We start from the raw sequence: 57671 nt of genomic DNA, 5'->3' as shown, positions 1-57671 counted from the left end.
GCGGATAGGTGAAGCGCAAAAGCGCCAGCCCGAGGGGCATCACGGCTGCACTGCCCAAACCCTGGAGGCACCTCGCGGCCACGAGCCAAGGCAACGACGGCGCCACCGCGCACAACACCGACGCCGCGGTGAACAGCGCCACACCACCGGCAAAGACCCGCCTATATCCGAACCGCTCCCCGACAGCGGAAGCCGGCAACAGGAACATGACCACGGCCAGCTGGTAGGCCGTGATGATCCAGACGGCATCGGCGGGTGTCGCCTGCAATTGCTGCGCAATGCTTGGCAGCGCGATGTTGGCGATTGCGCCATCGAGCACCACCAGCACGCCTGCGCCCAGGATCGCGGCGACGGCTGCGTAGCGCCGCGGCAGAGGCAGGCCATCGGCATCGTGCACGGCATTCAGGTCGTTCGCCTCCCGGCCTTCGACGGCGCTAGCGATGGTGGAGGAAGGGTTCGGTCGAAGCGTGGGTGACAACATGATTGGACAACTGGAAGGGTCACGCTCTATTGCGCCAGGCCAGCTTAGGACTGCACGCACGGCTTGCACAGCGCGCGGCGCGCAGCTTGTCCCTGCATGGGGCGCCTGTCGAAATCCTCGCGGCCGTGCTAGGTTCGGGCATGCCGACAGAAGCCGACCTGAACCTGCTGTTTGCGTTGAACGCACTTCTTTCCGAGGGCAGCGTCGCGAAAGCCGCCGAGCGCCTGGGCCTGAGCGAGTCGGCAATGAGCCGCGCACTCGCGCGGTTGCGGGAATCGACCGGGGACCAGCTCCTCGTGCGCGCGGGCCGCGCAATGGTGCTCACGCCGCATGCGCTGACGCTTCGCGACCGCGTCAGGGACTTGGTGCAGGAGTCGCGCGCGGTGCTTCAGACCGCTGGCGCGAGCATGGATCCCCGCACGCTCCGGCGCCTGTTCACCATACGGGCCAACGACGGCTTCATCGAGGCCTTCGCGCATCGGTTGGTGGCTCGCGCCGCACACGATGCGCCCGGCGTTCGCCTGCGCTTCGCGCCCAAGCCCGACAAGGACGTTCGCCCGCTGCGCGAGGGACTGCTCGATCTGGATGTCGGCGTTCTCGGCGATTCGGGTCCGGAGGTACGCGTGCAGGCGCTCTTTCGCGACCGATTCGTCGCGGTGGTGCGCCAAGGCCACCCTCTGCTCGCCGAACCCGAGATAACTGCAGAACGCTACGCCGCCTGCGACCACGTGGTCACTTCGCGCCACGGCCGGACCGAGGGACCGGTGGACAACGCGCTTGCAGCGATGGGCCTGGTTCGCAATACCGCGGTAGTAGTGCCGAGCTTCAGCACAGCCCTGTCGATCGCGGCCGAGACCGACCTGGTTGCATTGATACCGTCTTCGTACTTTGAACACCTGAGGACGCGGGGCACGCTGTGCTCGTTCCCGCTGCCGGTACCCACGCAGCAGATCACCGTCTCGCAGATGTGGCATCCGCGTCTTGACCGCGATCCTGCGCATCGGTGGCTGCGCGGACTGGTGCTGGAAGTCTGCCGGCCGCTCGATGAGCCACCCAAGTAGACAACATGTACATCGCCCGTTAGCTACAACGCATCCAGCCGCTCGCGCAGCTGCCCAGCCTGCGTGCGCAAGGCCTCGCGCTGCGTGTCGGGCATCTTTTGCAGTTGGCGGTAGACGAGGGCAAGGCGCGGGTTGCCTTCCAGCGCGGGGGCGTGGCGCTCGAAAAAGTCCCAGTACAGCGCGTTGAAGGGGCAGGCACGTTCGCCGGTTTTCCGGGCCGGGTCGTAAGCGCAACCCTTGCAGTAGTCGCCCATGCGCTGCAAGTAGGCGGCGCTGCTCACATAGGGCTTGGTGGCGATCAGGCCGCCATCGGCGCGCTGGCTCATGCCCAGCGTGTTGGGCAGCTCCACCCACTCGAAGGCGTCGATGTAGATGCCCAGGTACCAGCGGTGCAGCGCCTGCGGCTCCAATCCGGCGAGCAGCGCGAAATTGCCGATCACCATCAGGCGCTGGATATGGTGGGCATGGGCGGTCTGCAGCGACTGGGTGATGGCCAGGTGCAGGCAGCGCATGCGCGTGTCGCCGCTCCAGAACCACTGCGGCAGCGGTGCGCGATGCGCCAGTGCGTTGTGCGCCTCGTACCCCGGCATGTGTGCCCAGTAGATGCCGCGCACGTATTCGCGCCAACCCAGGATCTGGCGCACGAACCCCTCCACGGCCGCCAACGGCGCCTGGCCAGCGCGCCAGGCGCTCTCGGCGCGCTTCACCACTTCCAGCGGATGCAGCATCTTCACGTTCAGTGCGAACGACAGCAGCGAATGGAACAAGCGCGGTGCGCTGCTGGCGAGAGCGTCCTCGTATTCCCCGAAATGCGGCAGTGCCGTGGCTATGAAGGCATCCAGGCAGGCCAGGGCTTCATCGCGGTTCAGGGGCCAGCGCAGGACAGCGGCCTGCGGGTCGCCAAAACTCGCGACACCCGCGCGTTGAACCATGTCCCACAGGACGCTGTGGTCGTGCTGGGGGCGCCAATCGGCGGGCTCGGGCGGCGTGCCGGGCCAGCGCTTGCGGTTGTCGTGGTCAAAGTTCCATTGCCCGCCTTCGGGTTCGCCGCCGGCATCCAGCAGCACCTGCCAGCGACGCCGCATATGGCGGTAGAAGTGCTCCATGAGCCATTGCTTGCGGCCGCGCATCAGCGCTGCGAGCTCGCCGCGCTGTGTCAGGAAATGCTCGCTGTCGACCACTTCCCAGGCCTGGGGCTGTGTAGCGGCCCATTCCAGCAATTGCGCATCCAGCCGCCATTCGTCGGGTTGTTGCCACTGGACCTTCTGGGCGCCGTAGTGCGCGGCCAGCGCCGCCAGGTTGGCAGGAATGGACTGCCGGTTGCTCGCGTCGTCCAGCGCCACATAGCGCACGCGGTGCCCGGCAGCGCGCAGCTGGCGCGCGAAGTCGCGCATGGCGGCGAATATGGCCAGGATCTTCTGGGCATGGTGGAGCACGTAGTCGGTTTCCTGGCGCACCTCCATCAGCACGTAGACCACCTGCGGATCTCGTTGGGCAAACCAGCTGTGCCCGGCGTTGAGCTGGTCGCCCAGCACCAGGCGCAGGGTATGGGTGGGACCGTTCATGCGATGCCCCACAGGCGTTGGCAGGCTTTGTCGTGAGCCAAGCAGTTCGCGAGCACTTGGCGCAGTCGGACGCTCAGATGGCCGGTGGCGGTGCTCATGGCGGCGTGCCCTGCGGTTGCGGGCTTGCGCGGTTGCGGCGGCAGCGCTCGGAGCAGTACTTGACTTCGTCCCACACCTCGGCCCACTTTTTACGCCAGACAAAGGGCCGGCCGCAGCACAGGCAGAGTTTTTGGGGCAGATGCGGTTTGCGATGCATGGCTCATGAATTCAGGCTCTGCTGCGGAGGTCGGGTGCGGCCTGTCGGCATGAACCATACAACGGTGTACATCGGGTTGCTTGTCGCGCGAGTATCCACGCCGCGCAGCCCTGGCCTGGCCAGCAGGCGGCCGCCTTGGGCGGCTAGGCTAGCTAGCGCGCGTAAAAGCCCGGCGAACTCGACAACAGCACGGCTTCGGCCTTGCCGCCACCCTTGATCAGCGATCGCTCGCGCTCCACCGCAACCTGCAGCAGCGCCAGCGTGGCGATACAGGTGAATACGGCAATCAGAAGCCAGAACTCGCCGCTCAGCGAGCTGGCAGTGGGTTTGCGGTCACGCTTTTTCGACATCGTCTTCTCTCTCTCTCTCATGGCTCCTGTTGATGGCGAAAAGGATGCGTCGGGGCCGAAGTCGCTGCTGTCAGACGGCGTTGAAACCAGTTGTAGCGGGCAGGATGACGCGGCGCGTAGGCCGAGCGCGGCGCCTGCCCTAGGACCATTCCAGCCGAAGGCAAATACGCTACCGGCTCGCCCGCACCCGATCTTCGAGCCGCGGGCAAACGCGCTCGCTTATGTGGACTCGGGGACCGACCGCAAATGACGGCATCATCAGGGGCTTGTGGGATGACTATGGAGGTTCTAGAAGCATGCTGGCACTTCGCCCCGTGGGGCAGATCGTGGCGGAACTGAGCACGCGACGTCGCGAACCCACGGCTATTTCCGTGACCGCGCGCGAAGCGCTCGCGGCAAGCCTGCCTGCAGGCTTCCTTTCGCTGGTCGATGAAATCGGCGGGCAGGAGATCGCCGGCGACTTCATGCTGCTGAACCTGGCACAACTGCTGCGCGAGACAGCCGACAGGGACCATCCCTTGATTGCGCTGGGCACGCAGTGGTGGGTCTTCGGCACCTCCGGCACGGGAGACGCGTGGCTGCTGGGCCCAACCGAACACGGCAATCAGGTGGCCTTTCTCGACCACGATCAGGGCACCGACGCGCTGTCGATCGAAATGTGCCTGGACTTCAACCAATGGCTTCAGTTGGCCGACCTGATGGCGCAGGTGGAGCACGTGGAGCAATGCGCGTCAGGCCTCGCGAACGTTGAGAAAATTACCCGGGAGATGAATCGGCTGTCCGAGGGCCTGTCGCAGCGCTATCCGTACAGCTTGGATGCCTGATCCGCACCGGCCCAGGCCGGCAAACGGTTCCGCCCACGGCTTGTGCGCGAGAATGGGCGACGCTCCAAAGGACAGCCCCACCCATGCGCAGACTGCGCTTTCTGACCAGCCGACACCGTGCGCCCTCGACGAACTGGGTGCTGGGCCTGCTGCTGGCCTTCAATGCCGGCGCGGTGAATGCGGGCGGCTTCCTGGTGCTTCACATGTACACCTCGCACATGACGGGGTTCGCGTCCCAGTTGGCCGACGGCCTGGTGCTGGGCAATACCAGGCTGCTGCTGAACGCCCTCGGGGCCGTGCTGGCGTTCACCTCGGGCGCGGCCGTGTGCGCGGTGCTGGTGAATTGGGGCCGGCAGCATCGCCTGCGCAGCGTCTATGCGCTGCCGCTGCTGCTCGAGGCCGCGCTCATGTTTCCGTTCGGGCTGATGGGTGCCGTGACACTCACCTGGGCCACGCCTTTCGCCGTGCCGCTCACGGTGCTGCTGCTGTCCTTCATCATGGGTCTGCAGAACGCGATCGCCTCCAAGACTTCGGGTGGCAGCATCCGGACCACGCACATGACCGGCAACATCACCGACCTGGGGATGGAGATCGGCAAGCTGCTCTACTGGAACAGGAAGTCGGCGCAGGCCCCGGCCTCCCCCGCTCCCGCCGTGCGCCACGACCGCACCCGCATGCGCAGGGCCGCCGGGCTGATCGGCATGTTCGTGCTCGGCGGTGTCGTGGGTGCGCTCGGCTTCAAATACGTGGGGTTCGTGTGCGTGGTGCCGCTCGCGGCATTGCTGCTGGCGCTGTCGGTGCCGCCGTTCATGCGCGACCTGCCGCGCTCCGGGCTGCTGCCGCGGTTCGCGAAGGGCCAGCACCAGGGTGGATAGGGGCCTGCTTTTCGACCACCACCGCATCGCCGAAAGCCAAAGCGCGCCCATCGGGCCCGGAGACCTTCAGGGGTGCGACCGGTTTGCCGCTTTTTCTTTCCACGAGCCGTGAATGGTGTTCGCCACGGCGAAAGAGGTTGTCCTCGCCCCATTGCCGCAAGCCGACGACCACAGGGAAGAGCGCTTGCCCCTTTGGCGTCAGAACATATTGCTGGTACGCCGTGCCGTCCGAAGCCGGCTGAACCTCCAACACCCCCTCCTCCACAAGCGCCTTGAGCCTGCTTGCCAGGATGTTGCGCGCGACGCCCAGGCTCGCCTGGAAGTCGCCGAATCGGCTGACCCCGTCGAACGCGTCCCGCACGATCAGCAGCGACCAGCGGTCGCCGATGACGTCGAGCGCTCGCGCCACCGGGCAACTCGCCGTGTTCATTCGCTTTCGTTCGGCCATCGACATCTCCGCGCAGCGTAAGCGCCGCCTTCTGGTTGCATTTTAAAACCAACAAGCTATGCTCCATCCAGTTTTAAAATGAAACCGGATGGAGATGAATTCCCATGGATACCGCGAGCAACCCTCCGACCATGCCGAGGAGGCTGGTCGCCCTGTTTGCCTGCACGAGCGGCGTGAGCGTCGCAAACGTGTACTTCGCACAGCCTCTGCTCGACAGCCTGGCGATGGACTTCGGCGTCGCGCCTGCCGCTATCGGCGGCGTCGTGACGGCCACCCAGGCCGGGTCGGTGCTGGCCTTGCTGCTGCTCGTTCCTCTGGGCGACCAGTACGACCGCCGACGGCTCGCCCGCCTTCAGTTGATGGGCCTCATCCTCGCCCTCGGCGGCGTGGCCATGGCTCGAAGCGCCGTCGCCCTGATGGCGGGCATGCTGGCGGTCGGCCTTTTGGGCACTGCCATGACGCAGGGGATGATTGCCTACGCGGCGAGCGCCGCGGCTTCTCATGAACGTGGGCGCGTCGTCGGAGCTGCGCAGGCCGGAGTGGTCGTCGGACTGCTGCTTGCGAGGGTCTGGTCGGGTGTCGTTGCCGACCTGCTCGGCTGGCGCGGCGTCTATGTCGGTTCCGCAGCGGTCATGGTGGTGCTCGGGGCGCTTGTCTGGCGGCAACTGCCCGCACAGCCGGCTGCGGTATCGCGTCTGCCATACATCCAGCTCGTGCGCTCGACGCTGGGCCTCTTGCTGACAGACCGGGAGCTTCGAACGCGCGGCACCCTGGCGTTGCTGATGTTCGCCGTCTTCAGCATCTTCTGGAGCGCGCTCGCCTTGCCGCTTACCGCGCCACCCCTGTCGCTGTCGCATTCAGCCGTCGGGGCCTTCGGGCTGATTGGTGCCGCCGGCGCGTTCTTCGCGGGGCGGGCAGGACGTTGGGCCGACCGGGGGTGGGGCCAGCGCACGAGCGCCGCTGCGCTCGCCCTGCTGCTCCTGGCATGGATACCTCTCGGCTTCACGGAGTCGTCGTTGTGGTGGCTGGCTGTCGGCATCCTGATGCTCGACGTGGGCTGCCAGGCGCTGCATGTCACCAACCAGGCGATGATCCTGCGAGGGCCGGCCGAATCGCATGGCCGCCTCATCGGGTGCTACATGCTGTTCTACGCAGCGGGCAGCGGTGCGGGGGCCATTGCATCAACGACGGTGTACGCGCACCTCGGATGGCTTGGCGTGTGCATGCTGGGCGCATCCGTGAGCGCGCTCGCGCTCGTCTTCTGGGCTTCCACCTGGGAGCGTCCTCGCCTCGGCGCGCCATGCGTGCAGCCGTGAGGGACTGAATTTTTCTTGTCGACCTGCACATGCGGAACCTCCGGAAGACCCGGGCCTCTTACCCAGTTTTTCTCTTTCCAGATGAATGAAATCCGCAATGCCGCCGCCGAGCTTTCCCGTTTTCGCCGCCGTGTGGTGGTGGTCGGCTGTGTGGTGCTGTTCGGTTTCGGATTGATCGGCGCGCGCCTGGCTTTCCTGCAGGTCGTGCGCCACGAAGAACTGGCCGACCGGGCGGAAAGCAACCGCACCGCCGTCGTGCCTGTGGTGCCCAACCGGGGTCAGATCCTCGATCGCAATGGCGTCGTGCTGGCTTCGAACCATGCGGCCTACACCCTGGAAATCACGCCCTCGAAAGTGGGGGACCTCGGCTCGGCCCTGGATGAGTTGGAGGCCATCGTCGAGATCACGCCGAGCGACCGGCGCCGCTTCAAGCGCCTGCGCGAAGACGCGCGCAGCTTCGATTCCATCCCCATCCGCACCCGCCTGAGCGACGAGGAAGTCGCGCGCTTCGCGGCCCAGCGCTACCGCTTCCCGGGCATCGAGATCAAGGCGCGTCTGTTTCGCACCTACCCGCATGGCGAGGTGGCATCGCACGTCATCGGCTACATCGGCCGCATCAACCAGCGCGAGAAGACCGCCATGGAGGACTGGGACGACGAAGAACAGGCCAACTACAGGGGCACCGACTACATCGGCAAGCTCGGCATCGAGCAGAGCTACGAGAAAACACTGCACGGCCAGACCGGCGTCGAGCAGATGGAAACCTCCGCCGGCGGGCACGCGGTGCGGCGTTTGGCCCGCCATCCCGCCACGCCGGGAAACACCGTGATGCTGTCGCTGGACATCAAGCTGCAGAAACTGGTGGAGGACATGTACGGCGAGCGCCGCGGCGCGCTGGTGGCCATCGACCCCAATACGGGTGAGATCCTCGCCTTCGTGAGCAAGCCCACCTTCGACCCCAATCTCTTCGTCGAGGGCATCGACCACGAAAGCTGGACCGCGCTCATCGAGTCCATCGACAAGCCGCTGCTCAACCGTGCCCTGCGCGGCACCTACCCGCCGGGCTCCACCTACAAGCCCTTCATGGCACTGGCGGCGCTGGAGACCGGCACGCGTGCCGCGGACAAGGTCGAGAACGACCCCGGCTCCTACAGCTTCGGCGGGCGCACCTTCCTCAGTCATCGGGGCGGGCTGGGCGGGGTGGACATGCACCGCGCCATCCAGTTTTCGAGCAACACCTACTTCTACTCGCTGGCCAACGAGATGGGCGTCGACCTGATTCACGAGTTCATGGCGCCACTGGGCTTCGGGCAGTTCACCGGCATCGACCTGCTTGGCGAGTCACGTGGCGTGCTGCCGAGCAAGGCGTGGAAGCGTGCCGCGTATCGCCGCCCCGACATGAAGACCTGGCACGCCGGCGAAACCATCTCGCTGGGCATCGGACAGGGCTACAACAGCTTCACGATGCTGCAGCTCGCATCCGCCAACGCCACGCTGGCAAACGGTGGCATGCACTATCGGCCGCACCTGGTGCGCGCCATCAAGGACACCGTCACCGACGAGGTGGTGGAGCAGGTGCAGCCCCAGGCCCGGGATCTGGGCTACGCGCAAAAGCACGTCGACGTGGTGCGCGATGCGATGGTTGCCGTCACGAAGGGCGGCACGGGCACCCGCGTGTTCGCCGGGGCCGCCTACACCTCGGCCGGCAAGACGGGCACGGCGCAGGCGGTCGGCCTCGGGCCGAAGGCGCGCGCCAGCGGCAAGGCACTCGAAGAACGACAACGCGATCACGCGCTCTACATGGCCTTTGCGCCGGCGGAGGCGCCGACCATTGCGGTGGCGGCCATCGTCGAGAACGCAGGCTTCGGTGCGGCCCACGCCGCACCCATCGTGCGCCGTGTGTTCGACTACTGGATTTCCGGGCAATACCCGAACGAAGCCGACATGGCCGCGGTCCGGATCGGGAAGGCCGCGGCGCCGATCGGCAAGCCTCTGTCGGCGAGCGAGATGCAGGCTCTCGAGGATCTGGCGGAGGCAGAAGAAGGCGGCGAGGAACCCTCGGCGCTCTGAGACCGCCCAGGGCGTCTTCGCGCGCCAGCGAGCGGACACCGATTCCCTGGTGGCGCATTGTGGAGGCCGATCCGCGCGAGGCTCGCGGAGCCGATCATTCCGGCGTTTCGCCCTTCGGCGGGCAGTCTGCGAACACGCGGGCGGCGGTCAGCCTCGCGACCATCCACTCCTCGTTCGTCCGAATGACACGCACGGTGACGCGGCTGCGGGCAACGGAAATCACGTCGGCATTGGCGGCGTTGCGCGACGCATCGAGGCGCACGCCGAGAAACTCGAGCCCCTCGCAGATGCGCGCCCGCACCGCCGCGCAGTTCTCGCCGATGCCGCCTGAGAACACCAGCGTGTCGAGCCCGCCCAGCGCGGCCGCGTAGGCGCCGACCCACTTCTTCGCTTGGTAGCAGAACAAGGCCACCGCATCCGCGGCCCTGGCATCGACCGCTTCGCGCGCAAGCAGGTCGCGAATGTCGGAGCTGGTCCCCGAGACGCCGAGCAGCCCCGATGCATCCTTGGTCATGGCGTCGAACTGCACGGGCGTCATGTGCTCGGTTCTTTCAAGATAGAGCGCCAGACCGGGATCGATGTCGCCGGAGCGCGTGCCCATGGGCATGCCGCTGGCGGGCGTGAAACCCATGCTGGTGTCGATGCCCGTGCCGTCCTTCACCGCCGCCAGACTGGCCCCGCTGCCCAAGTGCGCGAGAACCACCCGCCCCTTCGCGGCAGCCGGACCGGCAGCGCGCGCCAGCGCCAGCATCAGATAGGCGTACGACAAGCCATGAAAACCGTAGCGGCGCACGCCCTTCTCGCCCAGGCGCCGGGGAATGGCCAGCATCCTGGCCACGAGCGGCATGTGGCTGTGGAAGGCCGTGTCGAAGCAAGCAACGTGCGGCAGTGACGGCACGTGCTTTCGAACGGCCTCGATCAACTCGATCTCGTCCGGCAGGTGGTCGGGGTCGACCCACTGGATGCGGCGCAGGTCATCCAGCAGGTCGGGCGTGACGAGTTCGGGGTCGGTGTGGCCCATGCCGTGCACCAGGCGGTAGCCGACGGCGGCGAGCGTGTCGAAAACCTTGCGCGCGCTCAGCCAGTCGAGCACGGCCTTGGTGGCCGAGCTGTAGTCCCTGACAGCCCTGAGCGCAACTTCGTGCGCCACGCCGTCCGCCCCCGCGAAGCGCAGGGTGGAGCCGCCCACGCCGATGCGGTCCAGCTTGCCCTGAAGCTGGCACGCCGGCCTCCCGCCCATCCGGTACACACCGAACCGGATGCTGGAGGAGCCGCCGTTCAAGGCCAGGATGAGAGGGCGCGCGGGCTTCATGAGTGGCCGCAGTTTCTGGTCCCCGGCAAAAGTCCGTCTGTGCGGTAGCGAACATTCGCGACCACATGCACCTAGTCGTCAGAACAAGCCCTGCTGCAGGCTCGTCAGGGCCGCAAAGCTGTCGCCCAACGGCTGCAGGATGGCGTCGGCGATCGGCTGGAGCTGCTTGCTCAGGTAGTGCTCGTAGTCGATGCGGGAATGGCGCGTTTCCAGCGGCTCCGGCCCGTTGCGGGTCATGACATAGCGGATCCAGCCGCCGTTCTGATACTGCCTGGGCCTTCCGATGCGGGCGTTGTATTCGTCCGCTGTGCGAGCGGCGCGAACCTGCGGCGGCACGTTGACCTGATAGGCGTCGAGGCGATGGCGCAGGCGCTTCCTGTAGATGAGAAGGTCGTCCTTCTCGCCGGCGAGCATCGACTGCGCATAGGCGGTCACGAACGCCTTGTAGGGCTCGCCCTGGAAGATGCGCGACAGCAGGCCCTCCTGGAACTGGCGCGCCAGCGGCGTCCAGTCGCTGCGGGCCATCTCCAGCCCGCGGTAGACCATTTCCTCCTTGCCGTCGGCGTCCACGGCGAGGCCGGCATAACGCTTCTTGCTGCCCACCTCCGAGCCGCGAATGGTGGGCATGAAGAACTTCCGGTAGTGGGTGTCGAATTCGATTTCGAGGAAGTTCTCCAGCCCCTGCCCCTCGCGAAGCGTGCGCGTCCACCAGTCGTTGATGTCGCGCGCCAGGCCCGCCGCGACCGCATGCGCTTCCTCGTTGCTGTGGGTGCGCCTGAGCCAGATGAAGATGGAATCGGTGTCGCCGTAGATGGCCTCGTAGCCCCGGCGCTCCACGAAGTCGCGCGTGAGCTTCATCATCTCGTGGCCGCGCAGGGTGACGGCGGAAACGAGCTTGGGATTGAAGAAGCGGCAGTCGGCCGCGCCGAGCACACCGGCGAAGGAGTTCATGAGCAGCTTCAGCGCCTGGGACAGCGGCTCGTTCCTCGCGCGCTTGGCCTCGTCGCGCGCACGCCAGAGCGTGGTCACGATTTCCGGCAGGCAGTGCCTCTCACGCGAGAAGGCGGTCCCCTGCGGACCCTTGACGACCATCGTCGGGTCGCCGGCATTGGCGCCTTCCACGAGCCCCACCGGATCGACCAGGAAGGTCCGGATGATCGAGGGGTAGAGGCTCTTGTAGTCGAGGACCACGACGGAGTCGTAGAACCCGGGCTTGGAGTCCATCACGTAGCCACCGGGGAAAGCCTTGCTCGGGATCTCGCCCACGTTCGGTGCCACATAGCCCAGGCGATGCATCCTTGGAAGGTAATGGTGGCTGAACGCGGCAATGGAGCCGCCGAAGTGATCGGCCTGCAGGCCCGTGGTGTGCGCCCGCTCCATCACGAACTGCAGCAGCTTCGCCTTGTCGAAGATGCGCAGGACCAGCTCGCAGTCCCGGATGTTGTAGCGCGCGAGCGCGGGCTTGTCTTGCTGATAGCGCCGCTCGATCTCCGCCATCTTGTCGTATTCGTCGCCGATGGCCTTGCCCTCCCCCAGCATCGCCTGCGAGACGCTCTCGAGGCTGAAGGACGGAAAGCTCCACATCGCCGCCTTCAGCGCGTCGATGCCATCGATGATCACCCGCCCGGGCGTGGGCGCGAACAGGTAGCCCTGCTTGCCCGGATGGGTGCGCCAGTCGATGGGCCGACGCTCCCGCCCCAGCAGGAGCTGCGTCCCGCAGTCGTTGGCGGTCTTCTGGAGCACCCGCAGGTCGAACTGAATGACGTTCCAGCCGACCACGACGTCCGGGTCGTTGCGCTCGAGCCATTCATTGAACTGCTCCAGCATGGCCTTGCGGGTCGGGCAATAGACAAGCGCGAAGTCCATGGGCTCGCCCGACGGCTGCTGCTGCTGCGGCGGCGGCGGCGGCGGCTCGCCCAGCATGAAGACCACGCGCTCCTGCGCGCCGTCCAGCGCGATGGAATAGAGCGCCTCGTCCTGGCTCGTCTCGATGTCCAGCGACACCATCTTCAGCATCGGCCGGAATTCAGGCGCGGGCTTGAGCCTGCCGTCGTAAATGGTGGCGCGGTCTGCGCGGCCCTCCTCCACCAGGACGCCGGCGGTGATGAACCGCTCCATCAGGTAGCGGTCGTGCGGGCGCACGTCGGCTTCGAACACCCGCACGCCCTGCGCCTGCAGGGCGCGCGCCATGCGGCCCAACTGGCGGAAGTGCTTCGCATAGACGCCGAAGACGGGGTTCCGATCGAAAGTCTTTAGCTCCAGTTCACGCAGCTGCAGTCCCGGCAAGGCCGCAAGCTGCGCTTCCACCGCGGCCCTGTGCCGCGTCTCGACGAAGGCGACCGACGTCTGGGAGGTCAGGACCACTTTCCTCGGTCCTGCATCCGTTGCCAGCCAGTACTCGATCTCCGTGCCGCCCGGGGTGTCTCGCCAGTGGCGGGTGAGGATGAAGCCCGTGAGTCCGGTGGACGCCACGGGGGTCGGGGGTATCGGGTGAGTCGGGTGGATCGGAACGGCAGGCTTGGGCACGCCCGATTCTCCCCGGTCCCGGCCCGCCGCGCGAAGCGGTCGTGCAACGCGTCGCCGCGCTGCGCGGCGTCTGCTCGCTCACGCCGCCACCACGCCCTCGCCTTGCCGGATGCCCATCGCCTTGAGCGTCTGCCCGATCGCTTCCACCGCACCCGGAATGCCCGCTTCGCCGAAGTGGCCCATGCAGCCGACGCGGAAGGTCTCGACCTGGGTCAGCTTGCCCGGGTAGAGGATGTAGCCGCGCTTCTTCACCTCCTGGTAGAAGGTCTTGAAGTCGTAGTTCGCGTCGTCGGGCGCATGGAACGTGACGATGATCGGCGCCTGGATCGATTGATCGAGAAAACTGCGCAGCCCGAGCGCGGCCAGGCCGTCGACCAGCGCCTTGCAATTCCGCGCGTAGCGCCCGCCCCGGGCCGCGAGGCCGCCCTCCTCGATGTACTGCGCGATCGCTTCGTCGAGCGCGGCGACCACGTGCGTGGGCGGCGTGAAGCGCCACTGCGTGGTCTTCTCCATGTACACCCACTGGTCGTACAGGTCCATGCTCAGCGAGTGGCAGTTGCCTTCGCACTTCTCGAGCGTGCTGCGCCTGACGACCACGAAGCCCATGCCCGGAACACCTTCCAGGCACTTGCCGGAGGCCGCGATCACCGCATCGAAAGGCGTCTTGCGCGCATCGATCTCGATGGCACCGAAGGAGCTCATGGCGTCGATGATCAGGCCGCACCCGTGCCTGGCCGCCATGAGCGCGATTTCATGCAGCGGATTGAGCACGCCGGCCCCTGTCTCGCAGTGCACCACCGCCACGTGCGTGATGCTCGGGTCGGCGGCAAGGGCGCGCTCCACGTCGTCGGGCTGCACCTGCCGGTCCTCGGTGTAGTCGATGGTCGTGACCTTGCGCCCGAGCACCCGGCAGATCCGGGCAAGGCGCTGGCAGTAGGCGCCGTTGCTCGGAACCAGCACATGCCCATCGCGCGGCACCAGCGTGCCGACGGCCGCCTCGACCGAGAAGGTGCCGCTGCCCTGCATCGGAACGCATTCGTGCGTGCCCTTGCCGTGCACGATGTCGAGCACTCGCTCGCGGATGCGCGCGGTGATCTTGTTGAAGTCGCTGTCCCACGATCCCCAGTCGCGCAGCATGGCGTTGCGGGTGCGGTCCGAGGTGGTGAGCGGGCCCGGCGTGAGAAGGATGGGGCTGGTGATCGAACTCATCGTGATATCTCCGTACAGGTGAAGAGCGGGAAGGTCGAGGGGGAACGCGATCTCAGGTGCGCCCCAGCAGGCGCCAGGCCTGCGTGCGCGTCAGCAGCACGCGCGTGAGCAGCGAATAAACGATGCACACGACGACGGAGGTGACGACGATCAGGCTGGCCAGGGCGGCCGCGGGGCCGATGTCCCCCGCGTCGTCCATGTGCATGATCGCGACCGAAGCCAGGATGGTGTCGGGCGTGTAGAGGAAGATGGCGCAAGACAGGCTCGCCATCGACACCACGAAGAAGTAGCGCCCGATGTCCAGGATCGCGGGCAGGCACACCGGCACCGTCACGCGGAAGAAGGTCTTGATGAACGGGACCTTGAGCGAGGCCGACACGGCCTCGAATTCGTTGTCGATCTGCTTGAGCGCGGTAACGGCCGTGAGATGGCTCGAGGTGTAGTAGTGCACGATCATCGAGACGACCAGGATCGTCATCGTCTGATAGAGAAAGCCCAGCGGGTTGGCCGGATGGTTGAAGAACATCACATAGCCCAGGCCGAGCACCAGCCCCGGCACCGCCATCGACAGCACCGCCATCATGTGCATCGTGGGCCGCATCATTCCCAGATTGCGCGTCTTCTCGATCAGATAGGCCCCCACGAAAACGATGAAGGAACCGGCCACGGCCGTGACCGCGGCGACGGCGAGGCTGTTGGTGTAGGCGGCCGCCATGTCGCTTTCGAGCAGCGCGAAGCGATAGTGCTTCAGCGTGAAAGAAAGGTCGTAGGGCCAGAGCGTGATCAGGGAGGTGTAGACCGCCATGCCGATGATCGCCAGCAACAGCGCGCATACCGTCGCGCAGAACATGAGCAGCAGCGTGTCGGCCACCTTGCGCGGTTTCGGGCTGTAGGGCACCGAGCGGGCAGTGAGCTGTGCCTTGAGCTTGCGGCGCACCACGTAGTCGATCACGAAGGAGACGATTGAAGGCACCAGCAGCAGCATCCCGACCACCGCGCCGATCGAGAAGTTGTGCTGACCCACCACCTGCTTGAACACGTCGACCGACAGCACGTTGAAATTGCCGCCGATCACCTTGGGCGCGCCAAAGTCGCTCACCACGTAGGTAAAGACCACCGTCGACGCGCTGATCAGGCCGTACTTGCAGGAAGGCAGCGTGATCGTCATGAACTGGCGCATCGGCCTGGTGCGCAGCGCCTTGGCCGCCTCGTACAGCCGACCGTCGGTGAGCGACATGGCGGTCACGAGGATCATCAGCGCGTGCGGAAAGGTGTTGTAGACCTCGGACAGGATGATGCCGGGCGCCCCGTAGATCGAGACGCCGCCGAGCAGGAACTTGAGCGCGCCCTGATTGCCGAACCACTGCACGAACGAGATGGCCGACAGCAGCGACGGCGCCAGCAGCGGGATGAGCGCGATCAGCCGGAAAACGGCCTTGAGCCCGGCCGGCATGCAGCTGCGCGTGAGCGCGTAGGCAAATACGAAGGCCGCGGGCACCGAGATCGCGACGACCGCGGCCGCGACCCACACCGAGTTCCAGACCGCGCGCAGCAGGCTGGGCGTCTGGAAGTAGGTGATGAAATGCGCGAGGCCAACGAAGCGGCCGTCCTTGTCCTGCACCGCGTGCGCCAGGATGGTCACCAGCGGCGCGACCAGGAACACGAACAGCATGGCCATCACCGCAAGCAGCACGCCGCGCGCGATGATCTCGTCACGGCTCCAGCGCATGCCGGTGCGACGGTAGGCTGCGGGCGGTGTCATGGCGGGCGCGCCGGGCGCGGGTGGAGTGTGCGCCAGCGTGTTCATGCGACCGTCCGGGCGGCCGGTGCCGCGAAGGCGCGGATGCGGTTGGCCCGCAGCGCGATCTCGATGGTGTTGCCCTCGCGGATGTCGAGGTCGTGCAGCTGGTTGAGCGAGAAGTGCAGCCCCAGCGTCTGGCCGTGCAGCGCCTGCGCCGTGACTTCCGCGATGCACAGGCCGCCCAGGAACTCGACCTTGCTCACCAGCACGCTCATGCGGTTGGCGGTGTCTTCTCGCAGGTTCTCCGCCATGCGGTCTTCGGGCCTCAGATAGAGGTTGACCGCGTCGCCCGGCGCGAAGGCACCGTCGCAGGCATCGCACTGCAGCTCCAGGTCGCCGACCTTGAAGCGCTGCTGGCCCAGCGCCACCGCGCGCAGCACGTTGACCTTGCCCACGAAGTCGGCCACGAAGGGCGTGGCCGGCTGCTCGTAGATTTCCATCGGCGTGCCGACCTGCTCGATCACGCCGTGGTTCATGACCACGATGCGGTCGGCCATCGAGAGCGCCTCTTCCTGGTCGTGCGTGACCATGATGGTGGTGATGCCCACCTGCTTCTGCAGCCGGCGGATCTCGCCACGCAGGCGGATGCGCTCCAGCGCGTCGAGCGCCGACAGCGGCTCGTCCAGCAGCAGCAGACCCGGCCGCGTGGCCAGCGCGCGCGCCAGGGCCACGCGCTGCTGCTGGCCGCCCGAGAGCTGGCTGGGGTACTTGTGCGCGGAGGTCGGCAAGCCGACCAGCGTGAGCAATTCACTGACGCGCGCCTTGATCTGTGCTCTGCGCGCGCGCGAATTGACCAGCCCGTAGCCCACGTTGTCGGCGATCGTGAGGTTGGGAAAGAGGGCGTAAGACTGGAACACGATGCCGTAGTCGCGCCGCTCGGGCGGCAGCCACGAGACGTCTTTGCCGTTCTGCAGGATCTGCCCCGAGGTCTGCGTCTCCAGCCCCGCGATGATCCGCAGCAGCGTGGTCTTGCCGCAGCCCGAGGGCCCGAGAAAGCACAGCATCTCGCCCGGGTTCACGCGCAGGTGGATGTCGCGCAGCGCGCTGAAGGACTCGAAGTCCTTGCGAACGCCCGCGATCTCCAGCGCGGCGCAAGCGCCCGCGGGCACCGGGCTGGCAATGAACTTGGTATCGGTCATATCCATTTTTCGCACTCGTCGTTGGCGTACGCCGCAGGGATGGGCGCCGCGGGTTGTGAGAAGGGCTGCGGGTGTCGCCCCGGCAGGGGGCGGTTGACGCGACAGAAGATGCGCGCAGCCCCGGGGGCGGGCCCTATTTCGGTTCGGCCTTGCCTTCGTAGCGCTTGCTCCACTCCGCGAGGATTCGCTCGCGGTTCTTGGCCGCCCAGTTCAGGTCGTTCCTGGCCAGCAGCTTCTCGTAGTTGTCGGGAATGCCTTCGAGCTTCGATGCCACACCGGGGTAGGCCACCACCGCCCACCATGTGGAGGTGATCTGGTTGGCCTCCTTGCTGGCCATCCAGTCGGCGAAGCGCTTGGCCTGGTCCATCTTCTTGCTCGTCTTCATGATGCTGGTGGCCTCGATGTCCCAGCCCAGGCCTTCCTTCGGGAAGATCAGGTCCACGGGCGCACCGGACTTCTTGACCTGGTGCGCACGGAATTCGAACGAGATGCCGATGGGAAACTCACCCGCGCCCGCCTGTTTGCAGGGCTTGGAGCCCGAGTGCACGTACTGGGCGATGTTCTGGTGCAGCGCGTCCATGTACTTCCAGCCCTCGGCATCGCCCATGTTCTGCAGCCAGGAGGACACGTCGAGGTAGCCGGTGCCGCTGGAGGCGGGGTGGGGCATGGTGATGGCGCCCTTGTAGACGGGCTTGGCCAGGTCCTGCCAGCTCTCGGGCTTGGGCAGGCCCAGCTTCTTGGCCTCCACGCGGTTGAAGCAGATGGTGGCGGCCCACACGTCCATGCCGACCCAGGACGGCGGGCGGGCGCTGTCCGAGTACGCGGGATTGAGCGCATTGAAGCCCTTGGGCTCATAGGCCTGGAGCATGCCCTCCTGGGCCAGCAGCGCGAGGCTGCTGGCGGCCAGGCCGGCGACCACGTCGGCCTGCGGGTTGGCCTTTTCGGCCAGCAGCTTGGCAGTGACGATGCCGGTGGAATCGCGCACCCATTTCACCTCGATGTCGGGATTGGCTTTTTCGAAGGCGTCCTTGTAGAGCTTCATCGCGTCGGTTTCGAGCGCCGTGTAGACCAGGAGCGAGGTCTTTTGCGCCCATGCGGCGCCGCTGGCCGCAAGGCCTAGCGCCGCCGCACACAGAACCGCCGTGAGACGGCGCGTGCTTAGTTTCATCGTCATCTGTTTCTCCTGAGGGCTTGCTGTCACTGGAAGAGGTGAGTGAGTGGCGGGCTCCGGCAAGGGCTGAACCAAGCGCCGGTGGGCAAAATGTAGATTGGTGATTGAAGACTGTCAATAAAAAATTGTTGACAGTTTTCAATCCATCGGGAAAATACGCCCCATGGTCACCAGCAATCACTCCGCCGCCCTCGCATTCCTCCAGTCCAGCTCGCTGCCGATGCTGATGCAGGAGGAGATCGAGCGTTTGATCATGACGGGCGAGCTCCCCGTCGGCAGCCGCATCAACGAAAGCGAGCTCTCGCAGCGCTTCAATACCAGCCGCGGCCCCATCCGCGAAGCGCTGCGCGCGCTGGAAGAAGCCGGCCTGGTGCGCAACGAAAAGAACCGCGGCGTCTTCGTGCGCGAGATCGCATTCGAGGAAGCCGACGAAATCTATGAATTGCGCGAGGCCCTGGAAGAAGTCATCGGCCGGCGCGTGGCGCTCGCCATCAAGCCCGATGGCATCGAGCGGCTGCGCGCCATGCTCGACGCGATGCGCTCGGCCGCCCAGGCGCAGGACGTGGAGCAGTACGCGCAGCTCAACCTGCAGTTCCACGAGATCCTGCTCGACACCGCGGGCAGCAAGAAGCTGACCGAAACCTACAAGCGCCTGGTCAAGGAACTCCACCTTTTCAGAATGCGCGCGCTCGACAGCGGCGGCGGCCTGCGGGTCTCGGCCGACGAGCATCGCGCCATCGTCGACGCCATTGCCAGCGGCAACCCCGACGTCGCCGGACAGGCGCTGCGCCAGCACGTCGCCGGCAGCCGCGCACGCATGCACAAGGCCTTCGGCCGCGCCGATTTCGCTCCCATTGCAGCCCCGAACAACCCACCCCAAAAGGAAGTCTGAAATGACACAGGAGACACTCGAAGTCAACGCCCGCAGCTACCGCTGGATGTCGCGCCCGGTCGTCGTGGTGTGCGTGGACGGCTGCGAGCCGGCGTACCTGGACGCGGCCATCGCCGCGGGCGTGGCCCCGTACTTCGACCGCATGAGGAAGTCCGGCGCCGACCTGCTGGCCGACTGCGTGGTGCCCTCGTTCACCAACCCGAACAACCTGTCCATCGTGACCGGCGCGCCGCCGGCGGTGCACGGCATCTGCGGCAACTACTTCTTCGACCGCGAACTCGGCCAGGAAGTCATGATGAATGACCCCAAGTACCTGCGCGCGGGCACCGTGCTCGCCGCCTTTGCCGACGCAGGCGCCAAGGTCGCCGTGGTCACCGCCAAGGATAAGCTGCGCAAGCTCCTGGGCCACCGCATGAAGGGCATCTGCTTTTCCTCCGAGAAGTCCGACCAGGTCACGATGGAGGAGAACGGCATCGACAACGTGCTCGACATGGTCGGCATGCCCGTGCCCTCGGTCTACAGCGCCGAACTGTCGGAGTTCGTGTTCGCCGCCGGCGTGAAGCTGATGGCGTCGCGTCGCCCCGACCTGATGTACCTCTCGACCACCGACTACGTGCAGCACAAGGCCGCACCGGGCAGCCCGGCGGCCAATGCCTTCTACGCCATGATGGACGGCTACCTGTCGCAGCTCGACGCCCTGGGCGCCACCATCGTCGTCACCGCCGACCACGGCATGAACGACAAGCACGACGCGCAAGGCGCGCCCAAGGTCATCTACCTGCAGGACGTGCTCGACGGCTGGTACGGCCAGGACGAGGCAAGGGTCATCCTGCCGATCACCGACCCGTACGTGGTGCACCACGGTGCCCTCGGCTCCTTCGCCACCGTGTATGTGCCCGCGCAGGCAAGCGTGCCAGGCTGGATCGAGCGCATCAAGGGCATTCCCGGCATGGAGCTGGTGCTCTCGCGCAAGGAAGCCGCCGAGCGATTCGAGCTGCCGCCGGACCGCATCGGCGACATCGTGGTCGTCAGCGAGCAGAGCACGGTCATCGGCACCTCGGCCAGCCGGCACGACCTGTCGGCCCTCGAAGTGCCGCTGCGCTCGCACGGCGGCGTCTCGGAGCAGCGCGTGCCGCTGATCTGCAACCGACCGGTCACCGGGATCGCCGCCGGGCGCCGGCTGCGCAACTTCGACGCGCTCGACCTCGCCTTGAACCACGCTCAGTAACTGCGGAGAACCTCATGAGCCAAGCCATGCTGAAGCCAGGCACCATCCACAAGGAAGCGCTGCGCATCGCCGGGGAAAAGGTCTATCGCGATCGCACGATCGAAGTCACCTACCCCTACACCGGCGAAGTGATCGCCACCGTGCCCAAGGCCTCGCTCGAGGACCTGCGGGTGGCCTACAGGATCGCGCGCGACTACAAGCCCACCCTCACGCGCTACGAGCGCTACAAGATCCTGATGCGCGCGGGGGAGATCATCGCCTCGCGCCTGGACGAGATCTCGCGCGTCATCACCATGGAGTCGGGCCTGTGCCGCAAGGACTCGCTGTACGAGGTGGGCCGCGCCTCCGATGTGCTGCTGTTCGCGGCCAACCAGGCCCTGGTGGACGACGGCCAGGTGTTCTCCTGCGACCTCACGCACCACGGCAAGAGCCGCAAGGTCTACACGCTGCGTGAGCCGCTGCAGGGCGCGATCACCGCCATCACGCCGTTCAACCATCCGTTGAACCAGGTGATCCACAAGGTGGCGCCGTCCGTCGCCACCAACAACCGCATGGTGCTCAAGCCCAGCGAGAAGACCCCGCTCACCGCCTTCATCCTGGCCGACATCCTGTACGAGGCGGGACTGCCGCCGCAGATGCTGTCGGTGATCACCGGCGACCCGCGCGAGATCGCCGACGAGATGCTCACGAGCGACGACGTCGACCTCGTCACCTTCACCGGCGGCGTGGCCATCGGCAAGTACATCGCGGGCAAGGCGGTCTACAAGCGGCAGATCCTGGAGCTGGGCGGCAACGATCCGATCATCGTGATGGAAGACGCCGACATCGAGGAGGCCGCGACGCTGGCGGCCAGCGGCTCCTACAAGAATTCGGGCCAGCGCTGCACCGCCATCAAGCGCATGCTGGTGCATGAGACGGTGGCCGACCGGTTCGTCGAACTGCTGGTGGCCAAGACCAGGGCCCTGAAGTACGGCGACCCGATGGATCCGGCCACCGACATGGGCACGGTGATCGACGAGGCGGCGGCGATCCAGTTCGAGTCGGTGGTCAACGAGGCCATCAAGGCGGGGGCGAGGCTGCTGTGCGGCAACGAGCGCCGCGGCGCGCTCTACTCGCCCACGGTGCTCGACCATGTGGACCCGCAGATGACGGTGGCCAAGCACGAGACCTTCGGGCCGGTGTCGCCGGTGATCCGGTTCAAGAACATCGAGGAGGCGATCCGCATCTCCAACGGCACGGCCTACGGCCTGTCCTCGGCGGTGTGCACCAACCGCATGGACTACATCACGCGCTTCATCCGCGAGCTGAACGTGGGCAGCGTCAATGTGCGCGAGGTGCCGGGCTACCGGCTGGAGCTCACACCCTTCGGCGGCATCAAGGACTCGGGCCTGGGCTACAAGGAAGGCGTCCTCGAGGCCATGAAGAGCTTCACCAACTGCAAGACCTATTCGCTGCCCTGGTAGACCACGATGAGCCTGAGCATTCCCGACATCGTCGGCCTGTTCGAAAGCAAGGGCGGCGCGCAGTACGACGGCGAGCCGGTCACGCAACTGGAGCATGCGCTGCAGTCGGCGCACCTGGCTGAGCAGGCGGGCGCCGGCAGCGAGCTGATCGCTGCCTCGCTGCTGCATGACCTGGGGCATCTGCTGCACGACTTCGGCGGCACGCCGACGCAGCAGGGACTGGACGACCTGCACCAGTACCGCTGCCTGCCATTTCTTCGCGCGTTGTTCGGCCCGGCCACGCTGGAGCCGATCCGCCTGCATGTGGATGCCAAGCGCTTCCTCTGCGCCAGGGAGCCCGGCTACCTCGAAGCGCTGTCGCCCGATTCGAAACGCAGCCTGCAGTTGCAGGGCGGCGTGTTCGACTCGGCGCAAGCCAGCGCTTTCGAGGCCCTGCCGCATGCAATGGATGCGGTCCGCCTCCGGCGCTGGGACGACCAGGCCAAGTGCGCCGATGCGAGCACGCCAGACCTGGCGTACTACGCGCGTCACCTGGCGATCGCGTCCAAACACGCTGCCGCGGCACAGGCATGAGCGCGGCGCCAACGGTCGCCCTGACCAGGCGCCGGGCAACGACGCAGGACATTCCCTTTTTGCTCGCGCTGCGGCAGCAGACGATGAACGGCCACGTCATTGCATCCGGTGCCGAGGTCAGCGACGCGCATCACATGGCGCGGCTGATGCATCGCTTCGAGTGCGCCGAGGTCCTGCTGCACGAGGGGATGCCGGTCGGCCTGCTCAAGGTGTCGCGCGATCCGCATGAGTGGGTCGTCATCCAGATCCAGCTGGCGCCCGTCTGCCAGGGTGGCGGCATCGGCACCGGGCTGCTGGCAGAGGTCGTCGACCAGGCCTCAAGCGCCGGCGTCGACCTCACGCTCAGCGTGCTGAAGGCGAATCCCGCGAAGTCGCTCTACGAGCGCTTCGGGTTCGTCGTCGAGCGCGAGTCCGAGTTTTCCTACGAAATGCGGCGCAAGCCCTGACAACCTGCGAGGCCGACATGCGCCCCTTCTGGATCGAACAGGCCCTTTTCAACGACGGTGATCTCGCCCCCGCGCTGCAGGGCATGCAGCGCGCCGACGTGTGCATCGTCGGCGGCGGCTTCACGGGCCTGTGGACCGCCATCCAGGCAAAACAGCGCAACCCCGCACTGGACATCGCGATCGTCGAGAGCGACCTCTGCGGCTCGGGCGCCAGCGGCCGCAACGGTGGCTGCCTGCTCACCTGGTCGGCCAAGTTCTTCACGCTGCGCCGGCTGTTCGGGGAAGCCGAGGCGATCCGCCTCGTGAGGGCCTCGGAAGCCGCGGTGCAGCACATCGCGGACTTCTGCCGCGCACAGGGCATCGATGCCGAGTTGCGGCAGGACGGCACGCTCTACACCGCCACCTCGCAGGCCCAGGTCGGCGCACTCGACCCGGTGATGAAGGGGCTGGAGGACTGCGGCATCCACTCCTACCACCACCTGCCGCCGGAAGAGGTGGCGCGCCGCTCGGGCTCCGCACGCAACCTCGCCGGCGTGTTCTCGCCCATCGCGGCGACCGTGCATCCGGGAAAGCTGGTGCGCGGGCTGCGCCGCGTGGCGCTGCGCATGGGCATCCGCATCTTCGAGCGCAGCCCGATGGTCGACTTCACGCAGGGCCATCCGGTCACGGTGCGAACACCTGCCGGCAGCATCGAAGCGCCGAAGCTGGTGCTCGCGATGAACGCCTGGATGGCCAGTGCCCTGCCCTGCTTCGAACGCAGCATCGCCATCGTCTCGAGCGACATGGTCATCACCGAGAAATGCCCCGACCTGCTTCGCGCGACCGGCCTCATCGACGGTGTGTCGGTGCTCGACTCGCGCACCTTCGTCTACTACTACCGCACCACCGTCGATGGGCGGCTGATGCTGGGCAAGGGCGGCAACACCTTCGCCTGGGGCGGGCGCATCGCGCCGGTGTTCGACCAGCGCTCGCCGTACGAGGCCGACCTGACGCGCGCGCTGGGCGACTTCTTTCCCTCGCTGCGCCAGGTGCCCGTGACCGCCAGCTGGAACGGCCCCTCGGACCGTTCGGTGACCGGCTTTCCTTTCTTCGGCAGGCTCAACGGCACGCCGCACATCTACTACGGCTTCGGCTATTCGGGCAACGGCGTAGGGCCCACCTACATGGGCGGGCAGATCCTGTCGTCGCTGCTGCTGGACGAGGACAACGCCTGGACGCGGAGCCCGCTGTTGCGGGGGCCGCTCGGGCTGTTTCCGCCGGAGCCGATCCGCTACATCGGCTCCATCGTCGTGCGCGACGCGATCCGCCGCAAGGAAGCGGCGGAAGACCGGGACGCCCGTCCGTGGATGGGCGACCGCCTGCTCAGCAAGTTCGCCAATGCGGCGGGCAAGTCGGACAAAGCCTGAGCCAACTGCGGCACTTCGGCGCGATGCCCGTCGACGGAGCCGCAGCCCCCGGTTGTGGCGTACGCTTCCGGTGCAGTCAGGCAAGCGCACTTCGCGCCCTCAACTCCGGAACAACAGCATGCAATCCCACCAGCTCGAAATCTTCGCGGACTACTTTCAGTTCTACCTGCAGGACGAAACGGCGCAGGGCGATCTGTCGGATGCCTGGGATGACCCGGCCGTGGAGCGCATGCTCGCCACCTCATCGGGCATGGTCGGCCTTGGCACCGTCCGCAACATGCGTGTGCCGGTGACGCTCGAGTTCCTGGACGCGGAGCCTGCGGATGACCTCGCCCCGTTCGATCATGTGGCCGAAGGTTCGCTGGTGATGGAGACCGGCCCATTGGTCGTGGCGGGCTGCACGGACTATCTTCCGGACGCGGCCCGCTTCGACATCGAGCCCGGCACCTACCGGGTGAGGCTGTCGTGTTCAGGCCTGAATTCCCTGTCGGAGGATGGGCTGCAGGGGCAGGACCGCTATCTCGTGCAGCTGTGGCAGGCGCCTCCGATCGACCCGCGCGTGCTCAAGCAGCATGCCGGCTAGCGCCTCGTCCGGATCCGCCGCCCGGGCGAGCGCGCCCTTGGCGGAAAATGGCTCATGCACGATGCCTGCCCCCACGACCCCGCTCTCGTTCCTACCCACACGACCGCGGCCCCATCGTCCGTCGCACACTGGGTCTCGCACCACCACGGCATCCCGGTGCAGCAGTGCCACCTGATTCGCCGCGGCCTGAATGACAACTACGCGCTGCTTTCGGCGGACGGCATCCGCTACGTGGCGCGCCTGTACTCGATCCGCCCGCGCGGCGGCTTCAATGCGCATTTCGAAATTGCGCTGCTGGCACACCTGCAGTCCAAAGGGGTCGGGGTTGCCGCGGCCGTGCCGGCGGCGGACGGGCGCGCCTGCGTACCGCTGCAATTCCCCGAAGGACCGCGCGCGCTGGCCCTGTTCCGGAATGCCGAAGGCGCGATTCCGGAGACGCTGGAAGAAATCGAGCTGACCGGGTGCATGCTGGCCCGCATCCACGGGGCGGCACGTGACTACGCCGGTCCACCCAGCCGCTACACGCTGGACGGCCACCACCTGGCCGGGCGGACCCTGGGCTACCTGCAGGTGTATCCGGAGATCGGCACGCAGCTGCTGCAGGCTTACCGCCTCCTGGTGCAGCGCCTGCTTGAAGAACTGGCCGAGGTCGAGCCCGGGCTGACGCGCGTCGTCTGCCACGGCGACACGCACGGCTTCAACAACCATGTGAACACCGACGCGGACGGCATCCGCAGGACGGTGTTCTTCGACTTCGACGATGCCGGCCCGGGCTTCCTGGCCTACGACCTCTGCGTGCTGCCCTGGTCGTATCTGTTTCGCAAGAACCTCAAGGCACCGGACGACGTGCTGCGCGAGCGCTGGATGCACTACCTGCGCGGATACCGCGCGGGCGGCGGCGAAGTCAGCGATCGCGACCTGGCGGCATTGCCGCTGTTCATGCAGCTTCGCCACCTGTGGAACCTTGGCGAGGCGGCCGGCCGGCTCAACCACTGGGGAACGAACTCGGTGCCCGTGGATTGGCTGCAAAAGCAAATGGAAATGTTCGAGGCGTGGGAAGGGCTGGACCTGCGGGTCTGACACCGCTGCCGCACGACAACCCGACCATGTACCCGACCGGAACCCTGCGCGGCATCGCCGCGATGCTGCTGGCTTGCGCCTTCTTTGCCTGCATGGACGCGCTGCTGAAGAACCTCGCCGGCCACTACCCGCCAGTGCAGGTGATGGCGCTGCGCGGTCTCACGGCCCTGCCCCTGGTGTGCCTGTACATCGCGTGGCGGCGCGAGGCGGCCGGCGTCTTCAACCGCCGGCTGCGTTGGCGCCTGCACCTGCTGCGCACCACGCTGAACATGGCGATGCTCACGCTCTTCGTCCACGGGCTGAAGACGCTGGGCCTGGCCGAGGCCTACACGCTCACCTTCATCGCTCCGCTGCTGATGGTGCTCATCGCCGTGCCGATGCTGGGCGAGTCGGTGCAGCCGCGGCACTGGACCGCCATCGGGCTGGGCTTCGCCGGTGTCGTGATCGCACTGCGGCCCGAGCAGGGCGCGTTTCTCTCGACGGGCGCCCTGGCGGTGCTGGTGGCCGCCGTCTGCTATGCGCTGTCGAACATGCTGGGCCGGCTCGTGAGCCGTACCGAGTCGAGCGCCGCGCTGGTCTTCTGGGCCACGGCAGGCATGGCCGTGGGCGGCAGCCTTTTGTCCGCACCGCAATGGGTGCCCATCCAGGCCGGGCACGCGTGGGTGCTCGCGGGTCTGGCCATCAGCGGCTTTCTGGGCCAGCTGGCCATCGCCGAGGCCTTCCGCCACGGCCAGGCCGCCGCCATCGCGCCCTTCGAATACAGCGCCCTCGCCTGGGGGTTGATGCTGGACTGGCTGTTCTGGCAGGCCGCGCCCGACGCATGGACGCTGGGCGGCGGCGCATTGATCATTGCGAGCGGCTTGTGGCTGGCGCGCAGCGAGGCAGCAAAGCGGCCGGCCCGGAGCTGATCTGCTGCTCGGCCTGATATATCAACGAGGAGCCGAAGGACATGTCAATCAAGCGAATGGACAACATCCTGATCGTCGTCGACGATCTCGAAGCGGTGAAGGCGTTCTTTGTCGAACTGGGCCTCGAATTTGAGGGCCAGACAACGGTCGAAGGGCCCGCTGTCGGGAGCCTCATAGGGCTCGGAGACGTCCGAGCCACGCTCGCGATGCTGCGGACGCCGGACGGCCAGCGCATCGAGCTGGACAAGTTCCACACGCCAGCCGCGGTCAGGTTCGGGCCGGTGGACGCACCGGTGAACGCGCTGGGTCTGCGCCGCATCATGTTTGCCGTCGATGACCTCGACGGTGTCGTTGCGCGGATGCAGGCCCAAGGCGCGGAACTCATCGGCCGGATGCAGTACGAGGAGTCGTACCGGCTCGCCTATGTTCGCGGGCCCGAGGGCATCATCGTCGGGCTCGCAGAACAGCTCGGCCAGGAGCCTGCTTCAGCGGACCAGCCTTCACCGAAACGCTGAAAACCGTAGCCGCGCTTTGGCGCAGCGGATGCGATGCGTGCCCAATTCGACGGCACGCAGCATCCGAACGTCACTTGCCGAACAACCCGGCCACACGCTGCCACGTGCGCAGCATGAAGCCCGCGCGCTCCACATCGGCCTGCGCGACCAGCGGCGCCTCGCCCACCGCCTTGCCGTTCGACTCCGCGACGACCTTGCCGATCACCGCGCCCTTGGCCACCGGTGCCTCCAGCTTCGGGTTGATCTGCACGGAGGTGTTCACTTTCTGGCCGCGCGGCACCGTCACCGTCCAGGGTGCTCCAAGCCCCGCGGCAACCGTATCGGCCTTGCCGAAGCGGACGTTGGTCGTCGTGACCACGGCGTTGGGCTGGATGGGGGTGGCCTTCTCGAAGTTGCCGTATCCCCATCCGAGCAGCGCGCGGGTTTCGTCGGCACGTGCCTGCGCGCTGTTGGTGTTGAGGATCACGGTGATCAGGCGCATGCCATTGCGCTTGGAGGAAGTCACGAGGCAGTAGCCCGCCTCCTGGGTGTGCCCGGTCTTCAGGCCGTCGACCGTGGGGTCGGTATAGAGCAGCGCATTGCGGTTGCCCTGCTTGATGCCGTTGTACTTGAACTCGCGCTCCGCGTAGATCGGGTAGTACTCCGAGCTGTCGCGGATGATCGCGCGCGCCAGGATCGCAAGGTCGCGCGCGGACGACTTGTGATCGGGATCGGGCAGGCCCGTGGAGTTCACGAAATGCGTGTGCGTCATGCCCAGGCGCTGGGCTTCCGCATTCATGAGTTTGGCGAAGCCCTCCTCGGTGCCGGCCATGTGCTCGGCGATCGCCTTGGACGCGTCGTTGCCCGACTGCACGATGATGCCGCGCAGGATGTCGATCACGGTAGCCTGGCTGTTCAGCGGCAGGTACATGCAGGACTCGGTGCTCGAGCCGCGGCACCAGGCGTTCTGGCTGACCGACACCAGATCGTCCTTCTTGAGCTTGCCGGACCGGAGTGCCTGTTCGACCAGGAAGCTGGTCATCATCTTGGTCAGCGACGCCGGCGGCAGCGGCTCGTCGGGGTTGGCCGAGGCCAGCACCTCGCCGGAATCGAAGTCCATCAGCAACCACGCCTTGGCCGGCAGCGCCGGCGGGCCGCCGGCAACGGCCGTTTGCCCGGCCGCCGGTGCGGCGGCGGGCGCGGTGGCAGCGGGCTTCTTCTGGGCTGCAGGCTTGGCGGCATGGGAGGCCGCGAAAGCGGGTGCGGCGGAAATCAGGGCGCCCGTGGCGATTGCGAAGGCGAGCGGGAGGACGGAAGGAGTCTTGAATTGCATGTGCGTGTAGGAGCTGAACGGCGATTCTGGCGGATGTGGCGATTCGGGGGTGCTTGGCAGACCAGGAATCGCCGCGCAAGTTCGCCAACCGGTGGAACACCCCGGACGCTACCCGATCCGCACGCGGTCCGCGGTGGCGTTTCCTGCCGTTACCGCATGCCCGCCGCTCAAGCCTGCTGGAGACGGGGTTCGGTCGGGCCCGCCGCCAGGCGCAACCTCGAGGAACTGCGCAAGCGGCGGCCGGGGGCCAACTGTACACCGCCAGGAGCCGCCGGCACCCCCAGCGGCAAACGCCCCCTAGGAGCCGCCATTCACTGCTTGCATGACCGGGGCGTCGGATTCCACGACTGCGTTTCCATGCACAAGAGCCTGCGGACCGGCCTCGGCGGAAACCGCATCCGCGGACGCGGCGGCCAGCAGCTGGTAGCCACGTCCGTAAACCGGTACCAGCAAGAATCCGTTTTCCTTGCGCAAGGCCAGGCGGGTTCGCAACCTCGCGACACATACATCCAGCGCCCGGGAGCGGCTGCTTTGCGTGGAACCATTCCACAACGAGCCCATGAGCAGTTCCCGCGACACCACGTGGCCGATATTGCCGAAGAGAGCCATGGCCAGGTCGAACTGAAGCGGTTGAAGCTGAATTTCAAGGTTCTTGTGAATCACCACATGGCGGCCGTCCATCACAAAGCGATAGTCGCCCCAACTGACTTCCCGCTCGGCATCGCTGCGCACTGCACGAAAACCGGACCTGTGCAGGAGTGCTTCAATCCTCCATTCAAGCTCTTCCCCGCTCAACCTCGCGATGCCGATGACGCTGGCCCCGAAGAAATCGGCGTTGCGCGGAAGCGATCGCCATTGCATTTCATCCAGGCAGAGGAGGACCGGAACATCTTTTGCCCGACAAATGCCCGAGACGCCGAGCCACTCCGAATGGCGCTTGACAGTCAACACCAGCACATCGAACTCGTGATTTTCCGCGAGCCGCTCCAGGAATTCGTTGGAATCCTGAAACTCATGCACGGAGGGACCGATCCGCCGAAGAAGCGAACTCAGTTGATCTCTGCGACTCGGGTCTCGATCAACAAGCGCTGCCCTGATTGTCTTCAAGATTCCTCTCCACAACACACCTCGGCGAATCTTCTGAATTGTCCAGCCCATGGCGAAGCATTGCTAGGCGCCTGGGCGGCCTCCAGCGTGCGAATAAGCGCCTCCGCAGCCAGCGGGCGGCCGTAAAACCAGCCCTGCAGCAGGTGCACGCCGCGATCCCGGAAGTACTCAACCTGTGCGCTGCTTTCGACGCCCTCGACGATGATTTCCACGCCCAGTTCTCTGGCCAGCTCAATCACGGATGGGACGATTCGCTCCCTCAACGTGCCCGTGCCCACGGTGTCGGTGAATTTCTTGTCCAGCTTGATCTTGTCGACCTTCAGGTCGCTGAGGTAGGACAGGTTGGCGTACCCCGTGCCGAAATCATCGATATAGATTTCGTGGCCACGACCGCCCAGCTCCAGCATCACGGTCACTGCGGATTCGAGCCTTGCGGAAGTCCGCTCTGTGAGTTCAAAGGCCAATTGCGTCGGCGCGATGCCGGCTTCTACAAAGTGATGCTGCAGCGACTGATGGAAGCTGCTGTCCATCATGTCCGCGGGAACGACGTTCACGCTGATCTTGAAGTTCTTGTGGGTGCGAAGGAAATCGCCGAAGTCCTCGGAGACCCGCTGGAGCGCCAGCAGAGTCAACTTGCCGATCAGCTCATTCGCTTCGGCGATGGGGATGAATACCGCAGGTGGGACGCTTTCCCCGCTCTTCAGGGTCCATCGCATCAACGCCTCGGCAGACACCGTCTCGCCGGTCCGGTTGTCCACGATCGGTTGGTAGTGCATGAACAGTTCCTTCTTGGCAACCGCCTCGCGCAGCAGCGCGTCGATGGTGCGCATTCTGTATCCGCGAGCGGACCAGGATGCGACGCCGAGCGCCACACCGATGCCGGCAAGAATTCCCGTGAAGATGAGCAGCATCAGGTTGCTCATCAGGACAGCCAACCCGCGAGCCTTCAGCACATAGCAGGTGACCTGCCCAGGCAGGCACGCGACTGAAATGATGTCGCCCCGAAGCCAGTACGTGGAGCCCGAGATGAACAACGGTTGCGCGACGCCTGGATCTGCGCCACGCACAACGAGCATCGTGCCGGTTGCGCTGTTCAACAACACGACACTCAACGCGTAGCGGCCATCCTCCACCGTCGCCGGCTGCTTCTCCGGTGCGACGAGCAGCTCGTAGGCGCCTTCCTTGACGAGGGTGGATTTGACGCCGGGCGAGAGCGGCAGGTCGACATTGCGCCATATCCGGCGACCTGTCTCGGTCGTGAAATCGGGACTGTCGGAAGGAAGGCTGGAAGCGGCGGCGCCAATGTTGCCGTTGCACCGCGGGCCGGCGTTATCGCCCTGGTAGACGACGTCGCGAATGATCGCGGATCGAAAGGCGATGGACCGCAGTGCTTCAAGATGCGTCGCGGAGCATGGTTGGGCATCCAGGGCGCGCAGTTCCGCGAACGCCGCATTGATTTCGGCAACCCGCTCCAGCGGTTTGGAGATGACGGCCGCCGCGGCCGCGCGCATCGTGCGTTGTTCGTCGGCAATCAGAAATGCGCATAGCACCGCGAGCGTGGCCACAACGCCGAACGTGGACCACACGATGACGCGCTGTCTGTTGGACGCCATCTGACCCAGCACTGACGCATCGGGGTCATTGTCGCGCCGAGATATGGTTGATTTGCCTGGATGAAAGTCGGCACGGAACATCACGCAACTTTCATTCGCGGGTAAAGCCCGAACGATATTGCATTCACGCCCGCTTGGGCGAAATATGACGGAGGTGAGGAAGTAAAGCAGCGGCTGCGGACCTCTATCGACTCCGAAGTGTGATTCGAATCACAAGCTGCAGAAGACGGGGGTCACTCCAGATATCAGGTTCCACGACCGAGATGGCCGCCCCGTGGCGACCATTGTTCCCTCGCACCAAAGTTGCCGCGCGCTTTTTTTCCGCGCTTCAGCCGATCACGAACTTGCAAATCTCGCGCGAATACGCCTGGAGAAACGCATTCTTGTCGGGCAGTGGCTCCGTGGTATGCGGCGGGGGAATGTCCATGAATGAAAAGTGACCTGCTCCTTCCGTGACGCGGACGTCCACGGCAATCGAAGCGCGCATGGCACTCGCCATCCATTCGGTTTGGACTGGCGGAGTGATGCTGTCCGCCGAACCCACCCACGTCAGGACTGGAACTCGCACCGCATCAAGCGCTGCGGGCGCGCGGAAGAATCCGGTAGGGGGAGCCAAGAGAGCCAGACGAGTCAAGCGACCGTCCGGTGCAATAAAGACGCGTCGACCTGGCGCTAACCACATTTGAGCTCCCGCCATGGCAACGAGGGTGGCCGCGCCAATCGAATGCCCCACTCCCACCACCTTCGCCGATGGCTCAGTGAATGCGTCGAGTGCGAGGGAAAGACGCCTTGCGCGGAGAGTCAGTTCGTCCTCGCTCGGGGTGGTCGAAGCAAGCCGCTCGAAATGCGGCGCCACGATCTTGCAGCCAGAACCGGCCAAGGCACCGAGGAGAGTCGCGTGACGCTCTGGCTGGCCGCCCGTGCCCACCGCGAAAAGAACCACGGGAGCGCCGGCGGCCGCTTCCTGCACCGACACCTTGAATGAATCAACTCCGTCTTGCAGCGTCTGCGTCAGCATTGAAAGCAACTCCCTGTCATGTGTGGGCTCGATCGCGTTTTGCACGATGCAGTTTCATCAAGTTCTTGCCCCGTCCAGGCCCGCATTCTGCCGTGCCGACGAACGCCGGTCTCGTGCAGAAAAAGAGCGTGACAGCAGCCGAAAAGCTTTCCTCCAGAAGCGGCAACTTCACCCGTCTCCCAACACCTGACAAAGCAGGATCCGGTTTTGCAGTTGGGCAAGTCGCGTGGCGGCATGGGCGACCTCTGCCGCACGCAGGCGTTCCTGCGCATCCAGCCAGCTTCTCAATGGCAGCAGCCCGACCCGGAAGCGGGCCTCGTAGATCCGCGCCGCTTCTGCCGCCTGGAGCTGCGCCCTGCGTAACGCCACGTCCTGCTCGGCGAGTCGAGTGCGGGCGGAGAGCGCCTGCTCCACTTCGCCGAGTGCGGTGTACAGCGCTTTGCGAAAACCGATTGCGGCCTCTTCGTAGCGAGTCCGTGCGATGTCCGTCTCGATACCCAGCATGCGTGCCCGCAGAAAGGGCAACGTCATGCCGACACCAAAGGTGGCGACCGGATTGGCAAGTACGTCGAGGAGGGCTTTGCTGGAACTGCCCAGCGCACCGGTAAGTGCGATGCCAGGGTAGTAGCTGGCCGCTGCGGCGTCAGTGCGAGCGCCCGCGGCCTGAAGGCGCCACTGGGCAGCGCGCAGGTCGGGCCTGCGGCCGAGAAGATGGGCCGGAAGGCCTGGGTGGACCGGCGGCAAGGCGATCTCAGGCAATGCCCGGGGCTCGGGTTGCGGTACGGAAGCGCCATCGAGCAGCACGCGCACGCGCTCGCGCAGCACCACGGCTGCCTGGCGCCGGGCCGCCAGGTCGGCGGTGCGTTCCTCGCGCACTTGCAGCGCCTCGTGCAGCGCCAGCCGACCTTCGGCCCCCGCCTGGAAGCGGGCCTGGACAAGGGCCACAATGCGTTGGGCGTCGCCTTCGCTGGCTTCGGCCATCGCCACGCGGTCGTTGGCGTAGGCGAGCTGGAAATACAGGTCGATGACGCTGGCGACCAGCACCTGCCGCACGGCCTGCCTGTCCTGCTTGCTCGCCTGCGCCTCGAAGCCGGCGGCGTCCCGCAGCGCACCAAGACGCCCGAAAAGATCGAGCTCCCAGCTCACCGCGATCTGCCCGGTGCTGCTGGAGCCTGGATCTGGTTGTGCGCTGCCCAGCCCTCGCGCGACGCCGGTGTTCAAGGCGCCCGACACCGTCGGCGTCAACTGGGTGCCCGCGAGGCGGGCCTCCAGCATCGCGCGGCGCAACCGGACGCCCGCCATGGCAAGGTCGGCATTGCGTGCAAGGGCGGCGTTTATCCAGGTGTCGAGCACGGGCAGTTCGCCCGCGCGCCACCAGGCCAGCCCCCTGTCGCCAGCACGGGCCGCGGGCCCGGTCTCGGCATGGGTATACGCGGGTGGCAGCACTGGCATCGGCTTGGGGGGCTCAAGCGTGGCGCATCCCACCGCCGCGCAGGCCAGCAGCGTGGCGAACACGGCTCGGGGCAAGGACGCCCGCGGGCGAAGAAGAGCGGAAGGTAGGGATCGCGTCATGTCAATCCCTCGCGAGGGCCTGCACCGGCTCGAGCCGTGCGGCGTTTCTTGCGGGCAGGTAACCGAAAGCCACGCCGACCAGACAGGAGCTGACCACGGCCAGTACCACCGAGAGCGCGGAAAAGGACATCGGCAGCTGCGGCATCAGCAAAGCGATGAGCGCGCCCAGGCCGAAGGCCAGCAACACGCCGGCTGCGCCGCCGATCAGGCAGATCAGCACGGCTTCCATGAGGAACTGAGCCACGATGTCGGCGCGCCGCGCGCCCACGGCCATTCGCACGCCGATTTCTCGCGTGCGCTCGGTCACCGAAACCAACATGATGTTCATCACGCCGATTCCGCCCACCATCAGCGACAGGGTCGCCACGCCGGAGATCAGCAGGGCCAGGGTGCGACTGGTGCGCGTGGCGGCCTGCCGGACCTGGTCCGAATTCATGATGAAGAAGTCCTGGCTGCCGTGGCGGTCGCGCAGCACCGAAGCGACGGCGCCTTGCGCTGCACGGCTGGAGATTTCGTCCTTGATGCGCAAGGTGATGCTTTCGAGGAATTGCCTTCCCGCGAGTCGGGTCGCCACCGTCGTGTAGGGCACGAAGAAGCCCGGCGTGCTCGACGCGAAGCTGCTCTGCATCGGGCGCAGCACGCCGACCACCTGCACCGGCATCTCGCCGAGAAGCACGGTCTGCCCCAAGGGCGATGAGCTACCGAAGAGCGCCGTGGCCGCGCGTTGATCGATCACGGCCACCTGTGCGCGCGCTTCTTGATCGCGGGCGTCGAAGAAGCGGCCCGCGGCCAATGAAAGGCCGCGCACGCGGAACAGTCCCGCCCCCACGCCGTTGACCTGGGCCGATGCCGCCGCGGAGTCGCGCAGTGCCGTCACCGACACCGAGATGTTGGGCGAGGCACTGTCCACGTAGAACTGCTGCGCCAGCGCCTCAGCGTCGGCCACCGAAAGGTTCTCGATCGCACTCGCTCTGAGGTCGCCGAAGTCGCGGCCGGGAAAGATCTCCAGCGTGTTGGTGCCCAGCTCGCGGATCTGGGCCATGACTTGCTCCTGCGCGCCGCGCCCCAGCGCAACCACGCACACGAGCGCTGCAATGCCGATGACGATACCCAGCATCGTCAGCAGCGCGCGCAGCCGGTGCGCACGCAGGGCGAAAGTCGCCATGCTCAGCGTCTGCGCCAAGCGTGCAGGCGCGGCTCTGCCTTCACGTTGGCTCTCGCCTTCCGGCGGCGCCGGCAACTCAGCCGCGCCCGGCACCGTCGCGGCCTCACTGCGGCGATCGGAGACGATGCGGCCGTCGCTGATCTCGATCACGCGCGACGCGCGGCGGGCCACCTGGGCATCGTGCGTGACGATGATCACCGTGTGCCCCTGCCCATTCAGTTCGGCGAGCAGGCGAAGCACTTCCTCACCGCTGGAGGTGTCCAGGGCACCTGTCGGCTCGTCGGCCAATATCACGCTGCCGCCGTTCATCAGCGCGCGCGCGATCGAGACCCGTTGTTGCTGCCCACCCGAGAGCTGGTTGGGCCGATGGTCTGCACGCTCGCCCAGGCCCAGGCGCTCCAGGAGCAGCCGCGCACGGGCCTGGCGCTGCTGCGCATCGCAACCCGCGTAGATGGCGGGTAGTGCCGCATTGTCCAGCGCAGTCAGCTCCCCCAGTAGTTGGTAGCGCTGGAAGACAAAGCCGAAGTGCTCTCGCCGCAGCTTCGCCAGTCCATCCGCGTCCAGATCCGCGACCTCCTGGCCGGCCACGCGGTAGCTGCCCGAAGTCGGCCGATCCAGTGCGCCCAGGATGTTCATGAGGGTCGACTTGCCGGAGCCCGAGGCACCCACGATGGCCACCATCTCACCCGCGTCGATCCGCAGGTCGATGCCGTCCAGCACGGTGAGAGTGCCCTCCCCTGCCACGAACTCGCGGCGCAGGCCGCGTGTTTCCAGCAATGCCCTGGACGTGCTTACCATAGAGCCGGTCCTTGAGGCACTGCGGCATCGGCCGCGACCGGTTCGCCGACCACGACGCGCTCCCCGATGGCCAGGCCGCCGAGTACCTGCACCTGCAGCGGTGTGCGCAGGCCGGTCTGCACCTGGCGCTCGGTTACGTCCCCGTCGGGTTGCAGCACGCGCACCGTTCCGTGTCCGGCCTTCGCACCCGGTCCCAGCGCCACGGCGGGAATGAGCAATGCGTTCTCGACCGTCTTCACATGCACGGAGACCTGGACCGTCATGGAGGGCCGCAGCATGCCGTGCTCGTTGGGCACGTCGAACAGGGCGTTGTAGTAGACAGCCTTGGCCGCGGCGGCTGTGGACGAGGCGCTTCCAGCCGCCGCAGCCTCGTTGGCGATGGAATCGGGAGCCGGCTCTATCAGGGCAATGCGTGCCTGGTAGCGATCGGTGCGGCTGCCCGGCACGACGAAGCTCGCCGCCATGCCCACCGCCACCAAGTTCACGTCGGCCTCCGAGATTTCCGCGCGCACGGTCATCACGTCCAGCTTCGCCAGCATGACGATGGTGGGCGTGCTCTGGAAGGCATTGAGCGTCTGCCCCTGCCGGGTGACAACCGCCACCACGACGCCATCCATCGGCGCCACGATGCGCGTGTAGCCGAGCTGCGTGCGCGCCGTGTCGACCTGCGTGCGCGCCTGCACGACTTGGGCCTGCAGCGAGTCGATGTCGGCACGCTGCGTATCCACCGCCGCCTGCGCCGCCTCCAGATCGGCCTGCGCGGTCGCCTCGGCCACCGCCAGCGTCTGCTGGCGGCGCAGCAGCACTCGGGCCTGCGCCATTGCCACGCGCCGCGCGTTGAGCTGCGCACGCAGCGCGTCGACTGCCGCCTCGGCACTGCGCAGCGCGATCTGCTGAGGCTGAGCATCGACCTCGGCAATCAACTGTCCCTTGCCTACTCGCTGCCCCAGGCACACGTGCAGGCGTTCGACCCGACCCGACACCTGTGCGCCGACAGCGACCAACTCCTTGGGACGGACCCGGCCTACAGCCTGTACGTCCTTGGTCAGGGTGCCGCGCTCCACCGGCGCGGTGGCCAGATCGGGCGAGCCTGCATTCATTTCCACAAGCACGACCGCGGCGGCACTGGCAAGGACGACGGTGCCGACCGCGAGTGCCCATTTCCGAGCTGTCTTCAATGCATCGCTTTCAAGGTTGGTTTCATGGCCCTGTGCCGGGCCGCGAGAAGCGACCATCCGTGCGGCAACGAGGAATCCGTCCCATTGAAGGAACTGGAAGGGATTCTTGTGAGAGCGCATCGAGAACGCGCCGGCGCACGATCCAGATCTGGTCGAGAGCTGCTGCGCTCGGCCACGCCCTCGAGGCAGTTCTATTCGCCTTGATTGAACGTTGATGAAACCCCCAATGCTTCTGCATCGTGCGAAGAGAGCATTTCGTCACCGTCCACCCTGAAACTCACCTGGGCTCGCGCGCCTTCGAATGCACTCTCCGCTTGCAGATTTCAATTCCGTCCCTTCTACATCGACAGTGGTCGACCCCGCCGAGGCCGTACCCAGCGGCCCCGTATCGCGGCCCGTTCGGATCCGGCAGTCACCGCGGTCAGCGGAGTCGTGCGGTACCTCGCCTCGCCGGTCTAGCGGAGCCTGGGTCATCGCGCTGCTTGCCCTGTTTGCCGCCATCTGGTTGCCGCATCTTGCGCAATCGAGTCTCGTGCCGCCCACGGACAACATCGAGCAGCTCACCTGGGTGCGCAGCCTTGAGTGGGGCTACTACAAGCATCCTCCGCTGCCCACGTGGGTGCTTTGGCTTCCCGTGCAGTTGATGGGTTTGTCGGGAGCTGTCACCTATGTGCTCGGCGCGACCTTCGTGCTGGTCGCAATGGGCCTCTTCTGGCGGCTTCTCTCGGCCCTTCGCGGTTGCGTGCATGCCACGGTGGCGCTGCTCGCGGCCCTGTGCATCACTTACTACAACGGTCGTCTCTACTACTACAACCACGAAGTGGTGCTGATCCCGTTCGCGGTGGCAAGCGCTGCTCTCACCTGGAGAGCATTTGTATCGAGGCAGCGACGCTGGTGGCTGTGGCTGGGGGTCTGTCTCGGCGTCGGGGGGCTCGCTAAATATCACATCGCTGTGATGGCCGTGGCCGTGGCGGTGTTCTGGGCGTGGCAGGGAGGCTGGCGGGATGCGGATCATCGGCGAGGCCTTGCACTGGCCGCCGTCGTTTCCCTGGCCGTGATGGCTCCGCATCTGTACTGGCTCTGGACGCACGACCTCGGGCCCATCCGCTATGCGATGGAGTCGTCGCTGGGCCTCGATCTCCATGGGATGCGGAGGCTGGGCGTCTGCGTACGCTGGCTGTCCGATCAGCTACTGAACCGGGCGCTGCCTGCGTGGCTCTTTCTTCTGTCGCTGCTCATGTTCGCGGCCCGCGCACGCACGGATGCCCACGCGCCGTCGAGCGCGCCGCATGAGCCACAACCCGGCGATGCGGTAATGAGCCGGAGGCTCCTGCTGTGCTTCGGGCTCACACCGCTGGTCTTCACTTTCGTGCTGGGCCTGGCGGTGGGGGCGGACCTGCAGTTGCATTGGGGCGCTCCGTTCCTGCTGCTCGCCGTTCCGGCCTTCATGGAACTGGGTCGCTGGAAAGAAGCCTGGTACCGGGTCTCATTGAAATCGGCCCTCAAAAGCTTCCTCCTCGTCCAACTCGTGCTGCTTGCCTGGGGACAGATGATTTCTGCCAACGGAGAGTTTCGGCTGCAGCGTCATCACTGGCGGAATTTCGATGCGAAAGCCCTGGCCGACGCGGTGGCGCCGGCAGCACGCGCCCAACTTGGCGGACCGGTCCGCGTGATTGCGGGACCTCCCGCCGAAGCAGGCGCGCTGGCGCTTCAGCTCGGTGAGCGGCCCCTTGTACTGATCGATGGCCGCTTCGACATTAGCCCCTGGGTGAAAAAGGACCTGGCCGACGAGTGCGGCGTCCTGGAACTGAGCAAGACGGCATCAAACCCCGGATATCGCCCAGCAGGCGAAAAATTCCCCGGCCTGTACTGGCGAACGGTCGTCCCTCGCTCGCCGTCCATCTCCTGCACATGGAGCGCGCATGCAGCAAATTGACTCGCTCACCCGTAAGGCCCTGCTTGATGCCCACATGCGCTTGCACCTCGATGACTTCACGTCGGCCGAGCGGCCGGCGCACGATGCACCTCTGGCGCCGGCGCAAGCGACACAACCCATGCAAAGAGACCAAGGCGCTTCCATCAGCTGCGTCATTCCCTGCCGAAACGAAGCCAGGAACCTCGAACTGCTGCTGCCGCGCCTGATCACGGTACTGGTCACACTGAAGCGGGATTGGGAAGTGATCGTCGTCGACGATGGAAGTACCGACACCACCTGCGAGTCGGCGCTGCGTTGGCAAGACCAGGGCGTTCGGCTGCTGGAGCTCTCGCGCAACTTCGGCAAGGAAGCCGCGCTCAGTGCGGGCCTGGACGCGGCGCGCGGTGATCTGGTCCTCCTGATGGACGGAGACGGCCAGCACCCGCCCGAACTGATTTCCGAGATGATCGCCCGCTGGACCCAGGGCGCAGACATGGTCTGCGCGAGGCGCGCGAATCGCGATTCAGAGCGCTGGGTCAAGCGCGTGGGAACACGGATCTTCTACAAGCTTCTCGACTGTGACCGGCGCTTTCGGGTACCCGCCGACGCAGGCGACTTCCGGCTGCTGGACCGCGCGGTGGCCGACGCGTTGCGCGCGCTTCCGGAACGCAGCCGCTTCATGAAGGGGTTGTTCGCGTGGGTCGGTTTCCACGTGGAGCAGATGGCCTACGTGCCGCCTCCGAGGCCCCACGGCCGCAGCCACTACAGCCTGCAGGCACTTTGCAGCCTGTCGCTGACCGGGATCACCATGTTCACCAGCTGGCCCCTGCGCGCGGCCAGCGTGCTTGGTGGCCTGCTCGCCATCGCCGCGTTCGGCTACGGCGGCATGCTGTGCTTGTCGTACATGCTGTGGGGCAATGAAGTGTCGGGCTGGACCACGATCGTCGTCGCCATGTTCCTGCTGGCGGGGGTGCAGCTGGTGTCGCTCGGAGTGATCGGAGAGTACTTGGCGCGGGTCTTCGATGAAGTGAAGGGACGCCCGTTGTACCTGGTTCGCAGATCCCTGGGCGCCGGGCTGAGAGGCGCCGGCCCCGACGGTGGCGTCGATCCGCGGGAAAGCCCCACCGTGCGAGTCCCCGGACTCGTGTCGAAGGCCGGCAGGCCGGAAGCAGGGCGTTGAGGGAATGACGCAGATGAACAGGCAATCCACATGCTTCGCTGCGCAAGTTCGCAACATCCCGGCCGGCGCCGCCAACCCGACAGTCACATCCAGGCCATGTGCCCAGCAGGTCCAGGTCTTCACCAATGGGCTGCCCTCATGCCCGGAACGCACCATCGCAGTTTGCGTGGACGATTTCGGCCTGAATACCGGTGTCAACGCAGCCGCACTGCACCTGTCGGAGATGCGCCGCGTGAGTGCGCTGAGCGCGATGACCCAGGCGCCGGCGTGGGAAGACGGCGCAGCGCGGGCACGACGCCTGGACAACCGACGGATCGACGTCGGCCTGCATTTCAACCTCACGCAGTCGTTCCGCGGAGCGCCCGCGTTGGGATCTGTGCAGACCTTGATCGCGGCCACGCATCTTCGGCTGCTGCCAAAGCGCCATGTGCGCGAAGCCCTGTTGCGCCAGCTCGACGCATTCGAGGAAGAGATGTTCCGGGCCCCCGCCCATGTGGACAGCCACGAACATGTGCATCACCTGCCGGTGATACGGGATGTCGTGCTCGATGTGCTGCTCAGGCGATACGGCAGCGCGATGCCTTGGGTGCGCGTGAGCGCCGCGCCGGCTACCTCGCTGGCCGGATCTTTTCGAAGCGCCGATGGACGCAAGGCATGGTTCATAGATCGGCTGGTGGGCGCGGAGCATTTCCGCCGTCGTGCCCGCTCGCTGGGATTCGGCGCGAATCGCCGTTTGCTGGGCGCGTACGGTTTCGATGCCACTGAAACCGGGTATGGCTCCTTGTTGCGGCGATGGCTGAGGCAGGCTCGCAGCGGAGATCTGCTGATGTGCCACCCTGGGAGTTCGGCGGCGGGCGACGTCATCAGTCGTGGGCGCTGCGTCGAGTTCGCTGTGTGGTCCGACCCTCATCTTCCCCTCCTTCTGCGAGAACTGGGCATCCGCATCGCGCCCATGTCGGTTCTGCGGGCGGCGACGGCGTGAAGATCGTGGATCGACGCACAGTCTTTGGCGGGAGCTTCATCTGCTCGCTGGAGGCAGATTTCGGCGGCTTCGAGCTGGATGTACTGCCGGCGCCGTCGCACGCGTGCGCAGCAGCTCACGGACCGAACCAGTAGAACAACCACACAGCCACCGCAGCGAGCACCACCACCAGGAGCAACTTGTCGGCCCTGGCAGACACCCATGCCGAGATGGTCGAGCTATGCGTTCTGCGCGCGTCTGCGGAGTCCGGCGTGGAGAACACTTTGCGCCGCCTGGGAAACCGGAGCCGGCGCATCGGCCACATTGCAAATTCGGTTGTCCGCCTTTCAACAGCCGGGTGCCGGCGCAAGGCACGAGAACGCGACGGCTCGAACTGAAAACCCATGACTTGCCCTTGATGACGACACAAGCCGATGCTGTCGTGGCGCGATGGACTTGCGATCGAGTGTTCATGTGGTTTCTTTCAAGAGGCTGTCCTTGCACGGATTCGGATGTGATTCGCTTCGGCCGAGCCTGCGCAGTTGCGGCGAGGGCGGGTCTTGATCAGATCTTGACAAATGGTGGTTCGACGGTTGACAGACGCAGCTGACAATCGACTGCATCCCTGTTCGCTGTGCACGGTGCTTGCGTTGCCGTCCCACTCATGCGCGTTTCGGTCTCATCGATCTGGCGCCTGGCTTCATGGGCCACCCCATACCTCTTTGCAACCTGGCCGAGCCACCGATGTCTCTTCTGGAGCAGCCAGGACGCAGGAGGTCGCGCCCCCGCGTCACTGTGCGCTCAGGAGCGCGTCGGATAATGTCGGGGTTGCTCGCGAAGGTGCTGCCCCGCATGCTCCCCGTGGAAAGATTCCGCTCTTGCGCATCTGCAACCCCATCGCAAATCAATGTGATGCCCCCTTCAGAAAGAAGCATGATTTCCATGGCTAACGAGCGCATCCTGATTGTCGAAGACGATTCCCAGATCGCCGAGGTGCTGGCTGCCTATCTGCAGCGAGACGGCTACCTCACGTCCATTTGCAGCGATGGCGGCGAAGCCATGCAGATGTTCCGGCAATGGCAGCCGGACCTCGTGCTCCTCGACTACATGCTCCCGCGGGTCAATGGGAACGAGATCCTCGGCGCCATTCGCAGGACCGGCGATGTACCCGTCATCATGGTCACGGCCGTGGACGGAGAAGTGGAGAAGCTGGGCGCGCTTCGCTACGGTGCGGACGACTATGTCGTGAAGCCCTTCAACCCCAAGGAGGTGGTCGCGCGCGTGCAGGTCATCCTGAAGCGCGTCCGGAACAGCTCTCAACAGAGCGCCCAGTCTCACCTCGCGTGGGGTCCGCTGCAGCTCGATCTCGACGCCGTGATGGCACGTGTCGCGGACAAGCCCGAGGCTCTCGACCTGACCATCACCGAGTTCAAGCTCCTAGCGACCTTGATGCGCAATCCGCGCAAGGCCTTCAGCCGCCTTGAATTGCTGGAGGCATGCCTGCCCGAGAGCGATGCGCTCGAGCGGGTGGTCGACACGCATGTGCACAACCTGCGGCGAAAGCTGGAAGAACAAGGCGTCCAAGGCACCCCGACGGCTGTGCGGGGCGTCGGCTATCGCCTTGGCGATTCCAGATGAAGCCATCGCGCCGTTCGCTGTGGGCGTGGCTCACGTGGCGGATGATCGCGCTGGCGATTGCCGCGGCGGCGGCCGTGCAGGCGGGCATGTGGGTTCGCTACGGCTACTGGGAATCGAAGAACGAGGCCCAGCTGCCGCCCGGCGTCGCCGAGGAGATCAGGCACCTCGAGAGCGCGCCCAAGAGCGAGGAGGCCTCGAAGCGCCTGGTCGAGCTCTATACCCAGTACGGCGACCGCTTCGCAATGCCGTCGGATTCGGACGACTTGCTCATCCAGATGCTGCTGAGCCTTTCCATCACACCCTTCGTGGCGGGGTTCGGATTGCTCCTGGCGCGCCGCATCGTCGAGCCCGTCTCGGACGTCGCGACGGCGGCGGAATCGGTTTCGATGGGGCGTTTCTCCGCCCGCGCACCGGTGCTCGACTCCGCACCGGCCGAACTCCAGCGACTGGCCAATCACTTCAACGCGATGGCCGAGCGTCTGGAGGCCTACGATCGCGAATTGCAGGACTCCAGCGCCGCGATCGCCCACGAGCTTCGCACGCCGCTCACTGCCGCAATGGGGCGGCTGCAGGGCATCGTCGACGAGGTCTTCCCGCTCGATGAGAAGCAAATCCGGACCGTGCTCGATCAACTGGGACAGATCAACCGCATCATCGGCGACCTCCAGGTTCTGTCATTGGCTCAGGGTGGCCGCCTGCAGCTGGAAATGACGGAGTTCAACCTGCACGGATTCGTCGATGAGCGCCTCTCATGGGCGCTGCCCTCCCTTCAGAAACGCGGCATGACGGCGGCCAACCATGTGGACACCAAGGAGACCGCGCGCGCCGACAGGGGAAGGCTGGGCCAGGTCCTTTCGGCGCTGATCGACAACGCGGTGCGCTATGCGAGCGATGGCGGCCTGGTGGACATCGACTGCCGCGCAGATGCCTCCACCCTCGAACTGATCGTGCGGGATCGAGGCAAGAGCGCTTCGGTGGACGACGTTTCGCGCTTCTTCGAACGCTTCTGGCGCAGCGAACGATCACGCTCCCGCTACGCCGGCGGTACCGGCTTGGGACTTTCCGTCGTGCAGGCGATCTGCAAGGCCCATGGCGGTGAGGCCAAAGCTGCTGTGCGGCCTGGAGGCGGGCTGGAGATCCGGATCAGCCTGCCCCGCGATCAAGGGCTTCGCAGAGCGATCGGCTGTTAAGCGTTTCTTCCCTGGAAGGAGGAGCGCGGGATTCGCCTGCCTGGCGCGCCACGTCGCGCTTGGGGCCTCCTGAAAGAAATCCGCTTGACCAATCCTTGATGCCGTGCGCACCGATCTTCAATGAAGCATCGGCACCATTGCGCATCACTCATTTCCAGTGCCCCGAGAGCCGCATGTCGTCGCTGTTGCCGCAAGCGCAGGGCAGGCCATTCCATCACACATCAAGAACTTCAATGCAAGGAGCTTTCATGAAGAGCCCTCTACACAAAAAACTATGTCCATTCGCACTGGCTGCGCTCTTGCTGCTGGCAGCGGGGTGCGCGACCGCCGGCGTGAGCTGGTCCATCGGCATCAGTTCTCCGAATATGGTCGTGGTGCCTCGACCGCCGGCGGTGGTCTACGAAGCCGCGCCGAGCTATGTGATACCGGCGCCCGCGTATGCGGCCCCACCGCAGGTCGTTGTTGCTCCGCCGGCGGTCTATCAGCCGCCGTCCGTCGCCCTGCACATCGACCGTGACTCTGACCCCTACTACCACCACAGGCACGACGACGACTGCGACGACGACTAACGCTCGCCGATGCGCGACGCGGCGTGAGGTGCCGTGCGAAACGCGCCTACCCTGAAGTCATTGTCTAACCACGGGTCGTCGCTCGCGCCGCGTTTCGGTCCACCGCCAGGGCAGCGGACTTGCCGATTCGGGCTAACGGACTGCGGTGATCAATGGAACCATGACTGCGGCTGGCGTGCTGAACGCGCCTGCACTCAAGCACCCAGAGACTCACCGAGGTATGTTGTGAACGACATCGAATCCCTTCTCGAAAACCTGCATTTCCCCGACGCACCCAAGATGGCCGCGGGCCCCTATCCCGGACCGCGCGCGGCCGAAGCCCTGGCGCTGTCGGCTCGCACCGAATCGATGGCGCGCGGCGGCGGCCGCATGCCGGTCGTCATGGACCGCGCCTTCGGCGCCACCTTCAAGGACCCGGACGGCAGCACCTTCATCGACCTGTCGGCCGGCGTCGGCGTGAGCAGTGTGGGCCGCTGCCATCCGAAGGTGCAGAAAGCGATCGTCGAGCAGTCGCAGCAGCTCATGCATGCGATGGAGGTCAACAGCACCCGCCGCACCGAGCTGGCCGCGCGCCTGTCGGCCCTGATGCCCGAAGGCCTGCGCAACGACTGCATCACCTTTTTCGCGCAGAGCGGAAGCGATGCGCTCGAAGCGGCTGTGAAGTTCGCGCGGCGCGTGACGGGCCGCCACCAGATCATCGCATTCCACGGCGGCTATCACGGCGTGTGGCATGCGTCGAACGCACTGACCACGGGCACGGCCTACCGCAAGGGCTACGGACCGTTCATGGCCGGCGTGATCCATGCGCCCTACCCGTACGCCTATCGCTTCCCGTTCGACACCACCCACAAATCGGCCGAGCAGATCGCCGGCGAATACGTCGACTACCTGCTGAACACGCCCTACACGGCCGCCGACGACGTGGCCGCCGTGATCGTGGAGCCGGTGCAGGGCGAAGGCGGGTACGTCCCGCCTTCACCCGAGTTCCTGCAGTTGCTGCGCAAGGCCTGCGACCGCAGCGGCACGCTGCTGATCGTGGACGAGGTGCAGTGCGGTGCCGGCCGCACGGGCCGCATGTGGGCGGTGGAGCACACGGGTGTCAAACCCGACATGCTGACCTTCGGCAAGGGCATCGGCGGTGACGTGCCCATGGCCGGCATCGCCATGCGCAGCGAGCTGGCCGCGCGCATTCCCGATGGCTCGGTCCCCAACACCTTCGCTGCGAACTCGCTGTCTGCTGCGGTGGCCCTCGCCAACCTCGAGATCCTGCACGACCCCGCGCTGGGGCTGATGCCGCGCGCGGAACTGCTGGGCCAGGAAGTCCAGGAACGGGTGCGCGGCTTCCAGAGCCCCTATGTGGGCGAGGTGCGCGGCAAGGGCTTGATGATCGGCATCGAGCTCGTCGAGGACAAGGCCACCAAGGAGCCGCTGGCGCCGCAGAAGGTCGGCCAGATCATGGAATACGTGCTCGGCCACGGCGTGCTGATGGTGCCCTGTGGTCGCTATGGCAACGTGATGCGCGTGATGCCGTCGCTGACCATCTCGAAGCGGCTGCTGCACCGCGCGCTGGATGTCTTCGGCGAGGCGCTGGCCTCGCTCTGAACCGGCCGTGACGCGCGCGGCACGGCCGCCTCGCCTACTGCTGGGCGATGCGGGCCGTGAGCTCCGACGCGGCGGTGGTGATCAGCGTGCACAGGTAGCTTTCCTGGAAGGCCCGGAAGCGCTCGTTGCGTCCCACCAGCGTCATGCTGCCGAGCACGCGCTGCTTCTCGTCGAAGATCGGCGCGGCGACGCCCGTGCGGCCTGGGTGAAGCTCGCTTTCGCTGATGCAGTAGCCCTGCTTGCGGATCGCCAGCAGGCCCTTGGAGAAGGACTTCCACTCCAGCCCCTGCTGCTGCCCCTCGGGCGTGCTGGCATGGGCATCGAAGACACGGCGGATCTGCCGCGGCAGCAGGTAGGCCAGCACCACGCGCGAGGTCGCGCTGTGGAACAGGTCGATGGGGCGGCCGCGGCCTCCGCCCACAGGCCCGGGGTCGGGGCCGCGGCGGATCAGCACGTTGACCACCGAGTCGCCGTACCACTCGCTGATCACGGCATCCAGGCCCGTCTCGGCCACCAGCTTCTCGACCAGGTCGCGGCTGCGCACCAGGACCGGGTCGTAGTCGGTCATCTGGTGCTCCAGCGCGATGATGCGCGGCCCCAGCGCATAGCCGCGTGGCAGGCGCACCAGGAGGCCGGCATCGCCGAGCTCGCGCAGGTAGCGGTAGGCGCTGGCGGGCGTGTAGCCGAGCTGGTTGCAGATGATCTCGACGTCGATGACCGGCTGGTCGGGCCGAAAGAGATCGAGGACATCGAGCATGCGGCGAAGGCTGTTCATCGTCTGGGAAGGCTGCGGTCGTGAAACAAGAAATCGTACGGGCGCGCAAGCGCGCGGTGCCCTTTATTGTCGGGCACCATCCGCGGACCTGATCGGGAGCCGCGGCGGTCCCGGATCCACGAGATACAGAAACAGATACGCACAACACGAAGCAAGCAAAGACCATGGCCCTCGAGCAACCCATCCACACCCCGCGGCTCGTCCTCCGGCGCTTTTGCGAGCAGGACGCCACGGACCTGTTCGACTACCTGCATGCCCCGACCGCGAGCTGCTTCCTGTCGCTTGCACTCGCGAACGTCGAAGACGCTCGGGCCGAGGCTCGACGACGCAACACCAACGGCGAGCATGTGGCCGTGTGCCTCCAGGAATCGGGACAGCTCATCGGTGACTTGTTCGCCATGCAGGAGGACGACACCTTCTCGGTCGGCTGGAACTTCAACCCGCGTTTCGGCGGCACGGGCTACGCCCACGAGGCCGCCGCGGCGCTATTCGCCCATCTCTTCACCGCCCGGGCCGCGCGCCGGCTCTATGCCTATGTGGAAGACCACAACGGCGCCTCCCGGCGACTGTGCGAGAAGCTGGGCATGCGCGCCGAAGGGCTGTTCCTGGAGTTCATCTCGTTCAGGAACGACGCCCAGGGCAAGCCCGTCTACGAGAACACCATGCAGTACGCGATCCTTCGCAAGGAATGGCTACACGCTTCATCGGCTTGAAAGGGACGCACCGGGCTCAGCCGCGGTCCTTGCCGAGTGCGGCAAAGCGCGGCGGATCGCGTTTCGCCAGCCGCGATGCGGCCAGCCATCCGGCGGCCGCGGCGAGAGGCACGGTGACCACCAGGCCCCCCGAGATACCCCGGCTCGCACCGGTGAGCACATGGAAGTTGCCCACCGCCAGCACCAGCACGACCAGCAAGCCCGCGCAAGCCAGCAGCGGCAGCACGCGGATCCGCATCTGGCCATAGCCGTGCGACTCTGCCCTGAAGAAACGCACCACCGCCACGGCCGTAGCGATCATCAGCACCAGCAGGCACAGCGTGGCCAGGTTGCTGAGCCAGGCAAACTGGGTGAGCACCGGGTCGGCGCCCAGCAGCGCGAACAGCCCGACCGCCACGGCGCTGAGCGCCGTCTGCAGCAACGAGGCCACGTGCGGGCTGCGGTGGCGTGCATGCGTCCAGCCCAGGCGAGCGGGCATCAGGCCCTCGCGGCCCATGGCATAGAAATAGCGCGCGCTGGAGTTGTGGAAGGCGATCAGCCCCGCATAGATGCTGGCGATGAACATCAGGCGCAGCAGCACCGTCAGGCCATGGCCCGCATAGGTGTCCGACAGCAGGTACAGCAGGTTGGTCGGATCGGCCAGTGCCGTGATGGTGGCCACCACCTGGTCGCTGCCCGCGCCGAGCACCAGGCACCACAGCGAGAAGGAATAGAAGCCCCCCACCAGCAGCAGCGCCGCATAGGTGGCGATGGGAATGCTGCGCTTCGGGTCCTTGGCTTCCTCGCTGTAGATGGTGGTCGCCTCGAAACCAATGAAGGCCGCGAAGCAGAACAGCAGGCCGATGAAGGGGTTGCCGCTGGTGAAGGCCTCCGGCGAGAAGGAGTGCGCGTCGATGCCATGCGCACCGCCCCTGGACAGGATCAGCACGTCCAGGGCCAGCACCGCCAGGTACTCGGCCACCACGAAGACCGCGAGCACCCGCGCCGAGAAGTCGATCTGCCGGTAGCCGAAGACCGCCACGCTGGCCATCGCGGCGAAGGCGCAGGCCCACCACGGCACAGCCAGGCCGAACTGCGTCTGAAGCGTCTCGGACGCCACCGCGCCGAGCAGGCCGTAGAGCCCGAACTGCAGCGTCACGTAGCCGAACACCGCCACCATGGCGGCCGCCCCGCCCGCCCTGCCGCCCAGGCCGCGTGCCACCATCGCATAGAAGCCCCCGGCACTGGTCACGCAGGTGGCCATGGCGGTGTAGCCGGTCGCGAATATCAGCAGCAGCCCGAGTGCCACCAGCACCAGCACCGGCGTGCCGGCGCCGTTGCCCAGCATCATCCCGATCGGGAAGCCGCCCGCGACCACGCTCAGCGGACTCGCGGCCGAGATGACCAGCAGCGTGATGAAGCCGGCACTCAGCGTGCCGCGGCGAAGGCTGGTGGCGTGGGGGTGGCGCGTTTCCTGGGCAGGTGTCATCGCGGGAGTCAGCGTTTCCATGGTGCGTCGCAATGCATGCCGCGCGCAAACGCGTGCAGCGTGGGGAGGGAAGGCCATGCACCGCAGTGCCGGCCGCCGAGTGAGGCAGTCTAGGAAGGCATGCCCGGGCAGCGGTAGCCCGGATCGGCAATCCGGAAATGCGCGCGCGCTTCAGGCGTCATGCCACCTGGCCGCCCGCGGCGTCTGCGACGGCAGTTCGCCGAAAAGCTCCTGGTACTCCGCCGCGAAATGGCTCAGGTGGAAGAACCCCCACTGCCCCGCCGCGTCGCCCACGGTCAGGTCGCCGGCGCGGCTGCCCCTCAGGGCACGCCGCACACCGTTCAGGCGCACCGAGCGCAGGTAGCTCAGCGGTGTCGTATCCGCCACCGTGCGAAAGCTGTTCTGCACCGTGCGCCGGCTGACCTGGAGACGCTCGCACAACTCCATCACGCTCGGTGCGCTCATGGTTTCGGCCATGGCCATGCGGTGGCACTTCTCGACGATGAAATCCTGGGTGGAACTGCCGCTGCGCTGATGCCGGTCGCAGGCCGGGTCGATCACCAGTTGCACGAGCTCGCCCAGCAGCGCCTGTTCCAGTTCGTCCTGCCGCGCGGGGGTGCCGCTGAGTTCGTCGTTGACCAGCGCTTCGGAGAACATCGCCATCAGGCGCTGGCGGCATTCGGCGAAGCGCTGCGCCGGCACCTTGATGACGGGCTGGCGCAGCAGCCGGGCGATCTCTTCGGCAAAGGGGATTTCCAGGAGCGCAGCGTCGAAGAAGGCACGCTCGAAGGTGATGGACAGCAGGTCCATGCCCGTGGGCATGTGGAACATGAACTCCTCGCCGCCGCGCAGAAAAAAAAGGCTGTTGTCGTCCGCGTCGCGTCCCTGCATGCGGGCGGTGCCCGGAATGGCGATCGGGACCGCGAAGCACACGCGCTGGCCGGGCGCCTCGCCTTGCTGGACCACGCGCTGGTTGATGCGTTCGCGAAAGACGTGACAGCGGTCGCTGGACAGCTGCTGCAGCGAACTCTCGAGCGCACCGGCCGTCAGCTGGCTGTAGAGCTGGCTCCAATGGGCCACCGATGCGGCATGGGCATGGACGTCCTGGAAATGGCGGATGCTTCGGATCATGGCATGGAATCCTTGCTCAGAAGAAGCTCGGTTGCGCTCTAGATAAATGCAAATTTATCGAATAGAAGAAATTCTGCATATATTGGGCTCGGTGTCAGACAGAGGAAACCCGATGGCGGAAACGCGAACGGGGAATTGCTATCTCAAGCGGCGGCAGTCCTGTGGCGGCTAACCCTCTGAGCTGCTCGATTTCGACAAAGCAATAAACGTGCAAGACCGAGGTCGATCCCTCGCACCGTGGCGGTGCGCCGTGCATGGCAGCCGTGGCGCCCTCGCCAGCGTGCATGCGCGTTGCTGATTTGGGCTAACGCAGCGCGGTGCCCTCCCCGGACACTGCGGCCGCTCGAACATCCGCAGACACCATGACCCAGAACCTCAAGCATTTCATCGAAGGCGCCCACGCCGAAGCCTCCGACGGCGCGCGCATGCGGCTCGTCAGCCCCGTGGACGAACAGGAATACGGCAGCGCCGCCCGCGGCACCGCCGAAGACGTCGACCGCGCCGTGGCCGCGGCCCATGCCCAGCTCGAGGGCGGCGCCTGGAGCCGGCTGCACGCCGGCCAGCGCGCCCAGCTGCTGCTTGGCCTCGCCGACCTGGTCGAGCGCGACACGGCCCTGCTGGCCGACATGGACGCCAACGCCATCGGCCGCTCGCCGATGGAGCCGCGCATGATGGACGTGCCCAACGCCGTCGCCAACCTGCGCGCGGCCGCAGGCTGGACCCAGCAGCTCGAAGGCCGCACGGTGCCCACCGGGGGCTACATGGGCACGCCCACGCTGTCGTACACGCTGCGCGAGCCCGTGGGCGTGGTCGCGGCCATCGTGCCGTGGAACTCGCCGCTGATGATCACCGTGTGGAAGCTCGCCGCCCTGCTGGCCGCCGGGTGCACCGTGGTGGTCAAGCCCGCCGAGGAAACGCCCCAGTCCGCGCTGCACCTGGCGCGGCTGGCGCAGGAAGCAGGCTTTCCCGACGGCGTCATCAACGTGGTGACCGGCTTCGGCGACGTGGTGGGCCGCGCGCTGTGCGAGCACCCGCTGGTCGCCAAGATCAGCTTCACCGGCAGCCCCGAGGCAGGCCGCGCCATACAGCGCATTGCCGCACCGCTGTTCAAGCGCGTGACACTGGAGCTCGGTGGCAAGAGCCCGCAGATCGTGTTCGACGATGCCTCGTTCGACGACGCGCTGCGTGGCTGCGCCTTGGGCCTGTTCGTCAACCAGGGGCAGGTGTGCGCTGCCGGCTCGCGCATCCTGGTGCAGCGCAGCCTTGCCGAGCCGTTCGCGCAGGCGCTGGCGCAGGCGGCCCGGGCGGTCACTGTCGGCGACCCGCGCCAGGCCGGCGTGCAGATGGGGCCGGTGGCCAAGAAGGCGCAGTTCGAACGCGTCAACCGCTACATCCAGCTCGGCCTGGACGAAGGCGCGGTGCTGCTGGCAGGCGGCGTCTCCCGGCCCGAGAAGGGCTGGTTCGTGCAGCCCACCATCTTCGCCGAGGCCACCAACCAGATGACCATCGCCCGCGAAGAGATCTTCGGCCCGGTGGGCACCGTGATCCCCTTCGAGAACGAGGAGGAGGCCGTCGCACTGGCCAACGATTCGTCCTACGGACTGGCGGCCACGGTGTGGACCACGCAGCTCGCGCGGGCGCACCGCGTGGCCGCGCGCGTCAAGGCCGGGGCCGTGGGCGTGAACTGCTGGAGCCCGCTGGACGCCAACCTGCCATGGGGCGGCCTCAAGACCAGCGGCATCGGCCGCGAAGGCGGCCTGCCCGGCGCGCTGGCGTACACCGAGGAAAAGGTCGTCACCGTCCTGCTGCCGGCCTGAGCCCCGGGCCTGCACCGCACCGCACCGCACAAGGAAATCTGAAATGGGTTGGCGCAACACGATCGACGCCTGGGGGCGGGCCTCGATGCTCTTCCACTGGGCCACGGCCGCAGCCTTCATCACGGCCTACGTGGTCGTGTACTACGTGATCTGGTTCGTCGATCCGCAGACCAGCATCAAGCCAGGGCTGTTCGGCACCACGCCCAATGTCGAGCGGGTGGTGCCGCTGCTCAACATCCATTGGGTGCTGGGCCTGTCCATCGGCTTCCTCACGCTGCCCAGGCTGGTATGGCGCATTGCCGGCGGCGTGCCGCGGCATGTCGCCGGCTCGCGCCTGGAGCGTCTGTCGGCCGACGCGGCGCATTGGGCGCTCTATGCCATCCTGATCCTGATGCCGCTGTCGGGCTACATGACGACCTACGACCCGACCGACTTCGGGCTGTTCGTGATCCCTGCCTGCCGCGACACCGCCATCGCAGCCGCGATACGCGACGCCTTCGGTCTCTCCGTGGCGCAGCTGGAAGATGCGGCCTGGGCGGTGCACAGCTTCATCGGTGCCTGGCTGGCCTGGCCGCTGCTGGTGCTGCACGTCGGGGCCGCGCTGCTGCACCACTTCGTGCGCAAGGACGCCGTGCTGCGGCGCATGCTGCCGCTGCGTCGCAGCACCGGCTGATCCACCCCCTCCGCCACACGGCCCGCACAACGCCCGGAGCGGTGCGGTCGCGTGGCCGCAAACAGATGCCGATCTCGGATAACGGCCGGCACCGCCTCCCTCCGATAGTCCAAAGACCCCACTGCCGGTTGGTAAAGCGGGCATCGGCGCAGCCCGGGCACGGTCCGGGCGATTCGGATCCACACACCTCGCCTCTTCATCTTTCAGGAGTTCCCATGACCCAGCACTGTGCAAGAACCCTTCGCCCTCTCGCCCTGGCGGTGGCCGTCGCCGCCGGCCTGCTCTGCCCCGGTTTCTCCGCCATGGCAGCGCCCGACGCGGCCCAACTCGACAAGCTCACACCCTCGGGCGCGCAGCGCGAGGGCAACGCCGACGGCAGCATTCCCGCCTGGCAGGGCGCGGAGCCGCCGCTGGCCGGCTGGGAATGGGGCAAGCTGCGGCGCGACTTCTGGAAGCACAAGGACGAGAAGCCGCTGTTCACCATCGATGCGGCCAACGTCGACAAGTACGCCGACAAGCTCTCGGCCGGCCAGGTCGCCATGCTCAAGCAGCGCAAGGACTACCGCATGGACGTCTATCCGTCGCACCGCACCTGCGGCGTGCCGGATTTCGTTGCGGCCAACACGCGCAAGAACGTGGGCACCGCCCGGCTCAACGACGACGGCTGGAGCCTGAAGGAAGCGACCGTGCCGGGCTATCCGTTCCCCCTTCCCTCCAACGGCGTGGAGGCGATGTGGAACTCCAAGATGCGCTACCGCGGCGTGGGCGTCGACTACAAGGGCACCATCACCGCCGTCTCGCCGCGCCGCGGCAGCACCGAGTGGATCCGCGCCGACTCGGAGCAGACGGTGTTCATTCCCTCGGGCGCCAAGGGCTCGCAGCAACTGTCGTCGCTGCCGCCGGTGGAGTTCTACGTGTACTTCGGCTACACCTCGCCCGCCGCGCTGGCCGGCCAGGCCCTGGCGATCACCCAGTACATGAACCAGGCCGAGAACGAGACCTTCTACTACTTCCCCGGCCAGCGCCGCGTGCGCCGCATGCCGACCTACTCGCACGACTCCCCGCAGATCGGCATGGAGAACCAGTACACGCTGGACGAGCCGCAGGTCTTCAACGGCGCGCTCGACCGCTTCGACTGGAAGCTGGTGGGCAAGAAGGAGATCTACGTTCCCTACAACGCCTTCGGCGCCTACGACTTCAAGGCCAAGTTCGAGGACGTCGCGCGCGACGACTTCATCGCGCAGTCGCATCGCCGCTACGAACTGCACCGTGTGTGGGTGGTGGAGGCCACCGTCAAGGCCGGCATGCGCCATTCGGCGCCCAAGCGCACCGTCTACCTCGACGAAGACAGCTGGGCGCCGCTGCTGATGGACGACTTCGACGGGCAGAACAAGCTCGCCAAGATGCGCGAGGGTTTCCTCATCCCGGTGTACGAGACCGGCTCGTGCGACGCGATGGCCATGGTGCAGAACAACTTGGCCGAGGGTCGCTACGTCTTCGACACGCACACCGTGGGCGTCGGCAAGGACATCCGCTGGTTCACCGAGCCGACCGGTCCTCGCATGCGTTCGGGCTTCTTCACGGCCGACAACCTGCGCGCCATCAGCGAGCGCTGAGCGCCGCGCTTCGAACTTCGAACCACGACAACAAGCCCCGAGGAGAAGACCCGATGAACTTCACCGCCCGCCACGCCAGCACCTTCGCCCGGCTGGGCGCCGTGCCCGCCGCCTGCCTGCTCGCCGCAACGGGGGCCGCCCATGCCTTCACCTTCGAGACCGACAACGTGCGAGGGAGCTTCGACTCCACCATCACCATCGGCACCGGCATCCGCGCCAAGGACCCCTCCTGCACGCTCGTCATCCAGGGCGCGGTGGGCGTCGGCGCACCCGCCGGCTGCCTGGCGCCGACTTCGTCGCTGGGCGACCAGGGCAACCTGAACTACCGCAAGGGCGATGCCTTCACCACCTACGTCAAGGGCAGCCACGAGCTGCTCCTGAAGATGCCCGACGACATCACCTTCCTCGGGCGAGTGAACTGGGTTCGCGACCTCACGGCCACCCAGACCACCGGCTACACCAGCGCCGCCGCGCCGCAGTACCTGCCCGGCGGCCTGGCCAGCGACGCGCGCAGCGACCTGCGCTTCAAGGCCCGGCTGCTGGACTTCTGGGTGAGCAAGACCTTCCAGCTCGGCGGCGAGACGGCCCGCGTGCGCGTGGGCAACCAGGTGATCAGCTGGGGAGAAAGCCTCTTCCTGCCCGGCGGCATCAACGCAACCAACGCACTGGACATCATGCGGCTGTCGCAACCGGGCACGCAGCTGAAGGAGGCGGTGCTGCCCGCGCCCATCGCCAGCTTCGCCACGGGCCTGGGCCATGGCCTCAACTTCGAGGCCTACGTGCAGGCGCGGTGGAACGGCAACTACATGCCGCCCACCGGCTCCTACTGGTCGGTGGCCAACGGCATGGGCAAGGGCCACGACGCCTACGGGCTGATCCAGACGAAGCCGAAGAACGGCGGGCAGTGGGGCACCGCGCTGAAATGGCAGCCCGAGGGCACGCAGCTGAACCTGGGCGCCTACGTGATGAACTACAACGACAAGTCGCTGAACTTCAGCACCAACGCGGGCGGCACCGGCCGCCCGGGCTGGGCCTACCCGGAGAACCGGCGCCTCTACGGCCTGAGCGCCAACATGCCGGTGGGCGACTGGTCGGTGGGCACCGAGCTGTCGTACCGTCCGCGCGACGCCGTGGCGCTGAACCCGGCGGCGAGCGGCTGCTCGTTCAACCACGGCAACTGCTGGGTCGACGAGAAGAAGCTGCAGTGGCACCTGACCGGCATGCTCAGCCTCACGCCGAACAACGCGGGCGGCGTGCTGCGCTTCCTGGGCGCTGACACCGCGACGCTGATGGCCGAAACCGTGGTGGTGCGCTATCCCAACCTCAAGCCGTACTACGGGTCCGATCCGATCGCCGCGGGTGCGTGGGGCTGGGGCCAGGAGTTCAGCGCCGCTGGCACGCCGCAGCCTGTGGGTTCCAAGACGGCGTGGGGCTACAACCTGGACTTCAGCTGGGTCTACGACGGCACGCTGATCCCGGGCTGGCAGGTGATCCCCGAGGTGTACTACTTCCAGGCCGTGAAGGGCCGCACGCCCAACGGCGCGGGCCAGTTGATGGAAGGTGCCAAGTCGGTCAACCTCGTCGTGACCTTCGTGCAGAACCCGGCGAAGTGGCAGGCCTCGATCAACTACGCAGCCTTCTTCGGCGGCAAGCGCGTGTTCGACCAGCCTTACCGCGACCGCAACTTCGTGGGCCTGACCCTGTCGCGCAACTTCTGACCCCGCGCGCGCCTGCTGAAAGCACTCCGTGTCCGATCCCGACCACTCCCTCGCCCCCGCTTCCACGCTGCAGCGCAACGTGCAGCGCCTGGAAGCGTTCTGCTTCTCCCATCGCCGAGGCATCCTCGTCGCGCTGGTCGTTTTCACGCTGGCCATGGCGTGGTTCGCCGCGCAGCTGCGCATGGACGCCGGCTTCGACAAGCAGATGCCCTCGGGCCACGAGTACATCCGGACCTTCCAGACCTACCGCGAGGACGTGCTGGGGGCCAACCGGCTCGACCTCGTGGTCAGGGCCCGCCACGGCACCATCTGGACCGCGCCGGCCCTCAAGCGCCTGTACGAGGTGACGCAGGCCGTCACCTACCTGCCGGGTATCGAGCGGCTGGGCGTGCAGTCGATGTGGACACCCAACAGCTTCGTCAACGAGATCACCGAGGAAGGGTTTCGCGCCGATCCGCTGATCGACGCGACCATCACGCCGGATCGGCTCACGCCCGAGACCATCGCCGGCATCCGGCGCGCGGCCGCACAGGGCGGCTTCATCGGCACCCTGGTGTCGCGCGACCAGACCAGCGCCATGGTCACGGCCGAGCTGGCCGAGTACGACGCACAGGGACGCAAGCTGGACTACGTGGCCTACAACCACCTGCTCGAAGAGAAGATCCGCGCGCGGTTCGAGGACGGCGACTTCGAGGTCCAGATCATCGGCTTCGCCAAGCAGATCGGCGACATCGCCGATGGTGCGCAGTCGGTGCTCAAGTTCTGCCTGGTCGCGCTGCTGCTCACCGCCGGCGCGGTGTACTGGTACTGCCGCTCGGTGCGCTTCACGCTGCTGCCCATCGCCTGCTCGCTCGCCTCGCTGGTGTGGCAGTTCGGCACGCTGCGGCTGCTGGGCTTCGGGCTCGATCCGCTGGCGGTGCTGGTGCCTTTCCTCGTGTTCGCGATCGGCGTGTCGCACGGCGTGCAGCAGATCAACTACATCGTGCGGCGCATCTCGCAGGGCCACACGACCTACGAGGCCTGCCGCGACAGCTTCGGCGGCCTGCTGATCCCCGGCACGCTGGCGCTGGTGACGGCCCTCGTCTCCTTCGTCACGCTGCTGATGATCCCGATCCCGATGGTGCGCGAGCTGGCCATCGCGGCCTCCCTGGGCGTGGCCTACAAGATCGTGACCAACCTCGTCATGCTGCCGGTGGCGGCCTCCTTCTTCGAGGTGAGCCGCGACTTCGCCGACCGGGCGCTGCTGCAGCGCGAGCGCCGCTCGGGCTGGCTGCGCGTGCTGGCCCGGCTCGCCCAGCCGCGCCCGGCGGCCGCAATGCTGCTGGTCACCGCGGTGGTGTTCGGCGCCGCCGTGTGGCAAAGCCGCGACCGCGTGGTCGGCACCTTGCAGCCCGGCGCGCCGGAGCTGCGCGAGGACGCGCGCTTCAACCGCGACGCCGCGTCC

Annotated in this window: 49 protein-coding genes (2 of these 49 only partly in view); 28 read left to right on the top strand and 21 right to left on the bottom strand. The window is 66.5% G+C overall.

Annotated elements, in window-relative coordinates; translation table 11 throughout:
* Positions 1–481, bottom strand: the 5' end (the start) of a protein-coding gene (locus QRN67_RS16725; protein ID WP_285412733.1) for an MFS transporter. 962 nt of this gene lie to the left of the window's left edge; the window shows 481 of its 1443 coding nt (coding positions 1–481); its start codon is at positions 479–481; its stop codon lies off the left edge, out of view.
* Between the two features lie 140 nt (positions 482–621).
* Between QRN67_RS16725 and QRN67_RS16720 the strand changes: the two genes are divergently transcribed.
* Positions 622–1542 (top strand): LysR family transcriptional regulator, encoded by a 921-nt coding sequence (locus QRN67_RS16720; protein WP_106938009.1) that lies wholly within the window; start codon positions 622–624, stop codon positions 1540–1542.
* 23 nt (positions 1543–1565) lie between these two features.
* Here QRN67_RS16720 and QRN67_RS16715 read toward each other — a convergent pair whose 3' ends face one another.
* From QRN67_RS16715 to QRN67_RS16705, 3 genes are all read right to left on the bottom strand, one after another.
* Positions 1566–3107 (bottom strand): cryptochrome/photolyase family protein, encoded by a 1542-nt coding sequence (locus tag QRN67_RS16715; protein ID WP_285412732.1) that lies wholly within the window; start codon positions 3105–3107, stop codon positions 1566–1568.
* 94 nt (positions 3108–3201) lie between these two features.
* Positions 3202–3363: a DUF2256 domain-containing protein gene (locus tag QRN67_RS16710; RefSeq protein ID WP_285412731.1), complete on the bottom strand. Its 162-nt coding sequence runs from the start codon at positions 3361–3363 to the stop codon at positions 3202–3204.
* Between the two features lie 152 nt (positions 3364–3515).
* Positions 3516–3713, bottom strand: coding sequence for a hypothetical protein (locus tag QRN67_RS16705; RefSeq protein WP_081269203.1), 198 nt, complete (start codon positions 3711–3713; stop codon positions 3516–3518).
* Positions 3714–4009: 296 nt separating this feature from the next.
* On the opposite strand from QRN67_RS16705, the gene QRN67_RS16700 reads away from it, so the two are divergent.
* Together QRN67_RS16700 and QRN67_RS16695 are read left to right on the top strand one after the other, a co-directional pair.
* Positions 4010–4537 (top strand): hypothetical protein, encoded by a 528-nt coding sequence (locus tag QRN67_RS16700; protein ID WP_285412730.1) that lies wholly within the window; start codon positions 4010–4012, stop codon positions 4535–4537.
* Positions 4538–4620: 83 nt separating this feature from the next.
* On the top strand, positions 4621–5412 hold the full coding sequence (locus QRN67_RS16695) for a YoaK family protein (protein ID WP_081269201.1): 792 nt from the start codon (positions 4621–4623) through the stop codon (positions 5410–5412).
* Here QRN67_RS16695 and QRN67_RS16690 read toward each other — a convergent pair.
* Complete coding sequence (locus QRN67_RS16690) at positions 5345–5860, bottom strand: winged helix-turn-helix transcriptional regulator (RefSeq protein ID WP_285412729.1); 516 nt, start codon at positions 5858–5860, stop codon at positions 5345–5347. The two genes, QRN67_RS16695 and QRN67_RS16690, sit on opposite strands and share 68 nt — an antisense overlap.
* Positions 5861–5964: 104 nt before the next feature.
* Between QRN67_RS16690 and QRN67_RS16685 the strand changes: the two genes are divergently transcribed.
* Together QRN67_RS16685 and mrdA are read left to right on the top strand one after the other, a co-directional pair.
* On the top strand, positions 5965–7176 hold the full coding sequence (locus QRN67_RS16685) for an MFS transporter (RefSeq protein ID WP_285412728.1): 1212 nt from the start codon (positions 5965–5967) through the stop codon (positions 7174–7176).
* Between the two features lie 81 nt (positions 7177–7257).
* Positions 7258–9246 (top strand): penicillin-binding protein 2, encoded by a 1989-nt coding sequence (gene mrdA, locus QRN67_RS16680; protein WP_285412726.1) that lies wholly within the window; start codon positions 7258–7260, stop codon positions 9244–9246.
* Between the two features lie 94 nt (positions 9247–9340).
* Here mrdA and QRN67_RS16675 read toward each other — a convergent pair whose 3' ends face one another.
* The 6 genes from QRN67_RS16675 to QRN67_RS16650 all read right to left on the bottom strand — a co-directional run bounded on the left by QRN67_RS16675 (position 9341) and on the right by QRN67_RS16650 (position 18407).
* On the bottom strand, positions 9341–10558 hold the full coding sequence (locus QRN67_RS16675) for an acetate/propionate family kinase (RefSeq protein WP_106937997.1): 1218 nt from the start codon (positions 10556–10558) through the stop codon (positions 9341–9343).
* Positions 10559–10636: 78 nt separating this feature from the next.
* Positions 10637–13030 (bottom strand): DNA polymerase II, encoded by a 2394-nt coding sequence (locus QRN67_RS16670; RefSeq protein ID WP_285412724.1) that lies wholly within the window; start codon positions 13028–13030, stop codon positions 10637–10639.
* A gap of 132 nt (positions 13031–13162) precedes the next feature.
* Entirely contained in the window at positions 13163–14293 is a 1131-nt protein-coding gene (locus QRN67_RS16665; RefSeq protein ID WP_106937995.1) for a 2-aminoethylphosphonate--pyruvate transaminase, read from the bottom strand.
* Between the two features lie 52 nt (positions 14294–14345).
* Positions 14346–16100: a putative 2-aminoethylphosphonate ABC transporter permease subunit gene (locus tag QRN67_RS16660; protein WP_106937994.1), complete on the bottom strand. Its 1755-nt coding sequence runs from the start codon at positions 16098–16100 to the stop codon at positions 14346–14348.
* A complete protein-coding gene (locus tag QRN67_RS16655; RefSeq protein WP_285412723.1) occupies positions 16097–17239 on the bottom strand; it encodes a putative 2-aminoethylphosphonate ABC transporter ATP-binding protein in 1143 nt (380 codons plus the stop codon). Before QRN67_RS16655 ends, QRN67_RS16660 begins: the two co-directional genes overlap by 4 nt.
* Positions 17240–17366: 127 nt before the next feature.
* On the bottom strand, positions 17367–18407 hold the full coding sequence (locus QRN67_RS16650; protein ID WP_285412722.1) for a putative 2-aminoethylphosphonate ABC transporter substrate-binding protein: 1041 nt from the start codon (positions 18405–18407) through the stop codon (positions 17367–17369).
* Between the two features lie 160 nt (positions 18408–18567).
* On the opposite strand from QRN67_RS16650, the gene QRN67_RS16645 reads away from it, so the two are divergent.
* The 10 genes from QRN67_RS16645 (at position 18568) to QRN67_RS16600 (ending at position 27498) form a co-directional block, all read left to right on the top strand.
* Entirely contained in the window at positions 18568–19296 is a 729-nt protein-coding gene (locus QRN67_RS16645) for a phosphonate utilization associated transcriptional regulator (protein WP_285412720.1), read from the top strand.
* Position 19297: 1 nt separating this feature from the next.
* Positions 19298–20524, top strand: coding sequence for a phosphonoacetate hydrolase (phnA, locus tag QRN67_RS16640; protein ID WP_106937990.1), 1227 nt, complete (start codon positions 19298–19300; stop codon positions 20522–20524).
* Between the two features lie 14 nt (positions 20525–20538).
* On the top strand, positions 20539–21987 hold the full coding sequence (gene phnY, locus QRN67_RS16635) for a phosphonoacetaldehyde dehydrogenase (protein WP_285412718.1): 1449 nt from the start codon (positions 20539–20541) through the stop codon (positions 21985–21987).
* 6 nt (positions 21988–21993) lie between these two features.
* Entirely contained in the window at positions 21994–22560 is a 567-nt protein-coding gene (locus QRN67_RS16630; RefSeq protein ID WP_285412717.1) for a phosphonate degradation HD-domain oxygenase, read from the top strand.
* On the top strand, positions 22557–23006 hold the full coding sequence (locus QRN67_RS16625) for a GNAT family N-acetyltransferase (RefSeq protein ID WP_285412716.1): 450 nt from the start codon (positions 22557–22559) through the stop codon (positions 23004–23006). Before QRN67_RS16630 ends, QRN67_RS16625 begins: the two co-directional genes overlap by 4 nt.
* Before the next feature lie 17 nt (positions 23007–23023).
* Positions 23024–24412 (top strand): FAD-dependent oxidoreductase, encoded by a 1389-nt coding sequence (locus QRN67_RS16620; RefSeq protein WP_285412715.1) that lies wholly within the window; start codon positions 23024–23026, stop codon positions 24410–24412.
* A 118-nt stretch (positions 24413–24530) separates the two neighbouring features.
* Positions 24531–24995, top strand: a complete 465-nt coding sequence (locus tag QRN67_RS16615; protein WP_285412714.1) for a hypothetical protein — start codon at positions 24531–24533, stop codon at positions 24993–24995.
* A gap of 54 nt (positions 24996–25049) precedes the next feature.
* Positions 25050–26075, top strand: a complete 1026-nt coding sequence (locus tag QRN67_RS16610) for a phosphotransferase enzyme family protein (RefSeq protein WP_285412713.1) — start codon at positions 25050–25052, stop codon at positions 26073–26075.
* A gap of 26 nt (positions 26076–26101) precedes the next feature.
* Positions 26102–26983: a DMT family transporter gene (locus QRN67_RS16605; RefSeq protein ID WP_285412712.1), complete on the top strand. Its 882-nt coding sequence runs from the start codon at positions 26102–26104 to the stop codon at positions 26981–26983.
* A gap of 41 nt (positions 26984–27024) precedes the next feature.
* Positions 27025–27498 carry a VOC family protein gene (locus QRN67_RS16600; protein WP_285412711.1) on the top strand — a complete coding sequence of 158 codons (474 nt, stop codon included), beginning with the start codon at positions 27025–27027 and terminating at the stop codon, positions 27496–27498.
* 70 nt (positions 27499–27568) lie between these two features.
* Here the strand turns inward: QRN67_RS16600 and QRN67_RS16595 are convergent, their stop codons facing one another.
* The 7 genes from QRN67_RS16595 to QRN67_RS16565 form a co-directional block, all read right to left on the bottom strand.
* Positions 27569–28810 (bottom strand): D-alanyl-D-alanine carboxypeptidase family protein, encoded by a 1242-nt coding sequence (locus tag QRN67_RS16595; protein ID WP_081269193.1) that lies wholly within the window; start codon positions 28808–28810, stop codon positions 27569–27571.
* A 297-nt stretch (positions 28811–29107) separates the two neighbouring features.
* Entirely contained in the window at positions 29108–29830 is a 723-nt protein-coding gene (locus tag QRN67_RS16590; protein ID WP_285412710.1) for a winged helix-turn-helix domain-containing protein, read from the bottom strand.
* Between the two features lie 83 nt (positions 29831–29913).
* On the bottom strand, positions 29914–31611 hold the full coding sequence (locus tag QRN67_RS16585; RefSeq protein WP_285412708.1) for an EAL domain-containing protein: 1698 nt from the start codon (positions 31609–31611) through the stop codon (positions 29914–29916).
* 247 nt (positions 31612–31858) lie between these two features.
* On the bottom strand, positions 31859–32548 hold the full coding sequence (locus QRN67_RS16580; RefSeq protein ID WP_106937980.1) for an alpha/beta hydrolase family protein: 690 nt from the start codon (positions 32546–32548) through the stop codon (positions 31859–31861).
* A 168-nt stretch (positions 32549–32716) separates the two neighbouring features.
* Positions 32717–34063, bottom strand: a complete 1347-nt coding sequence (locus QRN67_RS16575; protein WP_285412706.1) for an efflux transporter outer membrane subunit — start codon at positions 34061–34063, stop codon at positions 32717–32719.
* A 58-nt stretch (positions 34064–34121) separates the two neighbouring features.
* Positions 34122–36083, bottom strand: a complete 1962-nt coding sequence (locus QRN67_RS16570) for a MacB family efflux pump subunit (RefSeq protein WP_285412704.1) — start codon at positions 36081–36083, stop codon at positions 34122–34124.
* Positions 36077–37261, bottom strand: coding sequence for an efflux RND transporter periplasmic adaptor subunit (locus QRN67_RS16565; RefSeq protein WP_285412703.1), 1185 nt, complete (start codon positions 37259–37261; stop codon positions 36077–36079). The genes QRN67_RS16570 and QRN67_RS16565 overlap by 7 nt, the downstream gene beginning before the upstream one ends.
* A gap of 532 nt (positions 37262–37793) precedes the next feature.
* Here QRN67_RS16565 and QRN67_RS16560 point away from each other — a divergent pair.
* The 7 genes from QRN67_RS16560 (at position 37794) to QRN67_RS16530 (ending at position 46316) form a co-directional block, all read left to right on the top strand.
* A complete protein-coding gene (locus QRN67_RS16560; RefSeq protein WP_325003251.1) occupies positions 37794–39197 on the top strand; it encodes a glycosyltransferase family 39 protein in 1404 nt (467 codons plus the stop codon).
* Positions 39184–40356 (top strand): glycosyltransferase family 2 protein, encoded by a 1173-nt coding sequence (locus QRN67_RS16555; protein WP_285412702.1) that lies wholly within the window; start codon positions 39184–39186, stop codon positions 40354–40356. Before QRN67_RS16560 ends, QRN67_RS16555 begins: the two co-directional genes overlap by 14 nt.
* A gap of 13 nt (positions 40357–40369) precedes the next feature.
* Positions 40370–41338, top strand: a complete 969-nt coding sequence (locus QRN67_RS16550; protein ID WP_285412701.1) for a ChbG/HpnK family deacetylase — start codon at positions 40370–40372, stop codon at positions 41336–41338.
* Positions 41339–42259: 921 nt separating this feature from the next.
* Positions 42260–42955 carry a response regulator gene (locus tag QRN67_RS16545; RefSeq protein ID WP_106938500.1) on the top strand — a complete coding sequence of 232 codons (696 nt, stop codon included), beginning with the start codon at positions 42260–42262 and terminating at the stop codon, positions 42953–42955.
* Complete coding sequence (locus QRN67_RS16540; RefSeq protein WP_285412700.1) at positions 42952–44145, top strand: ATP-binding protein; 1194 nt, start codon at positions 42952–42954, stop codon at positions 44143–44145. Before QRN67_RS16545 ends, QRN67_RS16540 begins: the two co-directional genes overlap by 4 nt.
* Before the next feature lie 371 nt (positions 44146–44516).
* Entirely contained in the window at positions 44517–44714 is a 198-nt protein-coding gene (locus tag QRN67_RS16535) for a hypothetical protein (RefSeq protein ID WP_285412699.1), read from the top strand.
* A 225-nt stretch (positions 44715–44939) separates the two neighbouring features.
* Positions 44940–46316: an aspartate aminotransferase family protein gene (locus QRN67_RS16530; RefSeq protein ID WP_285412698.1), complete on the top strand. Its 1377-nt coding sequence runs from the start codon at positions 44940–44942 to the stop codon at positions 46314–46316.
* A 34-nt stretch (positions 46317–46350) separates the two neighbouring features.
* Here QRN67_RS16530 and QRN67_RS16525 read toward each other — a convergent pair whose 3' ends face one another.
* Positions 46351–47091, bottom strand: coding sequence for an IclR family transcriptional regulator (locus tag QRN67_RS16525; RefSeq protein WP_106937971.1), 741 nt, complete (start codon positions 47089–47091; stop codon positions 46351–46353).
* Positions 47092–47255: 164 nt separating this feature from the next.
* On the opposite strand from QRN67_RS16525, the gene QRN67_RS16520 reads away from it, so the two are divergent.
* Positions 47256–47804, top strand: a complete 549-nt coding sequence (locus QRN67_RS16520; protein ID WP_285412695.1) for a GNAT family N-acetyltransferase — start codon at positions 47256–47258, stop codon at positions 47802–47804.
* Positions 47805–47820: 16 nt separating this feature from the next.
* Here QRN67_RS16520 and QRN67_RS16515 read toward each other — a convergent pair whose 3' ends face one another.
* Entirely contained in the window at positions 47821–49293 is a 1473-nt protein-coding gene (locus tag QRN67_RS16515; protein WP_285412694.1) for an APC family permease, read from the bottom strand.
* Between the two features lie 150 nt (positions 49294–49443).
* The gene (locus QRN67_RS16510; RefSeq protein WP_285412692.1) at positions 49444–50403 is read right to left on the bottom strand and encodes a helix-turn-helix domain-containing protein; all 960 of its coding nucleotides are present in this window, start codon (positions 50401–50403) and stop codon (positions 49444–49446) included.
* A 362-nt stretch (positions 50404–50765) separates the two neighbouring features.
* Between QRN67_RS16510 and QRN67_RS16505 the strand changes: the two genes are divergently transcribed.
* The 5 genes from QRN67_RS16505 to QRN67_RS16485 form a co-directional block, all read left to right on the top strand.
* Positions 50766–52220 carry an aldehyde dehydrogenase family protein gene (locus tag QRN67_RS16505; protein ID WP_285412691.1) on the top strand — a complete coding sequence of 485 codons (1455 nt, stop codon included), beginning with the start codon at positions 50766–50768 and terminating at the stop codon, positions 52218–52220.
* Positions 52221–52263: 43 nt separating this feature from the next.
* The gene (locus QRN67_RS16500) at positions 52264–52893 is read left to right on the top strand and encodes a cytochrome b (RefSeq protein ID WP_285412689.1); all 630 of its coding nucleotides are present in this window, start codon (positions 52264–52266) and stop codon (positions 52891–52893) included.
* Positions 52894–53108: 215 nt separating this feature from the next.
* Complete coding sequence (locus tag QRN67_RS16495; RefSeq protein WP_285412687.1) at positions 53109–54509, top strand: DUF1329 domain-containing protein; 1401 nt, start codon at positions 53109–53111, stop codon at positions 54507–54509.
* Positions 54510–54562: 53 nt separating this feature from the next.
* On the top strand, positions 54563–56227 hold the full coding sequence (locus QRN67_RS16490; RefSeq protein ID WP_285412685.1) for a DUF1302 domain-containing protein: 1665 nt from the start codon (positions 54563–54565) through the stop codon (positions 56225–56227).
* 28 nt (positions 56228–56255) lie between these two features.
* Positions 56256–57671, top strand: the 5' portion of a protein-coding gene (locus QRN67_RS16485; protein ID WP_285412684.1) for an efflux RND transporter permease subunit. Its footprint extends 981 nt past the window's final position; the window shows 1416 of its 2397 coding nt (coding positions 1–1416); its start codon is at positions 56256–56258; the stop codon falls past the right edge of the window.

The organism is Variovorax sp. efr-133-TYG-130 (genome assembly GCF_030208835.1).
Taxonomy (GTDB): Bacteria; Pseudomonadota; Gammaproteobacteria; order Burkholderiales; family Burkholderiaceae_C; genus Variovorax.
This window is presented reverse-complemented; position numbering and strand designations above follow the sequence as displayed.

Coding starts and splice junctions, on each gene's coding strand:
- QRN67_RS16700 (WP_285412730.1), top strand. CDS start 4,010: ATGCTGGCACTTCGCCCCGTGGGGCAGATCGTGGCGGAACTGAGCACG.
- QRN67_RS16690 (WP_285412729.1), bottom strand. CDS start 5,860: ATGGCCGAACGAAAGCGAATGAACACGGCGAGTTGCCCGGTGGCGCGA.
- QRN67_RS16715 (WP_285412732.1), bottom strand. CDS start 3,107: ATGAACGGTCCCACCCATACCCTGCGCCTGGTGCTGGGCGACCAGCTC.
- QRN67_RS16545 (WP_106938500.1), top strand. CDS start 42,260: ATGGCTAACGAGCGCATCCTGATTGTCGAAGACGATTCCCAGATCGCC.
- QRN67_RS16720 (WP_106938009.1), top strand. CDS start 622: ATGCCGACAGAAGCCGACCTGAACCTGCTGTTTGCGTTGAACGCACTT.
- QRN67_RS16615 (WP_285412714.1), top strand. CDS start 24,531: ATGCAATCCCACCAGCTCGAAATCTTCGCGGACTACTTTCAGTTCTAC.
- QRN67_RS16655 (WP_285412723.1), bottom strand. CDS start 17,239: ATGGATATGACCGATACCAAGTTCATTGCCAGCCCGGTGCCCGCGGGC.
- QRN67_RS16605 (WP_285412712.1), top strand. CDS start 26,102: ATGTACCCGACCGGAACCCTGCGCGGCATCGCCGCGATGCTGCTGGCT.
- QRN67_RS16675 (WP_106937997.1), bottom strand. CDS start 10,558: ATGAAGCCCGCGCGCCCTCTCATCCTGGCCTTGAACGGCGGCTCCTCC.
- QRN67_RS16660 (WP_106937994.1), bottom strand. CDS start 16,100: ATGAACACGCTGGCGCACACTCCACCCGCGCCCGGCGCGCCCGCCATG.
- QRN67_RS16555 (WP_285412702.1), top strand. CDS start 39,184: ATGCAGCAAATTGACTCGCTCACCCGTAAGGCCCTGCTTGATGCCCAC.
- QRN67_RS16580 (WP_106937980.1), bottom strand. CDS start 32,548: ATGCTGACGCAGACGCTGCAAGACGGAGTTGATTCATTCAAGGTGTCG.
- QRN67_RS16500 (WP_285412689.1), top strand. CDS start 52,264: ATGGGTTGGCGCAACACGATCGACGCCTGGGGGCGGGCCTCGATGCTC.
- QRN67_RS16525 (WP_106937971.1), bottom strand. CDS start 47,091: ATGAACAGCCTTCGCCGCATGCTCGATGTCCTCGATCTCTTTCGGCCC.
- phnA (WP_106937990.1), top strand. CDS start 19,298: ATGACACAGGAGACACTCGAAGTCAACGCCCGCAGCTACCGCTGGATG.
- QRN67_RS16650 (WP_285412722.1), bottom strand. CDS start 18,407: ATGACGATGAAACTAAGCACGCGCCGTCTCACGGCGGTTCTGTGTGCG.
- QRN67_RS16695 (WP_081269201.1), top strand. CDS start 4,621: ATGCGCAGACTGCGCTTTCTGACCAGCCGACACCGTGCGCCCTCGACG.
- phnY (WP_285412718.1), top strand. CDS start 20,539: ATGAGCCAAGCCATGCTGAAGCCAGGCACCATCCACAAGGAAGCGCTG.
- QRN67_RS16620 (WP_285412715.1), top strand. CDS start 23,024: ATGCGCCCCTTCTGGATCGAACAGGCCCTTTTCAACGACGGTGATCTC.
- QRN67_RS16495 (WP_285412687.1), top strand. CDS start 53,109: ATGACCCAGCACTGTGCAAGAACCCTTCGCCCTCTCGCCCTGGCGGTG.
- QRN67_RS16645 (WP_285412720.1), top strand. CDS start 18,568: ATGGTCACCAGCAATCACTCCGCCGCCCTCGCATTCCTCCAGTCCAGC.
- QRN67_RS16510 (WP_285412692.1), bottom strand. CDS start 50,403: ATGATCCGAAGCATCCGCCATTTCCAGGACGTCCATGCCCATGCCGCA.
- QRN67_RS16520 (WP_285412695.1), top strand. CDS start 47,256: ATGGCCCTCGAGCAACCCATCCACACCCCGCGGCTCGTCCTCCGGCGC.
- QRN67_RS16625 (WP_285412716.1), top strand. CDS start 22,557: ATGAGCGCGGCGCCAACGGTCGCCCTGACCAGGCGCCGGGCAACGACG.
- QRN67_RS16515 (WP_285412694.1), bottom strand. CDS start 49,293: ATGGAAACGCTGACTCCCGCGATGACACCTGCCCAGGAAACGCGCCAC.
- QRN67_RS16570 (WP_285412704.1), bottom strand. CDS start 36,083: ATGGTAAGCACGTCCAGGGCATTGCTGGAAACACGCGGCCTGCGCCGC.
- QRN67_RS16490 (WP_285412685.1), top strand. CDS start 54,563: ATGAACTTCACCGCCCGCCACGCCAGCACCTTCGCCCGGCTGGGCGCC.
- QRN67_RS16705 (WP_081269203.1), bottom strand. CDS start 3,713: ATGTCGAAAAAGCGTGACCGCAAACCCACTGCCAGCTCGCTGAGCGGC.
- QRN67_RS16505 (WP_285412691.1), top strand. CDS start 50,766: ATGACCCAGAACCTCAAGCATTTCATCGAAGGCGCCCACGCCGAAGCC.
- QRN67_RS16665 (WP_106937995.1), bottom strand. CDS start 14,293: ATGAGTTCGATCACCAGCCCCATCCTTCTCACGCCGGGCCCGCTCACC.
- QRN67_RS16630 (WP_285412717.1), top strand. CDS start 21,994: ATGAGCCTGAGCATTCCCGACATCGTCGGCCTGTTCGAAAGCAAGGGC.
- QRN67_RS16600 (WP_285412711.1), top strand. CDS start 27,025: ATGTCAATCAAGCGAATGGACAACATCCTGATCGTCGTCGACGATCTC.
- QRN67_RS16710 (WP_285412731.1), bottom strand. CDS start 3,363: ATGCATCGCAAACCGCATCTGCCCCAAAAACTCTGCCTGTGCTGCGGC.
- QRN67_RS16585 (WP_285412708.1), bottom strand. CDS start 31,611: ATGTTCCGTGCCGACTTTCATCCAGGCAAATCAACCATATCTCGGCGC.
- QRN67_RS16540 (WP_285412700.1), top strand. CDS start 42,952: ATGAAGCCATCGCGCCGTTCGCTGTGGGCGTGGCTCACGTGGCGGATG.
- QRN67_RS16550 (WP_285412701.1), top strand. CDS start 40,370: ATGAACAGGCAATCCACATGCTTCGCTGCGCAAGTTCGCAACATCCCG.
- QRN67_RS16610 (WP_285412713.1), top strand. CDS start 25,050: ATGCACGATGCCTGCCCCCACGACCCCGCTCTCGTTCCTACCCACACG.
- QRN67_RS16685 (WP_285412728.1), top strand. CDS start 5,965: ATGGATACCGCGAGCAACCCTCCGACCATGCCGAGGAGGCTGGTCGCC.
- mrdA (WP_285412726.1), top strand. CDS start 7,258: ATGAATGAAATCCGCAATGCCGCCGCCGAGCTTTCCCGTTTTCGCCGC.
- QRN67_RS16595 (WP_081269193.1), bottom strand. CDS start 28,810: ATGCAATTCAAGACTCCTTCCGTCCTCCCGCTCGCCTTCGCAATCGCC.